This window comes from Lysobacter sp. CC-YZS074 (assembly GCF_056739745.1).
The window spans coordinates 57672-115342 of sequence record NZ_CP200301.1 but is presented as its reverse complement, the minus strand read 5'-3'; the positions used below and the strand labels follow the sequence as shown (position 1 = coordinate 115342).

The following is a 57671-nucleotide window of genomic DNA, read 5'->3' as shown; positions in this document are numbered from 1 at the left end:
CATCGACGCGGGTCAGGGCGACTGCGGCCACGGCGAAGTGCACGTGGTCCGGCGCGTCGCCGGCTACAAGAAGATCCGCTACTACACCCACGAGAACATCGGCTACGGCCCGGTCAACCTGCCCGACCAGGAACTGCACACCACCGCGGTGTGGTGGCAGTTGCCGCAGGCGACGCTGCTGGCGTGGTTCGCCTCGCGGCAGGACGCGCTCGACGGTTTCCTCGGCGCCGGTTATGCGCTGCACGTAGTGGCGACGGTGGCGGTGATGGCCGACGCGCGTGACCTGCAGAAGGCAGTCGGCAACGGCGACGGCGCGTGGTTCGCGACCGCCGACGCGAAGGGGCGTGGGCAGCTGCGCGGGGTGGAGGCGCCGGTCGAGGGCCTGGCGATCGCGCCGGGTGCGCGTGCGCGGTTGCCGCTGGATGCGCATGGCGATTACGTCGAGGTGCACCGCAACAGCGAAGGTGCGGATGTCACCGGGACCGAGGATCGCGGCCATCGCACGAACGTCGCTGCGACCCGACAACATGACCCGGACGACCCGTCGATGCATCCGGTGTCGTGCGATGCCGGTGCTGCCGCGCGTTCGACACGCGACGCGATGCCGGCGGCCGGAGCCGCCGACGCGGCCATCGAGGTCCACCAGTTCGTGCCGACCATCTACCTGTACGACAACTTCCCCGGCGGCGTCGGCCTGAGCGAACCGCTGTGGACGCGGCAGGCCGAACTGGTCGCGCGTGCGGTCGAGCTGGTCGAGCGCTGCGACTGCAAGGCCGGTTGCCCCGCCTGCGTCGGCCCGGTGCTGGCGGCCGACGAGGCCGGCAATGGCGGCGCGACTCCGAAATCGCTGGCGCGGCGGGTGCTCGGATTGCTGGCGGAGGTGGCCGGGTGAGCGCGACCGACCGCGGCTTCTGGCGCCTTTGTAGGAGCGGCTTCAGCCGCGATCCCGAACCGTCCGCCCGCGCCACCTTCCGATCGCGGGTGAAGCCGCTCCTGCAAAAGCCCGATCACCCGCGGGCGCCCCGCCTCCGGGGTAGGAGTGGCGGCGGCATGCCGTTGCCGGTCAGTCGCGACCTGTACATGGCTTCGAGCGTTCGGCGGGTCGCGAGTCGCATCGCTCCTGCAACGGATCATCCGTGCGCTGGCCGGGTTGACCTCACCCGCCGTCCGCCGTCTTCCGCCCCCGTCCCGCGGTGACCCACCCGTGAGCATCACCCTCGACCGCCTGCGCGCGCTCAAGCGCCAGGCCGGTGCACCGCCCGCGCCGCGTCGCCAGACCACCGCGCGCCACCCGGACGCCGCGGCCGTGCCGGACGCCGGCCCCGTGGCGATACCCGGCGACACGACACGGACGGCAGCCGTCGCCGCGTCGCCCTCCGCAACACCCGATCCGGGTTCCGGTTCCGCCGCGCCACTGCTGTCGCCGCTTCCGTCACCTTCGCCACCGCGATCGCCGTCACAGGCGCCTGCGCCCTCGCGTTCGCTACGGTCGTCGTCGTCATCTCCGTCCCCGCCCACCGCCACCTCGCTCGACACCCTGCGCCGCCTCCTCGGCGTGCGCGAACGCAAACCCGTCTACCCCGCCGCGCGCGGCCCGGTCGACCGAAGCCTGCCGGGCGAGGAGATCGCCCCGGGCCTGCGCCTGATCGAGGCCCACCTGCCATTCGCCGCGCCCACCGAGGCGCTGCCGCTGGCGTTCGCCAAACGCGATGACGCGGTCGACCCGCGCGACCTGCTGTTCTTCGATACCGAGACCACCGGACTGGCCGGCGGCACCGGCACCCGCGCGTTCCAGATCGGTGCCGCCGACTGGCACGTGCACCCGGTCCACGGCGACGGGCTGCGCGTGCGCCAGCTGCTGATTACCACGTTGGCCGCCGAGACCGCGATGCTGCGCGAGTTCGCGCGCTGGCTGTCACCGGCCACGGTGCTGTCGAGCTATAACGGCCGCTGCTACGACGCCCCGCTGCTGAAGACGCGCTACCGGCTGGCGCGGCTGGCCTGCCCGATCACCCCGCTCGACCACGTCGACCTGCTGTTCCCGACCCGCCGCCGCTACCGCGGGGTGTGGGAGAACTGCCGGCTGGCGACGATCGAGCGCCGGCTGCTGGGGATCGTGCGCGAGGACGACCTGCCGGGTTCGGAAGCGCCGGCGGCGTGGCTGTCGTACCTGCGCGGCGGCTCGTCCGCATTGCTGCGGCGCGTGTGCGCGCACAACCACCAGGACGTGGTGACGCTGGCGCGGCTGATGCTGCGGCTGGTGGAGGTGGATGCCGGTACGGCGCAGTGCCGTGATCCGCAGGGAGCCACGGCGGCCACCCCGGCAGCGGTGCGTCCCGCCGCGTTTACACGGTGAACACGGGGCCGGACGCAGGCTTCGCCGGACGTCTCACCGGAGCACCACCGTGACCCGATTGCCCATCGTCCCTGTTGTCGTCCTGCTGCTCTCCGTCGCGGCGTGCACCGCCATGCCGCCCGCGGACGTACCGCCGCCGACGGCCGGTGATGCATGCAATGCCGACCCCGTTTCGTGGGCGATCGGCCATGCCGCCACCGCCGAAGTCGTCGAGCGGGCGCGGGTCGAGAGCGGCAGCAACGATGTGCGCGTGATCGAGCCGGGGCAGGCGGTGACGATGGACTACCGCGGGGACCGCCTGAACATCGACGTCAACGAGCGCGGCGCGATTACCGGTCTGCGCTGCGGCTGATGGCGCCACGGGTGGCGCGCGGCACCGGTGAAAATCCTCTGCCTGCAACCGCCGTGTTGAAGCGGCAGCGCTGGACTAACCGGCGCATGCCGGCACCCCGATAAACGCCTGCCTCAACGCGCGACGTCGAGCGCCTCGTGCTTGGCCGCGCGCCGCTGGCCCGGCGACAGGCTCCAGTCGTTGCCGAACAGCGCCGATTGCCAGTCGCCATAGCTCGGATTGGGCAGCATCCACCAGCGTTGGCCGAACCATTCCCCGTGCGTTTCCATCAGCTGCCGATGCGCGGCGGGGGTGTTGGGTTCCACCTTGGCGAAATCGCCGAGCTGGTCGCCGAACTGCATCAGCACCCGGTACCGGCGACCGGCCAGCCGGCGGCGGCACGCCTTGTCGCCGCTGTCGTGCGCCTCGCACCCGTCGACGACGGTGCCCTTGCCAAGGAACACCGACTCGTCGGTGACCGGCAAACCCGCCGCGCGCAAATTGGTGATCGTCGCCGCCTGCATCGCTTCGGTGCGATTGGTGATGTAGACGATAGTGACCCCGCGCGCGCTTGCGGCCTCGGCGAACTCGACCGCGCCCGGCACCGCCACTGCCTTCTGCTCGGCGACCCAGGCCGCCCACGTGGCGGAGTCGTACTCCAATCCGTCGCGGACCAGGCGTGCCTGGTAAGGCGAGTTGTCGAGCACGGTCTCGTCGACATCGACGACCACCGCCGGAGGTAGCGCGTCGGCCGGATTGCCGCGCTCGCCGGCCACCAGTGCGTCCCACTCCGGATCGGCCAGGGCCTCGTCGAGCTGCTGGGCGGCCGCGCGCCAGGTCTGCGTGGCCGCGGCGCGGTACTCGGCAGAGGCCTGCATCCAGAGCACGGCGTTGAGGTTGTCGTCGGCCGCGGGAACGGTGGCCGGCGGCGCAGACCGGGACAGGGATGCGTGCTGACACCCGGCAAGGGCAAGCACGATGGCGGTGGGAATCAGCAAAAGGCGCATGCTCGGGGCCGGTCGAAAACCCCGGATTCTAGCGCTCGCCCGGCGCCTCCAACTTGTTCCGGAACGTGAACGCGCCCGGGCTCCGATGGCGTGGACATTAATATTTCGTTCACGTATACCGACCGGGTGGCCCGTGGGGGAACCGCGCCGGAGCCACCCTCCTTCAACTGAGAACCGCCCGGTACCGCCGGTCGGGAGGAGGCTCTTTCATCTTTCAGCAAGGACCAGAATGAGCAAGTACGAAACGGGGAAAGTCGCTCCTGCCCGCAGTCCGGTCCGTTCGGCATTGTGCCGGGCGATCGCGGGCTGCCTGCTCGCGGGTGTGATGTTGCCGGCCGCAGCGCAGGACGCCGGTTACGAGGAACAGGGGAAGATCGGCGACGCGGCCAGCTGGCGCAGTGACGAATTCAACGCCGACTGGGGCCTGGCCGCGATCGGCGCGGAGTATGCCTACGCGCGCGGCCTGACCGGTTATGGCATCCGGCTCGGTGTGTTCGACAGCGGGTCGGCCATCGCCCATCCGGAGTTCTCCGGCCGCGATCACCGCAGCATCCGCATCGCCGACCTGCTGGCGGACGGCAGCCTGTGCGCGAGCGACTCGATCATCGCCGGTGCCGATGCGTGCTTCATGTCGGATGGTGACCAGGTTGCCATCGACTACTTCCACTACACCGACGACGATCGCGCGCTGGTGCAGTACCTGACCGACATCGGCTATTTCTACCCCTGGGTTCCCGAATACCTGGAGTCGCTCGCCGGCTTCCAGTACGGCACCCATGGCACCCACGTGGCCGGCACCATGGCCGCCGGTCGCAATGGCACCGGCACCCACGGCGTCGGCTACAACGCCGACCTGAGCGTCGCACGACTGTTCTCGCACAGCTACGCGGATCTGTTCGCGATGATCGGCGAGCCCGGTGGCGAGTCCTACGCCAATGGTCCCGACAGCAGCGCGGTCGCCAGCATGTACGAGCAGATGGCGGCGCACGGCGTGCGTGCGATCAACCACAGCTGGGGCCTGAGCGTCGAACCGACGACCGCCGCCGACATGGACGCCCTGTACAGCAGCGAAGGCGTGCCGGAGTACTTCGCGACCTACACCGATCCGTCGGTCAACGACCACATGATCCAGGTGTTCGCCGCCGGTAATAACTACGGAGAAATCGCCGGCATCTACGCCACCCTGCCGCGCTGGGTGGAAGAGGCCGAGCCCTACTGGTTGAGCGTGACCAATCTCGCGCCGACTGGCGAACTCGACGCCAGCTCCAGCATCTGCGGGCTGAGCGCCGAGTGGTGCATCACCGCGCCGGGCACCGACATCGCCTCGACCGTGGTTGGCGGCGATATCGAAGGCGAGCTGTTGTACGACGGGGACGGCAACTTCATCGGCTACGACATCACCGCGCAGAACCCGGAGTACGGCTACGGCTACATGACCGGTACTTCGATGGCGGCCCCGCATGTCAGTGGTGCACTGGCGCTGCTGATGGAGCGTTATCCGTACCTCGACAACGCGCAGATCCGCGATGTACTGCTGACCACTGCGCGCGACCTCGGTGCGGCCGGTGTCGACGAGATCTACGGCTGGGGCCTGATGGACCTGCAGAAGGGCATCGAAGGGTACGGTCAGCTGAGGGTCGACACCGATATCGTCATGAACCAGAGGGCCGGCGGCGCCAAGGTGTGGGAAGGCGCGGCCTGGGACGACTGGACCAACGACATCGGCGGGCCGGGCCGCATGACCAAGTCCGGTATCGGCTGGCTGCGACTGAGCGGCGACAACAGCTTCGGCGGGCTCACCGTGCGTGAGGGCGTGCTCGAACTGACCGGCCGTAACGCACTGGGCGACACCGTGGTCGATGGCGGCGTCGCGCTGGTCGCGTCGGGCGGCGTGCTCGACAACATGGCCACGGTCAACGGTGGTTGGCTGCAGGTGGACGGCACCCAGCGTGGTGCGTTGCTGGTCAACGCGGACGGCCACCTCGGCGGCAGCGGCACGGTGGGCGACACCACCGTCGCGGGCACCATCGCACCGGGCAACTCGATCGGCACGCTGACAGTCGACGGCGATTACGTGCAGCTGGCGGGCTCGACCTACATCGCCGAAGTCGCTCCGCCGGATGCTTCCGATCGCATCGAGGTGACGGGCACCGCCACGCTTGAAGGCGGCACGGTGCGGGTGGTCGACGGTGGCAGCGAGTACCTGCTCGGCCAGACGTACGAGATCCTCAGTGCTGCGGGCGGTATCACCGGCCAGTTCGCCGACATCGACAGCCAGCTGGTCTCGCCGTTCCTCGCGTTCGGTTTCGACTACAGCGCAAGCGGCGTCGGCCTCGGCGTCGTGCGGGGCATGGCACTCGCCGAGGCCGCGACCACTCCGAATCAGCTTGCCGTGGCTGGCGCGGCCGATGCCATGGCCGATACCGCCCCGCTGTTGATGACGCTGGTGCAGATGTTCCCGCAGCAGGCGCAGGGAGCGTTCGATCTGCTCGGTGGCGAGTTCCATCCGGCCGCGCGCGCGGCACTGGTGGAAGACAGCCGCATGGTCCGCGAAGCCGCGCTGGCACGTGCGACGCCGGTGCTGTCCTCGCTCGACGACGGCGAAGCGGTGACCGCAGCCTGGGCGGAAGCCTGGAAGAGCGGTGGCAGCATGCAGGGCAACGGCAACACCGGCGCGGTCGAGCGTGACGGCAACGGCCTGCTGGTCGGCGTCGATCACCGCTTCGCCGGCGGCTGGCGAGTGGGTGCCCTGGGCGGCACCGGCCGTAACGACATCGACCTGCGTTCGCGTGCGTCGAGCGGCGACGTCAAGCACCGTCACCTCGGCGTGTACGGCGGCAACCAGTGGGGCGCGCTCGCGTTGCGGGCCGGTCTGATCCGGGCCGACCAGGAGATCGACGGCGAACGCAGCGTTGCCTTCGCCGACGTCGCCCAGTTCCTGCACACCGAATACGACGCCACGACCACACAGGCCTTCATCGAGGGCGGTTACGTGCTCGGCCGCGAGACGTGGACGCTGGAGCCGTACCTGCAGGTGGCGCGGGTCGACGTCGACACCGACGCGTTCACCGAGGAAGGTGGCAGCGCCGCACTGACCGGCAGCGATGCCGAAACCCGCGCGACCCTGTCGACCCTGGGTGTGCGTTTCGACGTCAACCTGTCGGGTCCGCAACCGGCGGCGACCGGTCTGCACCTGCGCGGCGGCATCGGCTATCGTCACGCCTCCGGCGACATCGACTCCGAGGGCGCGCATGCGTGGGAGGGTGGCGAGGCGTTCACCGTCACCGGCGCACCGCTGGCCGAGGACTCGACCGTGGCGGAAGCCGGCATCGCGGCATGGCTGGGCGAACGCAGCCTGCTGGAGTTCAACTACAGCGGCCAGTACGCCGACGAGGCGCGCGACCACGGCGCCAACGTGCGGTTCTCGCTGAAGTTCTGATACTGCGTAGATGAGGTAGCGGCAGGGGCGGCTTCGGCCGCCCTTGCCACATGAAAAAGCCCCGGCCGGAGCCGGGGCTTTTCCTTACTTCCTGCGAGGCAACGCTCAGTCGACCCGGGCCTGCAGGCTCATGCCGGAGAAGGCCGCCTGGCCGGACACCAGGATGTAGTAGACCCCCGCCGCCGGATTGCGCAGGCGGATCACCTCGGAGTTGCCCGGACGGTTGGACGCGTGTTCGTGCGCCTCCACCGACGGGGCTTGGCCGAAGCTGGCGTACAGGCTGGCGTTGCCGGTGCCGCCGAAGGTCATCAGGTTCAACATCCGGGCGCCTTCCGCCACCTCGATGCTGTAGAGCGTGCTGCTGCCTGCCGCACCGGAGAGGTTGCGGAGCGTCACGCCGTCGGTGAGCTCGATGGCGTCGGGGCCGCACTCCTCGGTTTCGGGATCGCAGGGCACCTCGAGTGCCTTCTCCAGGGCATCGGCGGCGTCGAGCAGGCCCGCGCCGATTGGGCGGTCCGGGGTGGCCGGGAACGGTCGCGCGCTGTCCTTGAGGATGGCTTCGATTTCGGCCGGCGTCTTCGGCGCACCGCCGCCGGCGACCACGGCGCTCTGGATCAGCGCCACCACGCCGGCCACGTGCGGCGAGGCCATCGAGGTGCCGCCCATGCCGAAGTAGGTCGGCTCGCCAAGGTCGGGCGAGGTCGCCGAGTCGTTGCCGGCCTGCCAGACGTACCCGCCGGGGTTGCCGTCGACGCCGCCGCCGCCGCCCGGACCCGCCAGGTCCACCAGCTCGCCGTAGTTGGAATACGACGCCCGTCCGCCGGTGATGCGCGCCGCGCCGACCGACAGGACGTTGTCGCAGCTGGCGGGGCTGTAGTTGGCGACGTTGTCGTTGTCGTTGCCGGCGGCCACCACCACGGTGGCGCCGAGTGCGACCGCCTGGTTGATGGCGGTCTGGCTGATCGACGCGCAGCTGCCGTTGCCGCCGAGGCTCAGGTTGATGACCTCCGCCGGCGTTTCGTTGGCCGGCACGCCGGGCACTTCGCCGCCGGCGGCCCAGACGATCGCGTCGGCAATGTCGGACGTGTAACCGCCGCAGCGCCCGAGCACGCGCACCGGCAGCACCTTGGCGTCATGGGCGACGCCAGCCATGCCGGTCGCGTTGTTGCTCAGCTCGGCGACCGTGCCGGAGACATGGGTGCCGTGGAAGGAGCTGTCGGACACCGGCGAACCGGCGTAGCACTCGTCGGCTTCGGGGTTCCAGTCACCGTGGTCGTACGCGCCGGGCACGCGCTCGTCGGTTTCGCGGCGCGACACGAAGGCATCGGTGATGAAGTCGTAGCCGGGCAGCATGTTCGCGTCCATGTCGGGGTGCGGGACGATGCCGGTGTCGAGCACGGCTACCACCACGCCTTCGCCCGTCGAGACGTCCCAGCCGGCGGTGGCGTTCATGCCGCCGGCGGTGTCTTGCAGGTGCCACTGGTACTGCTGGAAGTACGGGTCGTCGACGGTCAGCTGCGGCTGCACGTCGGTCAGTCGGGTATTGCGCGCTGGTAAGCCGGTGTGCCGCATCATCCGGTCGACCTCGACCGAGCGCACCGCCGGGTCGGCCGACAGCTCGCGCACCAGCGCGTCGAGCTCGGAGGGACCGACCTTGTGCGACAGCCGGACCAGGTCGGCACCGACCGCGAGCTTGCGCATGTAGCGGGCGGTCGGCGCGGCCTGGCGGGCTTCGGCCGCGGTGCGGACCCGCCGTGCGGCGTGGGCACGGCTGGCGGCCGCGTTGACCGTCTGCAGCTTCTGCGCGCGGGCAGTGGCTCCGTCGCGGTAGTGCACGATCAGGCGGGCACCATGCTCGGCCTGGCCGGCGGGTGCGGCGATCGGCTTGGCCTGCAGCGGCGTACCGATTCCGGCGAGCGCGGCGGGCGCGGCCAGCGAGGCGGCGATGACGGTGGCGAGCAGGGTGACGCGGGTCTGGTTCTTGCGCTTCATGTCGATTCCTTCTGAGTGGAACGGCTTTCGATGAACTGCTGATTGGATTCCCGGCGGTTACCAGCCGAAGCCGGCGCCGACGCCGACCGAGGTGTCGTCACCGCTGAATGCGCCGCCGAAGGTCACCGTGGCGCGCTCCGAAAGCGCGCGCTGGTAGCCCAGCGAAAGGGCGGCCGCGCCGTTCTGGAAGCCCACGCCCATGCCGACCCGGTTGGCGGTGTTGATGCCCGCCGCGCTGGTGGCCATGTTGACCATCGCGGCGTTCATTGCGCCCATCTGGTCGAAGCGGTGGTCGTTGCGGGCGAATTGCTGCTCGACTTCCCCGCGCAGGGCCTGGAAGTCGTCGTCGAGCATCCCGAAGCGCGCGTCGGTGTAGGCATTGGCCGAGCTGAGCGTGGCGGCCGAGCGCGTATCGGTGTAGCTGCGCGAGCTGGCCAGGGTCGCCGCGTCGCCCGCATTGACCTGCGCCACGTTGGCCGCGTCGGTGGCGGCCACGCCGGCGGCGACGTGGGTCACCCGGCGCTGGTTGTCCGCCGAGCCGACCGACACCGTGTTCGCCTCGTCCGCCACCGAACCCTGTCCGAGCGCGACCGCTCCCGCGGCGGTGACCGACGCGCCCTGGCCCACTGCGGAGCCGCCGGTGGCGGTCACACTGGTGTCGGCACCGATCGCGATGGCGTTGTCGGCCGCCGGATCGACGAAGCTGTTGTTGCCCACCGCGGTGCTGTTGGCGGCGCCCACCACGGCGTTGTGACCGATGGCGGTGTCGTTCGGGTCGGCGGTCGAGCTGCCGTCGCCGACCGCCACGCCGGTGCCGGTGCCGCGGGACGGACCCGCCGGTCCCTGCGGACCTTCAGGACCGGCCGGGCCGGTGGGACCGGCGGGCCCCTGCGGTCCCGGTGCCAGCTCGATGGTGTCGATGCCGTCCTGCAACGCGCTCAATCGCTCGTCCACCGCCGCGAACGCCGCGCCGACATTGCCGTAGCTGTTGCCCTGGATCATGTAGCTGGGCGGGGCGAACACGCCGCCGACCACGCCGGCGCCGCCGCCGAGTACCGAGGCGACGTTGCCCAGCTGCGCAAGGTTGACCGCGTCGGTGGCCAGGGTGCCCGCGGCGACATTGACGATCTGGCGTTCGCCGCCGGCGTCGCCCACCGAAACCGTGTCAACACGGTCCGAGATCGAGCCGGCGCCGAGTGCCACGCTGTTGGTGGCAACGGCCACGCTGCCCTGGCCGATGGCGGTACCGAGTTCGCCGACCGCCATGCTGTCCGCACCCACCGCACTGGAGTCCTCGCCGAACGCGTAGGCGGCGTTACCGACCGCGGTGCTGTTGGTGCCGCTGGCGGTGGACAGACCACCGACCGCGGTCGCGAAGGCGCCGCTCGCTTCGGACGCGAAGCCGACTGCCGCCGAAGCCGTGCCGCTGGCGACGCTTTCGGCGCCCAGGGCGGTCGACAGCTCGCCGCTGGCAAGGCTGTAGAACCCTTCCGCGGTCGACTCGGTGCCCGATGCCTCGGCCAGTGCACCGGTCGCGACGCTGCCCTCGCCGCTGGCAATGCTGGCGGCGCCACTGGCGGTGCCGTACAGACCGCTGGCGTCGCTTTCGGCACCGGTCGCCGTGCCGTACTCGGCCGACGCGATCGCGTTGGCGCCGGTGGAGGTGGCGTTGGCGCCGGTGGCCTGGCTGCCGGCGCCGTAGGCACTGGCGTTGTCCGCGACCGCGACCGAGTTGAATCCGCCGGCGGTCGAGCGGTCGCCGATGGCGACGGCGCCGGAGCCGCTGGCGCTGGCGCCTTCGCCGATGGCGCTGCTGGCCGAACCGACCGCGGTGGCGTAGTCCCCTTCGGCATACGCGTTCGATCCGGCAGCCAGCGACTCCTCGCCGGCCACCATCGCCTCACCCTCGCCGGTGGCCTGGAAGTGGCGGCTGGTCTCTCCCGCCGCGGCGGCGACGGCATTGAGCTGGTCGAGGTTCACCGCATCGGTGCCCTCGGTACCGGCGGCGACGTTGGTGATCTGCCGTTCGCCACCGGCCTCGCCGACCGACACCGTGTTGGCACGGTCCGCGACCGACCCCGCACCCAGGGCGACACTGCCCTCGGCAGCGGCGTTGGCTCCGTAGCCGATCGCGGTGGCATCGGCCGCGGCGGCCCACGAGGCGCCGCCCAGCGCGGTCGAACCGGCCTCGTCGGCGCTGCTCAACCAGCCCATCGACAGGCTGTAGTCGCCACTGGCCCAGGCGCCGTTGCCGAACGCAGCCGAGCCGTAGCCGCTGGCTTCGGTGGAGAACATGCCCATGCCGGTACCGCCTACGGCGGTGCTTTCCTCGCCGACGGCCTGGCTGTATTCGCCGACCGCGGTGCTGCTGGTGCCGGTGGCGGTGGCGGCCGCGCCGACCGCGGTGGCGTAGTCGCTGGACGCGACCGAACCGTAGCCCAGTGCGGAGGACAGGAACCCGCCGGCCTCGCTGAAGCCGCCGAAGGCGCTGGCACCGTCGGCGCCGGCGATGCTGCTGTAGCCCACCGCGGTGGCCTGACCGCCCGTGGCCGAAGCCGCGGCGCCGCTGGCCAGGCTGTAGGCGCCACCGGCCTGTGCGCCGGCGCCCAGCGCCGTCGCGCCGACCTCGGTGGCGGTGGTGGTCTGCTCGAACAGCACTTCGCCGTTCTCGTCGAGCACGTACAGCTGGCCGCCGACGGCGGTGCTGGAGTCGGCCGCCGCTTCGCTGCCGCTGCCGTTGGCGACGCTGTTGGCACCGGTCGCGCTGGCGTTGTAACCGCTGGCCGAGGCGTAGTCGCCCATCGCCAGCGCGCCGCTGCCGAAGGCCGACGAACCGATGCCGAAGGCCGAGCTCGACGAGCCGACCGCGGTCGAGTAATCCGCGCCGGCGTAGGCATTGGAACCCGAGGCCGTGGCCTCCTGGCCGTCGGACAGTGCTTCGCCCTCACCGGTCGCGTCGAAGAAGCGCGAGGTGTACTCGGCGACCTTGGCGACCTCGTTGAGCTGGTCGAGGTTGACCGCGTCGGTCAGCTCCGTGCCGGCGGCGACGTTGGTGACCTGGCGCTCGTTGCCGGCATCGCCCACCGAGACGCTGTTGTCGCGCTCGGCGATCGAGTTCGCTCCCAGGGCGACGCTGTTGCTGGCGCTGGCCTCGCTGTAGTAGCCGACGGCCGTGCTGTCATCGCCCAGTGCGGTGCTGTAGTAGCCGACCGCCGAGCTGTTGTCGCCGCTGGCCCAGCTGTTGGCGCCGAGGGCCGAGCTGTTGACGGCCGGAGCGTAGGCGAAGTAGCCCAGCGCGGTACTCATCCCGCCGGAGGCTTCCGACAGCGTGCCCGCCGCCGTGCTGTATTCGCCCGCGGCAATCGCGCCGGCGCCGAAGGCCGCCGAACCCAGCCCGCTGGCCTGCGTATAGACCAGCAGGCCCAGCCCCGGAATGAAGTCGGCAGGCCCGCCCACCGCGACGCTGTAATCGCCGGTGGCACCGGCGGCATGGCCGAAACCGGACGCATATTCACCGCTGGCGATGGCGCCGTAGCCGAATGCCGACGTGGCCGTGCCCATGGCCTCGCTCAGCACGCCGACCGCCGAACCGCCGACGCCGGCGGCAAGACTGCCGGCGCCGACTGCGGTGGCACCCAGCTCGGAGGCGACGGTGTTGACCTCGATCGGGTTGCCCGCGGCGTCGATGGCGTCGACCTTGCCGCCGATTGCCACGCTGGAGTCACCAATGGCTTCGCTGCCGCTGCCGTTGGCGACGCTGTTGGCGCCTACCGCGCTGGCGTTGTAGCCGTTGGCCGAGCTGTAGTCGCCCAGGGCGATCGCCCCGCTGCCGAAGGCCGACGAACCGGCGCCGAAGGCCGAGCTCGACGAACCCACCGCGGTGGCGTAATCCGCACCGGCATAGGCGTTGGAGCCGGCCGCGACGGACTCTTCGCCATCGGCGATCGACTCGGCGTCGCCGGTGGCCTTGAAGTGCAGGTCGGTGTTCTCCGCGACATCGGCCACCGCATTGAGCTGGTCCAGGTTCACCGCGTCGGTGCCCTCGGTGCCGGCGGCGACGTGGGTGACCTGGCGCTCCGCACCGCCGCTTCCGACCGACACGCTGTCGGCACGATCGGTTTCCGAGTTCGCGCCCAACGCGACGCTGTTGTCATCGATGGCCAGGGCATTCACACCGACCGCGACACTGTTGGCGCCGTCGGCATAGCTGTTGTGGCCGAGCGCCGTGCTGTACTCGCCGGTGGCCCAGGCGCCGTTGCCGAACGCCGAGCCGCCGGTGCCCGAGGCCTGCGTGCTGATCAGGCCGAAGAACGTGGTGCCGCCGACCGCGGTGCTCTCGTCCCCCATGGCCTGGCTGTACTCGCCGACCGCCGTGCTGCTGACGCCGCTGGCCGTCGCCGCCGCACCCACCGCGGTGGCGTAGTCGGTGGAAGCGACCGAACCGTAGCCCAGCGCCGAGGACAGGAACCCGCCGGCCTCGCTGAAGCCGCCGAAGGCGCTGGCACCGTCGGCGCCGGCGATGCTGCTGTAGCCCACCGCGCTGGCCTGCCCGCCCGTGGCCGAAGCCGCGGCGCCGCTGGCCAGGCTGTAGGCGCCGCCGGCCTGTGCGCCGGCACCCAGCGCCGTTGCGCCGACCTCGGTGGCGGTGGTGGTCTGCTCGAACAGCACTTCGCCGTTCTCGTCGAGCACGTGCAGCTGGCCGCCGACGGCGGTGCTGGAGTCGGCCGCCGCTTCGCTGCCGCTGCCGTTGGCGACGCTGTTGGCACCGGTCGCGCTGGCGTTGTAACCGCTGGCCGACGCGTAGTCGCCCATCGCCAGCGCGCCGCTGCCGAAGGCCGACGAACCGATGCCGAAGGCCGAGCTCGACGAGCCGACCGCGGTCGAGTAATCCGCGCCGGCGTAGGCATTGGAACCCGAGGCCGTGGCCTCCTGGCCGTCGGACAGTGCTTCGCCCTCACCGGTCGCGTCGAAGAAGCGCGAGGTGTACTCGGCGACCTTGGCGACCTCGTTGAGCTGGTCGAGGTTGACCGCGTCGGTCAGCTCCGTGCCGGCGGCGACGTGGGTGATCTGCCGCTCGTCGCCGGCATCGCCCACTGACACGCTGTTGTCGCGGCTGGCGACCGAGTCGGCACCCAGGGCAACGCTGTTGGCGCCGCTGGCGAGGGCGCCGCTGCCGACCGCGGTGCTGTCACTGGCGGTCGCCTCGGCATCGCCGCCGAGCGCGGTGCTGCTGCTGCCGGTGGCCGCGCTGAAGTTGCCCACCGCGGTGGCGTTGAACGCGCTGGCGTCGGCAAAGCCGCCGACCGCCGTCGCATAGCCGCCGTCGGCGGACGCCGACATGCCCAGTGCCGCGGAGGAGTAGCCCGCCGCGCTGCTGTCGGCGCCGGTCGCGACGCTGCCGGTCCCGGCGGCACTGGCGCCGGAGCCGGCGGCAAGCGCGTTGGTGCCGGTGGCGCTGGCTTCTCCGTCCCCGTTCGCGCGGAAGTAGCGGTCGGTGTTCTCCGCCAGCTCCGCGACTTCCTCCAGCTGGTCGAGGTTGACCGCGTCGGTGCCCGCAGTGCCGGCCGCGACGTGGGTGATCTGGCGCTCGTCGCCGGCGCTGCCCACCGACACGCTGTCGGCGCGATCGGCCACCGAGCCGGCGCCCAGCGCGACGGTGTTGGTCCCCACCGCGATCGCGTTCGCGCCGATGGCGCTGGTATCGCTGCCGACCGCCCTCGCACCCATGCCGATCGCGGAGGCGTTGGTGCCTATCGCCCTGGCGGTCGCACCCAGCGCCGTGGCGCCGGTGCCGTCGGCCTGGCTGAGCGCACCGGCCGCAGTCGCGAGAACACCGCCGGCTTCAGCGCCTTCGCCGCAGGCGAGCGCCATGGTCCCGTCGGCGCTGGCCGTCATCGCGGCATCGCCGCTGGTATCGCAGACCTCCGCAGCCAGCGCCGGCATGCTGAGCACGCTCAGCGCCGTGGCGAGGGCGAGGTAAAGGGCGGCGCGCGGTGCGGCGGACGGGTGTGCGGGAACGACGGACAGACGCGACGTACGGACGTGCTTTCGAGCGGACATTGAGTGATCCCCTTCGCAGATTCCATTCAGAGCACCGCCGGCCGATGTGCCGGGGTAGCCCCCCTGTGCGCCTTCCTGGCGTTCGTCAGCACCCGAATGACCGGGGCCGGGGTTCGCGTCGCTTGTACTACCGGACACGAAATCGAACGGCCGGAGAGCGCCGCAGCCGGTGCGAGGGCACTGGCTGCGTTGGCCGTAGCGATATCACAGAAAATGACCGGACCGTGAACAGAATCCGACAATTTGCGTCACTTCAGGACGCTTGGCGCGCTGAAAGCCTTCTGTGGCGGGGAAATTGCATGACGCCAATCACAAAATATTTGTGCGATGCACCATGATTGGGCGCAGTGTGTCAGCTTTCCGTGTCGTGGAGCGTCAACTTTCCAGCAGCGCTCGGATCGCGTCGAACCCGGCCTTCGCCCGCTCCTGCTTGCGGGCCGCATCGGCCACCGGGTCGGCGCCATCGCGCTGGACCTCGTCGGCGGGCAGTTCGTCGAAGAACCGGCTCGGCTTGAGGCGCAGCAGGTCGCCCCATTTCTGCGCCTGTTTCGAGTACGACAGCCACAGCTGTTCCTTGGCGCGGGTGATGCCGACGTACAGCAGCCGGCGCTCCTCGTCGATCCGGCCTTCCTCGATGCTGGCCTCGTGCGGCAGGTTGCCGTCGTCGACGCCGACAATGAACACGTAGCGGAACTCCAGCCCCTTGGCGCCGTGCAGCGACATCAGCCGGACCTGGTTGCCGGCATCGCCCTTGTCGGCGTGCGACAGCAGCGCGAGCTGCGCGGCGAGTTCGCCCGGGCCGGAGCCCTTGCCGCCGTCGAACCAGCCGGCCAGCTCCTCAAGGTTCTGCTTGCGGCGCTGGTAGCCCGCCTCGTCCTTGCACTGGGCGCGGATCGACTGCAGCAGGCCCGAGCGCTGGGCCAGCTCGCGCACAAGTTCCGCCGGGGTCAACCGGCGGGCGTCGTCGCGCAGGCCGCGGACGATCGTCGCGAAGCCGTCGAGCGCGTTCGCCGCGCGTGGCGGCAGCTGCTTCAGCGCGCCGACCGACTCGATCGCGCGCGACATCGGCATGTGCGCGCGCTGCGAGAGTTCGGCCAGCTTCGCCAGCGTGGTCGCGCCGACCTCGCGCTTGGGCGAGGTGACCGCGCGCAGGAACGCCGCGTCGTCGTCCGGGTTGGCGATCAGCCGCAGCCACGACAGCGCGTCCTTGACCTCGCCGCGCTCCAGGAACGCGGTGCCGCCGGTCAGGTGGTAGGGGATGCGCAGCAGCTGCAGCGCCTTCTCCAGCGCACGCGACTGGTGGTTGCCGCGGAACAGGATGCAGAAATCGCTCCACGGCGCCTGTTTCGCGGTCGCGGTGAACTGGATCTCGGCGGCGACCTTCTCGGCCTCGTGGGCGGCGTCGCGGCATTCCCAGATGCGGATCCGCTCGCCGTCGGCCTGGTCGGACCACAACGTCTTGGGGTGCTCGTGCGGGTTGTGCGCGATCAGCGCGTTGGCCGCGCGCAGCACCCGGTTGGAGCAGCGGTAGTTCTGCTCGAGCTTGATGATCTTGAGGTCGGGGTAGTCCGACCCCAGCGCGAGCAGGTTGTCCGGGTTGGCGCCGCGCCAGGCGTAGATCGACTGGTCGTCGTCGCCCACGCAGGTGAACAGCCCGCGCGGCCCGGCGATCGCCTTGAGCAGGCGGTACTGGGCGTCGTTGGTGTCCTGGCACTCGTCGACCAGCAGGTAGCCGATGCGCTCGCGCCAACCCAGCGCGCAGTCCTCGTCGGACTCCAGCAGCTGCACCGGCAGTCGGATCAGGTCGTCGAAGTCGACCGCGTTGAAGGTGCCCAGCCGCGCCTGGTACAGCGCGTAGACGGTGGCGGCATCGACCTCGCGTGCACTGCGCGCCTCGGCCATCGCCTGCTCGGGCGACAGTCCGGCGTTCTTCGCGCGCGAGATCAGGTTGCGCATGTCGTCGAGCGCGTCGGGCTTGGTGCCGGTGCCGAGCAGGTCCTTGATCTGCGCCGCGCTGTCGTCGCTGTCGAAGATCGAGAAGCCACGCCGCAGGCCGAGCTTTGCGTGCTCGATCTGCAGGAATTTCAGCCCAAGCGCGTGGAAGGTGCAGATCGTCAGCCCGTCGGCCGCATCGCCGCGAATGCGCTTGGCGACGCGCTCGCGCATTTCCTTGGCGGACTTGTTGGTGAAGGTGATCGCCGCGATGCGCTTGGCCGGCATTCGCCCGGACGCGATCAGGTGCGCGATCTTCTCGACGATGACCCGGGTCTTGCCGCTGCCCGCGCCGGCGAGCACGAGCAGGGGGCCGTCGGTGTGCAGGACGGCGGCGCGCTGGGGGGGGTTGAGACCGTGCATCGGACGCGGGAAACCGGGTGGTGCGGCCCGGCATTCTAGCCGGCGGTGCCCGGCCGGACTGCGGGTGGCGACGCACTCCCGACGCTAAACTGCGCCCCATGGCGAAGCTCTATTTCTACTACTCGGCGATGAATGCGGGGAAGACCACGACCCTGCTGCAATCGGCGTACAACTACCGCGAACGCGGCATGCGCGTTGCCATCCTCGCCCCGCAGCTGGACGACCGCGCCGGGCGCGGCACGGTGGCGTCGCGGATCGGGCTGAGCGCGGCCGCGATGGCGTTCGACCCGGAGCAGGACCTGCAACGGCTGGTGGAGTCCGACATCGCCGCGCGCGGGCCGCTGCACTGTGTGCTCGTGGACGAATCGCAGTTCCTGCGCAAGGCGCAGGTCTGGCAGCTCAGCGAGGTGGTCGACGCGCTCGGCATCCCGGTGCTGTGCTACGGGTTGCGCACCGATTTCCGCGGCGAGCTGTTCGAAGGCAGCCAGTACCTGCTGGCGTGGGCCGACGAGATCAGCGAGATCAAGACCATCTGCCACAGCGGCAGCAAGGCGACCATGAACATGCGGGTCGACGCGCAGGGCCGCGCGGTGCGGGAGGGGCCGCAGGTCGAGATCGGCGGCAACGAGCGTTACGTATCGGTGGCGCGGCGCGAGTACAAGAAGGTGATGCGCGGCGAGGGCACGATCGAGCCGCTGCAGCCGCCGTTGCCGCTTTGAGGCACGGATAAGCGGACGCAGCCGCGTCAGCCGCCGGCGAGGGCCGCCGGGTCGATCGTCGGCGCGTCGCACCCGGTGCGGATGGCATCGACCTCGCGCCGCAGCGTGCCGCCTTCTGGCAGGTCCGCGCGCAGACGCAGATCGAGTTGCTGCAGCTGTTGCAGCACCGCGGCGCGCTGCGGGCCCAGGCAGCGCAGCCCCGCGGCGAAGGCGCCGGCGCGCCATGCGATCCGGCGCAGCTCGATGTGGTCGCCGGGTAACCCGGCCAGGGCGTCCAGCTGGGCAAGGGCGGCGTCGGTCAGGCGCGGGTCGCCGGCATGGCGCGCGCGGTGGTAGGCCAGGGCGAGCTCCGCGCGACGGGTGGCCGGGTGCCGGTCGCCATGGGCGCGGCGCGCGGTGTCCACGGCCTGCACGAGGCGCTTGCCGCCGTTGCCGACGTCGCCCAGCGCGATCTCGACTTCGCCCAGCAGGCGCTGGATCTCGCCGACCGCGGCTGGCCCGCCGCCGCCACCGCCGCGCCGGAGGCGCAGTTCCAGCGCCTCGAGCAGCAGCGGGTGGGCCGGATGGTGTTGGCCGGCGGCGTGCAGCACCGTGGCGAGATCGACCAGCGCGTCGGCGACCGGCCCAGGCTGGCCGGCCTCGCGGCGGATCGACAGTGCGCGGCGCAATGCGTCCTCGGCTGCCGGGAGATCCCCGCGCTCCCATGCGACCAGCCCGAGCCCGCGATAACTGCCGGCGAGTTCCAGGTGCTGCTCGCCGAAACGTTCGGCCAGGCGCTGCCGGCTCTCGCGCAGCTCGGCCTCGGCTTCGGCGTAACGGCCCTGGTCGAGGTGGATGGCGGCCAGTTGCCGCCGGACCGCCAGCGTGGTGGCGTGGTCGAGCCCGTTGACCTCTTCGGTAATCGCCAGCGCGGTCGCCAGCGCCTCCTCGGCGCCGCCGAGGTTGCCCTGCGCACGCTGCAGGCGGCTGAGGTTGCGGTGGATGTCGATCAGCAACGGGTGGCGGTCACCGGCTTCGCGGCGCAGCTGGCCGCGCGCCGCCTCGAACTCGGCAAGGGCGGTACGGGTCTGGCCGACATCGGCGTAGAGCCCGGCCAGGTCCATCAGGTTTTCGACTTCGCCGACGCGGTCGGCGTGGTTGTCGCGCCGTAGGGCGAGCGAACGTTCGAACAGCTGGCGCGCACCCAGCCGTTCTCCGGTCGCGCGCCGGCAGCGGCCCAGCTGCGAATAGAACTCGGTGACCTGCGGCGGCAGTTGCGCCTGTTCACTGCGGGCATCGGCCAAGGCCGGCTGCATCAGTTCGATGCACGCGCCGGCGTCGCCGAGCAGGCGCAGCACGCGCCCGCGCTGGGTCAGCGACTCCAGCCGCAGGCTGCCCGGCACGGTGCCGGCGGCGGCGATCAGCGCGGCCTGCCGGTCCAGCAGCGCCTTGGCTTCGATGTAGTCGCCCAGTCCGATTCGCAGCCGCGCGATCACCCCGAGCACCTCGGCGAGCGCGCGGGGCTGGCGGCCGAGTTCGCGGTCGCCGCGCTCGACCGCGGAGGCGAGCAGCCGGCGCAGGTCGAGCGGCTCGCCGTCGCGGGTGCCGCCGGCGCGCTCGAACACGCCGATCATGAAGTCCTGCATCGCCTGCGCGCGCGCCGCCTCGCGCACCGCCTCGCGCGCCTGCCAGGCGACCACGCCGAGCGAGGCGGTCAGCACCAGCGCGGTCAGGGTGCCGGTCGCCAGCGCCCAGCGGTGGCGGCGCACGTACTTGGCGCAGCGGTAGCCGACGCTCTGCGCGCGGGCGTGCACCGGTCGCCCGGCCGCGTAGCGTTGCAGGTCCTGCGACAGCGCTTCGACCGACGGGTAGCGCTGCTCGGGCTGCTTGGAGAGCGTCTTGAGGACGATGTTATCGAGGTCGCCGGACAGCGCCCGGGCGTGGCGCCGCATGGCCGCGGGGTCCACACCGCGGGTGGCGCCGTCGGTCCGCTGCACCGCCTGCGACGGGCGCAGCGGGTCGTGGGCGAGGATCGCCTCCTCCCATGCCGCGTCGCTGTCGCGCTTGGGCCGGTACGGCTTGTGGTCGGTCAACAGCTCGTAGAGCACCACGCCGAGCGCATACACATCGGTCATGGTGGTGACCGGTTCGCCGCGCACCTGCTCGGGCGCGGCGTAGTGCAGGGTGAACGCGCGGGTGCCGGTGCGGGTCTGGTCCGGGGCCGGTTCGGTGTCGAGCAGCTTGGCGATGCCGAAATCGAGCAGGCGCACTTCGCCCGCCGGCGTCACCAGGATGTTGGACGGCTTGAGGTCGCGGTGGACGATCAGGTTGGCATGGGCGTGGCTGACGGCGTCGCAGATCTGCTCGAACATCCGCAGCCGCACCGGCAACGGGGTACGGTGCTCGCGGCAGTAGTCGGTGATCGGCGCACCGTCGACGTACTCCAGCGCGAGGTACGGCAGGCCGTCGTGGCTGACGCCGGCGTCGAGCAGGCGGGCGATGTGCGGGTGGGCGAGGCGGGCGAGGATCTGCCGCTCGCGGGTGAAGCGCAGGCGCAGGTTGGTGTCGGCCAGGCCGGGGCGCAGCAGCTTCAGCGCCACCCGCCGCTGGTACAGGCCGTCGGCGCGCGCGGCCAGCCAGACCTGGCCCATGCCGCCCTCGCCCAGCAGCCGTTCGAGCCGGTACGGCCCGACCTCGCCACCGGGCAGTACCCCGCGGTGCGGCGCCATGACCGGTTCGGCGAGGAAGCTCTCGCGACCCTCCTCCAGGGCAACCAGTGCCTCCAGCTCGTCGGCCAGGTCCGGTTCCTGCGCGCGCAGCGCCTCCAGCCGGCGCGCGCGGGTGCCGGGATCGAGCTCGAACAGCTCGTCGAGCAGGGGCGACAGGCGCTGCCAGCGGGCGGTGTCCATCTTCAGCGGCGGGCGCGGCGTTGGGACGTCATCGCGGTCTCCTGGTCATCCGCCGACCCGTGGCGGGTGTGTGCCGGTGGGGCTCGCACGCGTTCGCGAGCGTCAGTCCTGCAGAGACGCCAGCAGGAACAACCGTGCCTTCTGCCAGTCGCGGCGGATGCTGCGTTCGGAGCGTTCCAGCAGCGCGGCGATCTCCAGCTCAGACAGGCCGGCGAAGTAGCGCAGCTCCACCACCTGCGCCAGCCGCGCGTCGACCGCCCCCAGCTTGGTCAACGCGTTGTCCAGAGCGAGCATGTCCTCGTCGAGCCGCAGCCCGCCTTCCAGATCCTCGGGCAGGTCGGTGACGCGGTGCAGGTCGCCGCCGCGCTTCTGCGCCAGCCGCTGGCGCGCGTAGTCGACCACCACCGAGCGCATGGCCGAGGCGGCGTAGGCGAAGAAGTGTGCGCGGTCGTCGAACCGCGCCTCGCGCCGGCCGGCGAGCTTGAGGTAGGCCTCGTGCACCAGCGCGGTCGCGTCCAGGGTCTGCCCGTGCTGGCCGGCGAGCTGTCGCCGGGCCATGGTGTGCAGTTCCTGGTAGAGCGTGGCGAGCACGCGATCGAGCGCGCCGCGGTCGCCGTCGCGGGCTGCATCCAGCAGTTGCGTGATGTCGGCGCTGGCGCCCATGCCGATGTCAGCCATCGTCATCCCCATGGCAAGTGCCCGGACTATAGCGCGTCCGATTGCGACTTGGCGCACGGTTTGTGGCACCGGAATTGCTAGGCGGTGCGCGCCGGCAAAGGTGCGCCTAGCGCTGGCAGCGGCCGCACCAGACCGTCGCGCGCTGGCCCAGCAGCGCCTGGTTGAGTGGCCGCCCGCAGGACGGGCACGGTTGCCCGCCGCGCCCGTAAACCGACAGCTCCTGCTCGAAGTAGCCGGGCGCGCCGTCGGGGCTGATGAAGTCACGCAAGGTAGTGCCGCCGCGCCCGATCGCGTACTCCAGGATCCGCTTGACCTCGCGCGCCAGGCGGTCGTAGCGCTCGCGCGCGATGCGCCCGGCCGGCCGCAGCGGCGAGATGCCGGCGGCGAACAGCGCCTCGGCGGCGTAGATGTTGCCGACCCCGACCACGACCGACTGGTCCATCAGGAAGTTCTTCACCGGCCCGCTGCGGCCACGCGACAGGCGGAACAGATGGCCGCCGTCGAACGCCTCCGACAGCGGCTCGGGGCCCAGGCCGGCGAGCAGCGGATGGACGGTGCCCGGCGGCTGCCAGAGCAGGCAACCGAACCGGCGCGGGTCGTTGAAGCGCAGCACCCGTCCGCCCTCGATCGCCAGGTCGACGTGATCATGCGCGCGCACCGGCGTGTCGGCCGGCAGCACCCGCAGGCTCCCCGACATGCCCAGGTGCAACAGCGCGCTGCCGGCCACGGTGTCGAGCAGCAGGTACTTGGCGCGGCGGCGTACCGCGTCGATGCGCTGCCCCGGCAGGACGTCCGCCACTTCCGGCGCGATCGGCCAGCGCAGGTCGGCGCGGCGCAGCGTGGCGCCGGCCACGCGGCGGCCTTCCAGGTGCGGCGCGAGACCGCGGCGGGTGGTCTCCACTTCGGGCAGTTCAGGCATGGCGGAAGCTTAGCCGCGGTCGCCCCGCCGGCGGCGCAGCGCGGCTGAACGCCACGGGCGAACCGCTTGCGCACGTCGCTGAACGACCCCATCACGGAACCGGTCCATACCCGCGTGATTGCCGGCGTACGGTGGCATCATGGTCGAGGGGTCGTACTGGTCGGCTTCCTGCGGACCGGCGCCGGACTGGCGCCACACTCTTCAGCACCGCATCCCTTGTTCCGGAGTTCCGACGCAATGCCCGCTTCCCTGCTCGATTTCCTTGCCGGTGGCCTGTTCCAGGCCGGCTGGGGCGCCCTCGCGCTGTACCTGCTGGTCGCGACCCAGCTGACCATCTTCTCGGTCACGCTGTACCTGCACCGCAGCCAGGCCCACCGCGCGGTCGACTTCCACCCGGTGATCGCGCACTTCTTCCGGTTCTGGACCTGGCTGACCACCTCGATGATCACGCGCGAGTGGGCGGCGATCCATCGCAAGCACCACGCCAAGTGCGAGACCGAGGAAGACCCGCACAGCCCGCAGGTGAAGGGCATCAGGACCGTGTTCTGGCGCGGCGTCGAGCTGTACCGCGAAGCGCGCGGCGACCGCGAGTCGATCGAGAAGTACGGCAAGGGCTGCCCGGACGACTGGATCGAGCGCCACCTGTACACGCCGCACGCGACCATGGGGCCGACCCTGCTGCTGTTCGTCAGCTTCGCGCTGTTCGGTTTCGCCGGAGTGGCGGTGTGGGCGATCCAGATGCTGTGGATCCCGTTCTGGGCGGCCGGCGTGGTCAACGGCCTCGGCCACTGGTGGGGCTACCGCAACTTCGAGACCACCGACACCGCGACCAACCTCACCCCGTGGGGGGTGTGGATCGGCGGCGAGGAACTGCACAACAACCACCACGCGTTCCCGAGCTCGGCCAAGTTCGCCCTGCGCAGGTTCGAGTTCGACATCGGCTGGAGCACGATCAGGGTGCTGCAGGCGGTCGGGCTGGCGAAGGTGCTGCGCGTCGCGCCGTCGCTGGACGTGCGCCCCAACATCGCGATGCCCGACGGCGAGACCCTGAAGGCGCTGCTGGCGATCCGTTTCCAGGCGATGACCGACTACTACCGCAAGGTCACCCTGCCGACCCTCCGCGAAGGCGGCTCGAAGTTGCCCCGTACGCTGCGCAAGGGGCTCGCCGACGGCGGCCGGTGGCTCGACGACGACAAGCGCGCACGCCTGCAGGCCTGGTTGGCCGAGCGGCCGAAGATGGCGACCCTGGCCGAGTACCGCCAACGCCTGCAGCAGGTGCTCGACGACCGCTCTCACGATGCCCAAACCACGCTGGCTCGCCTGCAGACATGGTGCGCCGAGGCCGAGGCCACCGGTATCCAGTCGCTGCAGCAGTTCTCGGCGCGGCTGAAGGGCTACACGCTGGTGCCGGCGCGCGCCTGAGTCTCCATCGATGCAGGTCCGTACACGCATAAGGCCCGTTCCTTCCGGTGCGGGCTTTTTGTTGTCGCCCGTTGTGGCGTTCGCGGTGCTGGCGGCGATCGCGACGGGTGCGACCGCACAGGTTGCCGCGCCCTCGGCCTACCTGCAGCGGATCGACGCGGACGGCAGCGGCGATGTCTCGCTCGCCGAGTACCAGCAGTGGATGGGTTACGCGTTCGAGCGCATGGACAGCGACGGCGACGGCATCCTCGCCGCGCACGAACTGCCCGGTGGGCGCGGTCGCGCGGTCAGCCTGGTCGACCACCGCGCTGCGCTCGCCGCCGCGTTCGGGCGGCAGGACGCCGACGGCAATGGCGTGCTCGATGCCGCCGAACTGGCGTCGCCGCCGCGCTAGATCAGGCGGCGGTGGTTGGCGTGCGTTGGACGCATCCGATGGTCATCACGTCAATCGGGGCGCCGCTGGGATCATCGCCCGTGTCGCCGCGCGGCTTCGTGCGTTGCGGTCATGCCGCCTGTGGATCGAGCTGTGGCGCGTTGTGGTGGTCCGGATCGAGCACGTAGTCCAGCAGGTCCTCGTCGGCGGGATGACGGTCGTTGAGGAACACGCTGATGTCGCCGGTCACCTCGAGTACGGCGCAATGCACCTGCGACAGCGAGCGCGCGCCCTTCATGCGCAGCTCGGCGTACAGCTCGCGGCGGGTGGTGCGCTCTTTTTTCAGCGCATCGAAGTCGACCACGCCGTCGCGCACCAACACCCGCGGGCGCGATTCCATGTAGTCGCGCAGGAGCTTGGATTTCTCCGCCAGCAGTTCCAGCACCATGGTCACCAGAGTGACGCCGATCAGGATCAATGCCGCGTACGCCAGCGGGACGCTCGGGTACAGCAGGGCGTCGCCGGCCGCCGAGCCCAGCGCGATCAGCAACATCTGCTGCATCGGGCTCAGGTCCTGCTGTCCGCGCTTGCCCATCAGCCGCATCACCAGCATCAGGATCGCGAAGATCACCAGCACCTTGAAGCCGATCTCGAGCAGGTAGAGCCTCGGCGCTTCGCCCAGCAGCAGGCGGTCCCAATCGAACACGCGAAAGTCGGTTTCCATCATTCCATCCTGGCCTTGTGATGGCTCTTGTTAGCCGGCCGCCGGGCAAGGCACGGTGATGGCGATAGCCGGGTGCGACAACGCCGGCACGGGCCGGCGTTGTCGGGATCCAGATGGAACGTAACTACCTTGTGATGTCGACCTTGTAGGTCTCGCGCAGGAACAGCGAGCCGATCACGAAGGTCATCAGCGCGATCACGATCGGGTACCACAGGCCGTAGTAGATGTTGCCGGTGGCGGCGACCAGCGCGAACGAGATGGTCGGCAGGAAGCCGCCGAACCAGCCGTTGCCGATGTGGTACGGCAACGACATCGAGGTGTAGCGGATCCGGGTCGGGAACAGCTCGACCAGCCACGCCGCGATCGGGCCGTAGACCATGGTCACGTAGATCACCAGCAACGTGAGGATGGCCAGCACCATCGGCTTGTTGATGCGCGCCGGGTCGGCGCCCTCCGGGTAGCCGGCGGCGGTCAACGCGCCCTTGAGCGAGGTGCCGAACGCGGTGGCCTGTTCGGCGGCGGTGGCCTTGGCCAGCCCGGTGGCCTCGTAGCTGCCGACCTCGGCGTCGCCGATCATCACCGTCGCGGTGGTGCCGGCCGGCGCCTCCTGCACGGTGTACGGCACGCCGGCCTTGGCCAGGGCCGCGGTGGCGATATCGCACGAGCTGGTGAACTGCTTCTTGCCGACCGGATCGAACTGGAAGCTGCAGGTGTCGGGGTCGGCGATCACCACCGCCGGCGCACTGGCGCTGGCTTCCTCGATCGCCGGGTTGGCGTAGTGGGTCAGGCCCTTGAACAGGGGGAAGTAGGTCAGCGCGGCGATCAGGCAACCGGCCATGACGATCTTCTTGCGGCCGATCCGGTCCGACAGCCAGCCGAAGAACACGAAGAACGGCGTGCCCAGCGCCAGCGCACCGCCGATCAGCAGCCAGGTGGTGGTCGCGTCGACTTTCAGCGACTGGGTCAGGAAGTACATCGCGTAGAACTGGCCGGCGTACCAGACCACCGCCTGGCCGGCGGTGGCACCGAGCAGCGCCAGCAGCACGATCCTGCCGTTCCTGCTGAAGAAGCTTTCGGAGATCGGCGCCTTGGACGTCTTGCCTTCGGCCTTCATCTGCTGGAACAGCGGCGACTCCGACAGCTGCATGCGGATCCACACCGACACGCCCAGCAGCACGATCGACAGCACGAACGGAATGCGCCAGCCCCACTCGTTGAACGCCTCGGTGCCGAGCACCGTGCGGACGCCCAGGATCACCACCAGCGACAGCAGCAGGCCGACGGTCGCCGTGGTCTGGATGAAGCTGGTGTACAGGCCGCGCTTGCCGTCCGGAGCATGCTCGGCGACGTAGGTCGCGGCGCCGCCGTACTCGCCGCCGAGCGCCAGCCCCTGCAGCATCCTCAGCACGATCAGGACGATCGGCGCGGCGATGCCGATGCTGGCGTAGCTGGGCAGGATGCCGACCAGGAAGGTCGAGATGCCCATGATCACGATGGTCACCAGGAAGGTGTACTTGCGCCCGATCATGTCGCCGATGCGGCCGAACACGATCGCGCCGAACGGCCGCACCGCGAACCCGGCGGCGAACGCGAGCAGGGCGAAGATGAAGCCGGTGGTCTCGTTGACCCCGCTGAAGAACTGCGCGGCGATGATCGCCGCCAGCGAGCCGTACAGGTAGAAGTCGTACCACTCGAACACGGTGCCCAGGCTCGACGCGAGGATGACCTTCTTGTGGCCCTGGGTGAGGGTGCCGGCCGGCGGCGCGGCGGCGGAGCTGATGGTGGACATGGTGGTGCTCCTCTAGAAGCTGTACTTGACGTGGGTCTGCAGGCGGTTGAGCTCGCCCGCATCGCCGTTCTCGAGCTCGCGTTTGCCCCAGATCAGCTCGGCGCCGACCTCCAGCTTGGGCAGCACGGTGTAGATCAGATTGGCGTGTGCGGAAGACGCGGCGCGGGTGATACCCAGCCCGGTCAGCTCGACCGGGTTGTCGTATTCGGCGAACGAATAGAAGACGCTGCCGCGCAGCTTCGGACTGAAGACATGGCGCCAGGCGGCGAAGCCGGAGACCACGTCGATGTTCTTGATGCCGAAGTCCTCGGCGAGCACGGCGTCGTTGTTGAGCGCCAGGCCGACGTAGCGGCCGATGCCGCTGCCGGCGGTGACCATGTAGCGGAAGTCGTCGCTGGCACCGACGTTGAACCGGCCCGACGCGCTGACACCGAAGCCGCTGCCGTCCTCGCTGATGCCGAGCGGCCCGTTCTGGTACTTCAGCTGGCGCGCCAGGCCGGCAATGCCGAAGTGGCCCCAGTCGCCCTTGGCGGTGTAGCGGGCGGTGAAGTCCGGCACCGCGCCGTCGTCGCTGGCCACCGCCGCCATGCCGCCCTGGTACGGGGTGAGCATGGTCTCGGGGTTTTCGACCGAGAACGAGAACGGGCCGTTGGTGTAGCGCAGCTGGGCCTGGCGCACGAACACCGTGCCTTCGGTCGGGCCGACGAAGTCGACCGCGTCCGGCAGCGCCGCGGCGTCCTGGAAGTTCGACCAGGTCTGGCCGGCCAGCCAGTTGTTCCACTGCACGTAGGCGTGGCGCAGGGTGACCGCGTAGGTGTTGGTGGCCGCTTCGTTGCCGGTGAACGCGGTGCTGCCGCCGCCGTAGAGGTCGAGTTCGAAGTAGGACTTGAGCTTGTCGCCGCCATCGAGGTCGGTGTCGGTGCCGAGCCAGAAGCGCGAGTAGTGCACGCCCATGTCGGTGTCGGCGCCGCTCTCGGCGGTGGCGCCGCCGCCGACCGGGATGGTCTTGGGTACGTAGAACGTGCGGCCCACCGTGCCGTCGGCGATGTCGCCGTCGTTGGTCCGGGTGACCGACGAATCCATCTTGATAAAGCCGCCGAAGCTGAAGCGGGTCCCCGGGTTGGCGGTCGGCAGGATCGGCGTTGTCTGCACGATGGCCGGAGCGGCCGAGATGGCCGGCGTCACCGGTGCCGGCGCAGCGGTCATCGGCACCGCCTCACGCTCGGCGACCAGTTGCTGGACCATGCGTTCCAGTTCGGCGACGCGCGCCTCCAGTTCGATTTCCTTCGCGCTCTGGGCGAAGGCCATCCCGGGCAGCGTCAGGGCGACCAGCAGCGCCGCGGCGAGCGGGCGTCTGCGGATCGCGTGACTGCGCGGCAAGGCAGTACTCGTGGACATTCTGGCTCCCTCCCGATGCCATGCGGATGCACGGACCGGCCGAGCCTGCGGTGACATCGCAGTGCACCACCATTCGCCATTGGTCGAATGACGCGCCGGCTTACGACCATCGTCTAAGACCGGCGGCGGCGCGGGCGCGGGGGCGGATGCGGCACACTGGCCCGGCGGCGACCACGACGTGCCGCGACCCGGTCACCGTCCCTGGAGTGCGCCATGAACCCGACCCCCACCGTCCATCCGGTCGATTCCGCCTTCGCCGCCAACGCGCGCGTGACACGGGACGAGTACGAGCGCCTCTACGCGGAATCGGTGGCGCAGCCTGACGTTTTCTGGGGACGCATCGGCGAGCGGCTGGACTGGCTGAAGGCGCCGACCGTCATCAAAGACACCAGCTTCGACCTGCACGATTTCCGCATCCGCTGGTACGCCGACGGCGAGCTCAACGCCAGCGTCAACTGCCTGGACCGCCACCTTGCCGGGCGTGGCGACAAGACCGCGATCGTGTTCGAGCCCGACGACCCCGAGGGCGCGGCGGAGAACATCAGCTACCGCGACCTGCACGCCCGCGTGTGCCGGGCCGCCAACGCCCTGCGCGCGCTCGGGGTGGAGAAGGGCGACCGGGTCACGATCTACCTGCCGATGATTCCCGAGGCGGTGGTCTCGATGCTGGCGTGTGCGCGCATCGGTGCGGTCCATTCGGTCGTGTTCGGCGGCTTCGCCCCGAACTCGATCGCCGACCGCGTCGCCGACTGCGGCAGCAAGCTCATCATCACCGCCGACGAGGGCCTGCGCGGCGGCAAGCGCATCCCGCTCAAGGCCAACGTCGACGCCGCGCTCGGGCTGCCAGGCACCAACTCGGTAGAAACGGTACTCGTGGTGCGCCACACCGGCGCCGCGGTCGACATGCAGATGCCGCGCGACCGCTGGTTCGATGCCGTGGTCGACGGCCAGCCGGCGCAGTGCGAGCCCGAGCGCATGAACGCCGAGGACCCGCTGTTCATCCTCTACACCTCCGGCAGCACCGGCAAACCCAAGGGCGTGCTGCACACCACCGCCGGCTATCTGGTGTACTGCGCCTACACCCACGAGGCGGTGTTCGACCTGCGCGAGGACGACGTCTACTGGTGCACCGCCGACGTCGGCTGGGTCACCGGCCACAGCTACATCGTCTACGGGCCGCTGGCCAACGGCGCGACGGCGCTGGTGTTCGAAGGCGTGCCGAACCACCCGGACAGCTCGCGCTTCTGGCAGGTGATCGACAAGCACCGGGTCACGATCTTCTACACCGCGCCGACCGCGATCCGCGCGCTGATGCGCGAGGGCGACGAACCGGTGAAGTCGACCTCGCGCGCTTCGCTGCGGCTGCTGGGCAGCGTCGGCGAACCGATCAATCCGGAGGCGTGGCGCTGGTACTTCGAAGTGGTCGGCGATTCGCGCTGCCCGGTGGTCGACACCTGGTGGCAGACCGAGACCGGCGGAATCATGATCAGCCCGCTGCCGGGCGCGACCGACCTCAAGCCGGGCTCGGCGACGCGGCCGTTCTTCGGCGTGCAGCCGGCGCTGGTCGATCCCAACGGGCACGAGCTCGAAGGCGAGGCGGCCGGCAACCTGGTGATCAAGGACTCGTGGCCGGGCCAGATGCGTACGGTCTACGGCGACCACCAGCGCTTCATCGACACCTACTTCCGCACCTACCCGGGACGCTATTTCAGCGGCGACGGCTGCCGCCGCGATGCCGACGGCGACTACTGGATCACCGGCCGGGTCGACGACGTGATCAACGTCAGCGGCCACCGCATCGGCACCGCCGAGGTCGAGAGCGCGCTGGTGTCGCACCCGAAGGTGGCCGAGGCGGCGGTGGTCGGGTTCCCGCACGACGTCAAGGGACAGGGCATCTACGCCTACGTGACGCTGGTCGCCGGCGAAGCCAGCAGTGATGAACTGCGTGCCGAGCTGGTGCGCCACGTGCGCGCCGAAATCGGGCCGATCGCCACCCCTGACCACCTGCAGTGGGCGCCCAGCCTGCCGAAGACGCGCTCGGGCAAGATCATGCGGCGGATCCTGCGCAAGATCGCGGAGAATGCGCCCGACCAGCTCGGCGACACCAGCACGCTGGCCGACCCGTCCGTGGTCGAGCGCCTGGTCAACGAACGGCGGGGCGCATAGGCGGCCCGACCTGGGCACACTGCGGCCATGCCCACGCTGCTGATCGCCGACGACCATCCGCTGTTCCGCGAGGCCCTGCGCGGGGCGGTCGCGCGGGTGCTGCCCGGCGCCCGGCTGCGCGAGGCCGACAGCGTCGCCGCGCTCTACACGCTGGTGGACGCCGAACCCGACGCCGACCTGCTGCTGCTCGACCTCACCATGCCCGGCGCGCAGGGTTTCAGCGCGCTGGTGCATCTGCGCGCGCTGCATCCGCAACTGCCGGTGGTGGTGGTGTCCGCGCGCGAGGAGCCGGCGGTGATGCGGCGCGCGCTCGACCACGGCGCGGTCGGCTTCATCCCCAAGTCGGCCGATGCCGAAACCCTGGGCGAAGCGATCGCCCGCGTGCTTGCCGGCGATCGCTGGGCGCCGGCGGCCGCGCTGGACGCACCGGCGGCCGACCCCGGCGAACACGACGCCGCGCGCCGGCTGCGCGATCTCACCCCGCAACAGTTCCGCGTCCTGCAGATGCTCGGTGCCGGCCTGCTCAACAAGCAGGTCGCCTACGAAATCGGCGTGTCGGAGGCGACGGTGAAGGCGCACGTCACCGCGATCCTGCGCAAGCTCGGTGCCAGCAACCGCACCCAGGCGGTGCTGATTGCCGGCCGCCTCGCGCTGGACCCGGGTGCGATCGTGCCGCCGCCCGAAGAGGGCGACTGACGGCGGCGCAATCGCCGGTGAGCGGCGCGTCAGCCGTGCCGCTGCGCCGCGAGGAAGGCGCGCAGCGAGGCCGGCTTGACCGGCTTGGTCAGCACCCGGCAGCCGTGTTCGCGCGCCGCGTGCTTGACCGCGTCGCTGCCGTCGCCGGTCAACAGCGCGGCGGGCAGGTCGCGGCGGCAGCGTTCACGCAGCGCGTCGACCACGCCAAGGCCGTCCAGGCGGTCGTGCAGGTGGTAGTCGACCAGCGCCACGTCGGGTGACCGGCCGGCGAGCGCCAGCGCCTCGTCGACCGTGGCCGCCAGCAGCGGCGTCGCCTGCCAGCGCTGCAGCAGCGCGCGCATGCCATCGAGGATTTCGCGGTCGTTGTCGACGCAGAGCACGCGCAGGCCGGCGACCGAATCGGCGATGCGCACCTCCTGCGTCACCGGGCCGTTGACCAGCTGCGCACGCGCGCACGGCACCGAAATCGCGAACACACTGCCGGCGCCCACGCGCGAGCGCACCGCGAGCGGATGGCCGAGGGTGCGGGCGATGCGCTGGCAGATCGACAGGCCCAGGCCGAGCCCGCGTTCGCCGTCGCTGCCGGGCCGCTCGAAGCGGCGGAACTCGTCGAAGATCTGCTCCAGATGGTGGGCGGGGATGCCCGGACCGGTGTCCCATACCTGCAGTTCCACCGCGCCCCCGCGCGGGCGGGCCGCGAGCAACACGCCGCCACGTCGGGTGTAGCGCAGCGCGTTGGCGAGGAAATTCTGCAGTGCACGGCGCAGCAGGCGGCGGTCGCTGCGCACCGGCAACGCGGCATCGGGCAGGCGAAGACGCAACTGCAGACCACGGCCCTGCGCTCCCGGTGCGTACTGGGCGGCGAGTTCGCGCAGGAGCTCGCCCACGTCGAAGTCGGTCGGCTCCGGGCGCAGCTGGCCGGCGTCCAGCCGGGAGATGTCGAGCAGGCCGTCGAGCAGGTCCTCGGCCGCGCGCAGCGAGGCGTCGACACGCTCGGCCAGTCGCGCCTGCTCGCCGGCCTCGCCGGCCTCGCGCAGCGCGGAGGTGAACAGCCGCGCGGCATTGAGCGGCTGCAGTACGTCGTGGCTGACCGCGGCGAGGAAGCGCGTCTTCGACTGCTGCGCCGCCTCGGCTTCGCGCGTGCGCTGCTCGACGCGCTGCTCGAGGGTTTCGTTGATCTCGCGCAGCGCCTGTTCGGAGCGCTTGTACTCGGTGACGTCGCTGTAGCTGGTGGCGTAGCCGCCGCCGGCCAGCGGCTGCCCGCGCATCTCGATGACCTGGCCGCTGGCGCGCACCCGCTCGAACACGTGCGGGCTGCCCGTGCGCAGGTGCTGCAGGCGCCGTTCGACCTGCTCCTCGACATCGCCCGCGCCCATCTCACCGCGCTGGGCGTTCCAGCGGATCAGGTCGGCGACCGGGCGGCCGACGTAGAGCATGCCGTCGGGGTAGCCGAACAGCGCCTGGTAGCGCCGGTTCCAGAACACCAGCCGCATCTCGGGATCGACCACGCTGACGCCTTGGCTGATGTTCTCCAGCGTGGTCGACAGTACCTGCCGGTTGAAGCGCAGCTCCTGGTTGGCCTCGTCGAGCAGGGCGACCACTTCGCCGAGTTCCATGCCGGTGCCGCGCAGCGCGCTGGTCAGGGTCAGGCGGGCGGAGGCGGCGCCGATGGCGGCGGCGAGCAGGCGTTCGGTGAACTGCGCGAGCGCGCGGTCGGCCGGCTGCGACGGGTCCCAGCCGCGACCCTGCTGGCGCGCGTGGTCCTCGAACGCACGGCGGGCATGGCGCTCGCCGACGATGCGTTCGGCCAGGGTCAGCAGCTCGCCACCGCGGACGTTGCCGGCCCAGCCGCCCGGGCCCAGTGGCGGGCGCTGAACGTAGGGGTCGAGGAACGGCGCCGCCAGCAGCTGGTCGTGCAGGCGCGGTCGTTGCCGGAGCGAGACGAGCACCAGCAGGCCGGCATTGGCCAGCAGCGACCAGAACACGCCGTGGGTCAGCCGGTCCCAGCCTTCCAGGCCGAACAGCTGCTCGGGCCGCAGCCAGTTGAGGTCGAACAGGCCGTGCACCAGCCAGCGGCCGTCGACCCAGCCACCGCGCGACAGCGCCGGCAGCAGCAGGGTGAATCCCCAGGTGAGCGAGCCGGCGACCAGCCCGGCCATCGCGCCGGCGCGGCTCGCCCCGCGCCAGTACAGCCCGGCCAGCAACGCCGGGGCGAACTGGGCGACCGCGGCGAACGCCAGCAGGCCATGCTGGGCGAGGGTTTCCTCGGCGACGCCGCCGCGGTGGTAGGCGTAGGCCATCATCGCCAGCGCCAGGATCGTCGCCCGACGTACCCACACCACCTGGCGCTCGATGCCGCCCTTCTCGCGCAGCACGTTGTCGTGCAGTGCGCCGCCGCGCAGCAGCGCCGGCATGACCAGGTCGTTGCTGACCATGGTGGCGAGCGCGACGCTGGCGACGATCACCATCCCGGTCGCCGCCGAGAAGCCGCCGACGTACACCATCATCGCCAGCATCGGCTGGTCGAGCGCGAGCGGCAGCGCCAGCACGTAGGTGTCCGGCGACGCCCCGGTGCCGCCGAGCACCGCCTGCCCGGCCAGGCTGATCGGCACCACCAGCACGCTGATCAGCGCCAGGTAACCGCCGAACAGCCAGCGCGCGGTGCGCACGTCGGCGGGGTTCTGGCATTCGACCACCGCCACGTGGAACTGCCGTGGCAGGCACAGCAGCGCGGTGAACGCGATCAGAGTCTGGGCGACGAAGCCGGTCGGCAGGTCCGGCATGACCACCACCGCCGCGCCCTGCACGATCCGGTCGGCCAGCCCGCCGGTGCCGGGCAGGTGCACCAGCGCGAACACGCCGATCGCCACGAACGCGACCAGTTTGACCAGCGACTCCAGCGCGACCGCCAGCACCATGCCGTGGTGGTGCTCGGTCGCGTCGATCCGGCGGGTGCCGAACAGGATCGCGAACACCGACAGCAGCAGCGCGGTGTAGAACGCGGGGTCGGCGAACAGCCCGGTGTCCGCGGATGCGCCGGCGAGCACTTCCACGCTCATCGCCACCGCCTTGAACTGCAGCGCGACGTAGGGCACTGCCGCGATCAGCGCGAGCGCCGCGACCAGGGCGGCCAACCCCGGCGCACGGCCGTAGCGGGAGGACAGGAAGTCGGCGATCGAAACGATCCGCTGCTCGCCCGACACCAGCACCAGTCGCTCGAGGATGCGCCAGCCGAACACCAGCACCAGCAGCGGCCCGAGGTAGATCGGCAGGAAGCCCAAGCCGTTGCGCGCGGCGGTGCCGACCGCGCCGTAGAACGTCCACGACGAGCAGTACACCGCCAGCGCCAGCGAGTACACCGCCGGCCGCATCCAGCCCGGTCCGTCCGCGCGCGGGGTGCGCCGGTCGCCGTAGTGGGCGACCGCGAACAGTACGCCGACGTAGCCGGCCGAAACCAGCAGCAGTACCCAGCCGGGGATCATGCGTGTGGGTCCACCCGTTCCCGTGCCCCTTCACCGGGGTTGCCCGCCGAGTGTACGGGCGAGCCCGGCGGCGAGGGATTGCGGCTTTGGTCGCAGCCGGTGGGTATCCGGCACCGAAGCATCCCGGCCACAAAACGAAAAAGCCCGCCGGATGGGCGGGCTTTTCGTGGTTCCGACAGAACCGGAGGCTTACTTGATCTTGCCTTCCTTGTACATCACGTGCTTGCGAACGACGGGATCGTACTTCTTCATCTCCATCTTGTTCGGCGTGTTCTTCTTGTTCTTGTCGGTGGTGTAGAAGTGACCGGTACCGGCCGAAGAAATCATGCGGATCTTGTCGCGCTTGCCTGCCATGATTCAGTCCTCCTCAGATCTTTTCGCCGCGGGCGCGGAGATCGGCGAGGACGGCGTCGATGCCGTTCTTGTCGATGGTGCGCAGGGCCTTGGTGGAAACACGCAGCTTGATCCAGCGGTTCTCGCTGGCCACCCAGAACCGGCGCTCGTGCAGGTTGGGCATGAAGCGGCGGCGGGTCTTGTTCATGGCGTGCGAGACGTTGTTGCCGGTCGTCGTTCGCTTGCCGGTTACTTGGCATACACGGGACATACGCACCTCGAAAGGTAGTTGGGGCTTCCCTTGGCCAGGGAGGCGGCGGCCCCGCCGAGGCCACGGACGTCCGTGTTCGGCGCGCGATGCGGGTGGTGGAGCCCGCCACGGGGGCGGTTGCTGGAACCGGCGGGCCGGAATCGCGCTTCCGGAGGGCCGCCTTGCCGGCCCCTGCGGCGCGGCTGAACACAGCGAGCCGGGCATTGTCTCTGGTTTTCCCTCCGCAGGCAAGGGGCGCTGCGGCCCCGAGTCAGGGCAGGACGCCCTGACCGAGGGGTGCAGCACCACCCCCGCACCCCGACTTCCGCAGCGCGCCAACGATCGGCTCCACGGTCACGGCAAAGCCCGCTTTATCAAATGCCGGCGATCAACCCGCGACCGCCGCGTCCCGCTTCTCCACGTCCGCGGCACGTTCAGCGATGAACGCCCGCACCTGCGTCTCCAGCACCGGCAGCGGCACCGAGCCCAGTGCCAGCACCATGTCGTGGAACGCCTTGATGTCGAAATCCGCACCCAGCGCCTGCTCGGCCTCGCCGCGCAGGCGCACGATCGCCAGTTCGCCGAGCTTGTAGCTCAGCGCCTGCGCCGGCCACGAGATGTAGCGGTCGACCTCGGTGGTGACCTCGTGCTCGCTCAGCGCCGTGTGGTCGCGCAGGTAGGCCAAGGCCTGTTCGCGCGTCCAGCCCTTGGCATGCACGCCGGTGTCGATCACCAGCCGGCAGGCGCGCCACATCTCGTAGGTGAGGCGGCCGAACTGCTGGTACGGCGTCTCGTAGATGCCCATCTCCTCGCCGAGCTTCTCGACGTACAGCCCCCAGCCCTCGCCGAACGCGGAGATGTAGGTCTCGCGGCGGAAGTCCGGCAGCGCGTCCTGCTCCTCGGCCAGCGCGCCCTGCAGCGCGTGGCCGGGCGAGGCCTCGTGCAGGGTCAGCGCCGGCAGGTTGTACAGCGGGCGCGAGGGCAGGTCGTAGGTGTTGAGCCAGTAGGTGTGGTTGCCGCCGCGGCCGGCGGTCCAGAACGGCGCGATTTCCGGCGGCACCGGCACGATGGTGAAGCGCGCGCGCGGCAGGGTGCCGATGTAGTCGCCGACCACCGCGTCGATCCGCTTGGCGATCCAGGCGGCGTGGTTGAGCAGCTCCTGCGGGGTCCTGGCGTAGAACTGCGGGTCGGTGCGCAGGAAGTGCAGGAACTCGGCGAAGCTGCCTTCGAACCCGACTTCCGCGATCACCGCGTCCATCTGCGCCTGGATCCGCGCGACCTCGTCCAGCCCGATCCGGTGGATCTCGTCAGGGGTCAGCTCGAGCGTGGTGTATTCGCGGATCTGCTGGCGGTACCAGGCCTCGCCGCCGGGCATCTCCGACGCGCCGAGGGTGGTGCGTGCGCCGGGGACGTATTCCTCGCGGAAGAAGGTGAGCAGCGTCCGGTGCGCCGGGATCACCCGTTCGGCGATGACGGCGCGCAGGTCGGCGCGCAGCGCCTCCTGCTCGGTCGCGGGGATGCTGGCCGGCATCCGCTCGAACGGCGTGTAGAAGCCTGATTCGGTCGGGTCGTCGAGTTCGGCGACCATCGCGATCGACACGTCGCGGCCGTCGAGCACCGCGCGCGGCACGCTGAAGCCGCGTGCCAGCCCGGCGCGCATGTTGGCGATCTGCTCGTCGAAGTAGCGCGGCACGTCGGCGAGGCGGTCGATATAGGCGCGGTAGTCCTCGGCGGAGTCGAAGTCGCCGCGAGCCATGAACCCCAGATTCGACCAGAACGAGGAGTCGGAGTTGAACGGCATCTCGTATCCGCGGAACCGGACCTCGGCGGCGAGGTTCTCGACCTGCGGGCGGTACACCGCCAGGTGGATCCGGTTCTCCGGCGACAGCGCGGCCGGGTCGATCGCGTCGAGCTCGGCGAGCACCTGCTCCCAGACGGCGAGCCGCGCAGCCTGGCTAGCGGCGTCGACCGAGGGCAGGTTGTGCCGGGCGGCGTCGCCTTCGCTGTCCTCGCCGGACATGCCGAACTGCTGCTTGCGCCAGGTCCACTCGCGTTCGTAGATCGCCTCGAAGCGCCGGTCGGCGGCGGAGGCGGCGGGCGAGGATTCGTTGGCGTGGATGACGGAAGGTTCGGCGGCTGCGGCGGGCGCGGCGGCCAGTGCGAGGTGGGCGGCGATCAGGACGGAAAGGACAGTCTTCACGGGCGGCTCGGCAGTGGAAGCAGCCGGCATCTTCGCATCGTCCAGGCGCACGCGCCTTTGCCGGACCCGGGCAGTCCGGCAGGCGGCCGCGGCCCGGCGTTCGCACACAAAAAAGGCCCGGCGATGCCGGGCCTTCCCAGGTCGATCTCCGGTCCGTCGGTGTCAGCGCACGCGGCCGCGACGGAACAGGTTGACGATCGCCAGCAGGACGATCGCGCCCACCAGTGACAGCAGCAGGCCCGACAGACTGAAGTCGCCGTCGTTGATGTCGCCGCCCAGGCCGAGCATGCCGCCGATCCAGCCGCCCAGGAACGCGCCGATGATGCCGACGACGATGTTCAGGAAGATGCCCTGCTGGCCATCGGTCTTCATGATCATGCTGGCAATCCAACCGATGATGCCGCCAACGATCAGCCAAATGATGATACCCATCATGTTCGTATCTCCTTGGTCCGTTACAGAGGGTGAGAGCGCACCCCTGCTTGGGGGCGGAGCCAGTCTGTAGAGCCTTGCGTGACGGGCACGTCAGGGATGAACGGGCGTCGCCGAGGCACCTGCGCGCCGCCGTTACCGGGCCGTCCGGGCGCCCTGTCGGGCCGGAGTCAGCTCCGCAGCAGCTCGAGCAGCGCGTGGCGGGGCAGCTTGCCGGTGTCGTTGCGCGGCAGGGCCTCGACCAGGCGCAGGCGGCGCGGCAGGAACACCGGATCGACCTGGCGCCGCAGTGCCGCCAGCAGCGAGGCCTCGTCCAACCCCGGCGCCACCGCGAGGGCCGCGATCCGACGCACCCCGGTGTCGTCGCCGGCGTCCAGCTGCAGCACCACGCCGTCCACCACGCCCGGCACGGCGAGCAGTTTGCGGGTCAGGTCGGCCAGCGAGGCGCGCTTGCCGGCGATCTCCAAGAGGTCGGCGTTGCGTCCGCGCAGCTCGAAGCGGCCGTCGGGCAGCACTTCGACCAGGTCGGCCAGCACCACCGGCTCGGCCAGGTGCGGGGCGTGCACGGCGGTGCCGTCGGGTTGCGGTGCCAGGCGCACGCCGGGCAATGGCGTCCAAGCGGTTTCCCGCGCGGTGCGTCGCCGGGCGAACACGCAGGTCTCGGTCGAACCGAACACCTCGCGCACTTCGCAGCCGAAGCGCGCCTCGGCGGCCTGCGCCAGTTCGGCCGGCAGCGGCGCGGTGGCCGAGACGATGCCGGCCAGCGGCGGCAGGCCGACGCCGGATTCGACCAGCGCGCGCAGGTGGACCGGCGTGGTGACGAGCAGCGGCGGGGTGACCGCCTCGGCCAGCGCGCGGGCGACATCCCCGGGGAAGAACGGCCGTGCGCCGTGCACCGCCACCGGCCCCAGCAGCGGCAGCAGCACCGACATCTCCATGCCGTACATGTGCTGCGGCGGCACGGTGGCGACGACGTGGGTGCTGCCGTGGCGGTCGAGCAGGTCGGCCAGGGCGGCGAGGTTCTGCGCGGTGCTGCGCTGGAACGAGTGCCAGTGCTTACGGTTGGCGGTCGGCTGGCCGGTGCTGCCGGAGGTGAAGCCGATCGCCACCAGCGCGTCGGCGGCGATCTCCAGCGGCCCGCCGTCGGCCTGCGGCAACGCCGCGGGCAGGCAGGTGTAGTGCGGCGGCTGCGGGTCGAGCGGGTGGTCGCCGAGGCAGTAGCTGCCGGGGTGCTGCGCCAGCACGTCGTCGACCACCGCGGCCGCGCGCGAGGACGGCAACAGGGTGACCTGGCCACGCAGGGTGGCGGCGCAGAACGCGACCAGGAACCGGTAGCGGTCCTCGCACAGGTTGATCGCCCACGGCGCGTCGGGAAGCATCGCGGCCACCGCGCGGACCTCGCGCTGGAACCGCTCGAGGGAAATGTCGCCCCGGGCGTCGAACGCGATCGCGCGCCCGGCGGCGCCGGTGGCCAGCGCCGAACGGGCGCCTGATACCGCTGGCGCGGCAATGGTGTCGATAACCGCAGACATAGCTTTGTTGTTCCTGCGGCCAGGCCGCGCCCCTGCGATTAGCTTACGCTGGCCGCCCCGCAGGAGGCCAACGCCCCGCATGACCCCGCCCGCGCTACCGCCCGGCCCGCGCTGGACATGGTTGCCGCTGCCACCGGGCACCCCGGCCGAGCCGCTGGTGCGGGCCTGGCTCGGCGAGCAGCTGGGCTGCGCCGCAGGCGACGTGCCGCTGGTCCGCGACGGCCGCGGACGGCCGCGGCTCGTGTCGTGCCCGCCGCGGTTCGACTGCAACTGGAGCCACAGTGGCGAGGGCCTGCTGGTGGCACTCGTCGAGGGCGGCCGGGTCGGCATCGATCTGGAATGGCTGCGTCCCCGCCCGCGGGCGCTGGCCCTGGCCCGGCGCTTTTTCGACCCGGCCGAGGCCGGCTGGCTGAAGGCTCTGGACGAAGCGGAGCAGGCCCGGTCGTTCCTGCGCCTGTGGTGCGCCAAGGAGGCGCTGCTGAAGGCGCACGGACACGGAATCTCGTTCGGGCTGGACCGCCTGCGGTTCACCGATACCGCCGAAGGGCTGCGGCTGCAGGCGTGCGATCCGGCACTGGGCGCGGTGGAGGCATGGTCGATACAGGAACTGCGCCCGGCGTCCGGCTATGTCGGTGCGCTGGCCTGGAATGCGCGGGAGCGGCGCCCGAGCAGTCATAATCGCGGCCGATGAACGACGCTCTTTCCCCCGACCTGCGCGCGCGCCTCGGCGCCGCGCTCGAACCCGGCCTCGAAACACTCGGCCTGGCGGGCGGGTTGTCCGCGCCGCTGCTGGACTATCTGGCGCTGCTGGTGCGCTGGAACCGCACCTACAACCTGACCGCGGTGCGCGACCCGCGCGAGATGGTCGACAAGCATCTGCTCGACTCGCTGGCAATGCACGCCCACGTCGACGCCATCGCCAGTGCCGGCGGCGCGCTCGCCGACCTGGGCACCGGCGCCGGCCTGCCCGGCATCCCGCTGGCGATCGCCAAGCCGGGGCTGCGGGTGACCTTGGTGGAGAGCAACGGCAAGAAGGCGCGGTTCATGCGCGAAGCGATCCGCAGGCTGTGCCTGTCCGACGTGCGGGTCGCGGAGTCGCGCATCGAGGCGCTCGACGAGCCCGGCGCGTTCGATGCGATCACCGCACGCGCGTTGGCCACCCTGCCGCTGATCGTCGAACTCGGCGGGCACCTGCTCAAGCCCTGCGGCCGGCTGCTCGCAATGAAGGGCGTCCACCCGGTCGACGAGATCGCCGCCCTGCCGCCCGGCTGGACGGTGGCGTCGTCGCACCCGCTGCGGGTGCCGGGACTGGACGCCGAGCGCCACCTGGTGGTGGTGGAGCGCCGGGCGTCGGCTGACTGACCGGGGTTGCCGGAGGCGCGGGTGCGCCCGGCGTGCGCGCGGGTGCCCGGCGGTCACCCGCGCGCGTTGCGGGGGCGGAACGTGATCCGGATCACGGCGGCGCCCGCCGCGCCCGGTTTCCGTCGGCGCGCCGGCCCCGTTCGGGCAAGCGCCGCCCGAGGCGGGCATAATCCCCTGTCCGACCGGCGCGCCGCGCCGTCCTGCGCATCCATAGAGAATCAGGGGACGAGCCGCATGGCCCGCATCATCGCCGTCGCCAACCAGAAGGGCGGGGTCGGCAAGACCACCACCGCGGTCAATCTCGCCGCCGCGCTCGCGCGCACGCCCAAGAAGGTGCTGCTGGTCGACCTCGACCCGCAGGGCAACGCCACCATGGGCAGCGGCGTCGACAAGCGCGAGCTCGATACCTCGGTCTGCGAGGTGCTGCTCGGTGAGACCGATGCGCCGGCGGCGATCGTGCGCGCGCCGGAAGATTTCGACCTGCTGCCCGGCAACATCGACCTGACCGCCGCCGAGATCCGGCTGATGGGCATCGAGGGGCGCGAACAGAAGCTCAAGCAGGCGCTGGCGCCGATCGCCGGCGACTACGACTTCATCCTGATCGACTGCCCACCGGCGCTGTCGCTGCTGACCCTCAACGCGCTGACCGCGGCCGATTCGATCATCGTGCCGATGCAGTGCGAGTACTACGCGCTGGAAGGCATCAGCGCGCTGCTCGACACCATCGAAGCGCTCAAGGCCAACCTCAATCCGGGCCTCGAGATCGAGGGCGTGCTGCGCACCATGTTCGACGTGCGCAACAACCTCGCCAACGCGGTCTCCGCCGAACTCACCCACCACTTCGGCGACCGCGTGTTCCGCACCATCGTGCCGCGCAACGTGCGCCTGGCCGAAGCGCCCAGCCACGGCCAGAGCATCGTCGGCTACGACAAGGCCAGCCGCGGTGGCATCGCCTATCTCGGCCTGGCCGGCGAGGTGCTGCGGCGCCAGCGCGAACGCCAGTCCGACCGGTCCAACACGCAACCGCAGGAGGCCACTGCATGACGGCTGCCGAGAACAGCGCCCCCAAGCCCACACCCAAGGGCGCGGCGGCGAAGAAGCGTGGCCTCGGCCGTGGCCTCGAAGCCCTGCTCGGGCCGAAGGCCGCCGCCGAGGCACCCGCGCTGGAAGCGACCGGCAGCGACACCCTGCGCCACCTTCCGATCGACGCGCTCACCGCCGGCAAGTACCAGCCGCGCAAGCACTGGGATGACGAGAAGCTCGACGAGCTGGCCGAGTCGATCCGCGCCCAGGGCGTGATCCAGCCGATCGTCGTGCGCGAGGTGCGCGAAGACGACGGCCGCGGCTCGCGCACCTACGAGATCATCGCCGGCGAACGCCGCTGGCGGGCCAGCCAGCGCGCCGGCCTTGCCGAGATCCCGGTGGTGGTGCGCGAGGTCGACGACCGGACCGTGGTCGCGATGGCGCTGATCGAGAACATCCAGCGCGAGGACCTCAACCCGCTGGAAGAGGCGAACGCGCTCCAGCGCCTGATCGACGAGTTCGACCTGACCCACGCGCAGGCCGCCGAGGCGGTCGGCCGCTCGCGCGCGGCGGTGTCGAACCTGCTGCGCCTGCTGGAGCTGCCGCCGGCGATCCGCGCGCTGGTCGAATCACGCCGGCTGGAAATGGGCCACGCCCGCGCGTTGCTGACGCTGTCGCCGGAGCTGGCGAGCAAGCTCGCCGCCGACGCCGCCGAGCACGGCTGGTCGGTGCGCGAGGTCGAGCACCGGGCCCAGCAGTTCGCCCTCGGCAAGGTGCCCGAGGGTAAGCGCGCGAAGCCGGCGAAGGCGAGGCCGCAGGCCGACATCGTCAGCCTCGAACGCGAGCTGTCGGAGTCGCTCAACACCAAGGTCAACGTGCTCCACGGGCGTGGCGGCAAGGGCCGGCTGGTCATCCACTACAGCGATGTCGACTCGCTGGAGGGTGTGCTCGAGAAGCTGCGCGCCGGTCGCGCCGAATAGCGGCGCGGTCGGCACGGCCGGAATGACGGGGGGTCAGTCGTGGGCGTCGGCCGGCTCGGCGACATCCAGCATCTCTTCCAGCTGCGACAGCGTGGCGTCGTCCTTGATGACGCGCCGGAGCCAGATGTGCAGCGGCATCTCGCCCCAGTGGGCGGCCTTGTCGGCGAGGTACGCGACCGGGCTGTGCGGCTCGGTGCGGCGGAAGAAGTCGGCGACCCGGCGCAACTGGACAATCGCATCGCGGCGGGTGGCGATCTCGCCGGTGGCCGCTTGGCGCGGCGCGCCGGATGGCACCGGGGGGGCAGCGGCAGGTTCGTCCGTCACCGGCCCGGCCGCGTCGTCGACCAGCACGCCGGCTTCGCGCGCGAAGCGCTGGACGGTATCGCCCAGATGGGAAAGCTGGTCGCGCAACGCGGTGAAGCTCGGCCCGTCCTGGCCGAGGCGTGCATCCACCGCCCGCTCCAGCGCGGCGAGTGCCTCGCGGCAGTCGGGCAGCGATTCGGTGAGCTGCAGGTAGAACTCGCGCGGGGTGTCGCGGCGCGCGGCTTCCAGGGTCTCCAGTGCCGGCACGTCGCCGTCACCCGCGCGCGAACGTGCGGCTTCGAAGTCGACCAGGCCGAACCGGCCCTGCGGCGCCTGGGTCAGAGGCAGCTTGCGCAGCCAGTCGCCGGAGTGCGAGATGAGCCAGCTCAGGTTGCCGATGCGCTGTTCGAGGTCACCGTCCTCGACCTGCGGATGGACCTCGTCCCAGAACCTGTCGCACAGGCCCGCCACCAGCCGGTAGCCCGTCGCGAGTCCGGCGATGCCGTGGTTGTGGGTCTGCGCCTCGGTCCACCACACCGCCAGCCGCAGGTCCTTGCTGCGTTCGCGCAGCAGCCGGGTGCACTGCTTCGCCACCGCGGGCCAGTCGGCACTCTTGAGTTCGGTGACCCACTCGCCCTGTTCCAGCGACGGATCGTCGGCGCGGCGGGCCTCCTGGATGACGTCGTATTCGAGGGAGAACGACAGGTCCTCGCCCGCGGGCTGGCTGTCGGAAACGGGAGAAAGCAGGGCGTCCAGGTCGAGCATGTGCAGTCCGTGGCGTACTGGCGGGGCGGAGCGGAAACCGCTCAGGGCAGGGTGATCGTCAGGTGGGCGGTGCGCGCGGGCAGCTGCACCACCTGGTCGTAACCGGCCAGCCGCTGCTCGGTGTCGCCGGCGAGCAGGGCCGACAGGCCGAAGTAGCCCAGCAGGCCCACCGCTGCGAGTACCGCCGCCGGTGCCCACAACGGCATTACCCGGCGCAGTGCGTGGCTGACCCGGTCCGGCGGCGCCCAGTGCGGTGCGAAGCCGGTGCGCTTGCCCTTGAGGTAGACAATCTCGTCGCCGAGCCGGGCGATCAGATAGCCGAGCTTCTCCGGTCCTTCGAGCCGGTACTTGCCCTCGAAGCCGAGCAGCAGGCAATAGTGGTAGACCTCCAGCGAGGGAAGCCGTGGCGCGCCCTGCGCGCGCAGTTCCTCGAGCCGGTCGAAGAAGTGCTCGCCGGCCAGGTGCTCGCCGAACAGCCGCAGTTGCAGCGGATTGCGTTCCCACTCCTCGCGCAGCGCCGACGGTTGGGTCAGCATCGCCTCGTCGACCGCCGCGCAGAACGCGTACTTGGCGGCGTACACGTCCTCGGCCGCGATGCCGAGCTTGCCCGCGCCACGCTCCACCCCGTCGAGGAAACGCTGCACCGCGTCGACGAACGAGGTTTCGGTCTCCGGCAAGCGGCCGCGCTTGAGCAGCATCAGCAGGTAGAAGCCGTCGGCCATCAGGTCGAGCAGGCTGCGCGGGTTGGCTGCGCCGCCGGCGGCCGCGGGCGCGGCCTGCGCGGGCGACAGCGAGGGCATCCGGTTGGGAACGGGCGGGTTCGGGTAGTTCATGGCTTCCATGCTCGGTGCGCGGCTACGCGGTCAGGGCGATCAGCTCGAGCTTGAGCTCGCGTATGCCGGAGGGGACGTAGATCATCAGCGACTGCGACTTCAGCATGCGCTCGTACAACGGCCCGCGCGGTTCGATCGCGAAATACTGCGAGCCGGGACGGACCGGGATGGCGGCGGGCACCTGCGCGGCATGGAGCAGTTTGACGCCGGGCAGCGCCGACAGCACGCACTTGTCGACGTCGTCGGGCGCGCCGACCTTGAACCGGACCGGCACGGTCTGCACCAGTTCGTTGGCGGGCAGGTCCGCGCCCACCGCGAGGTAGAACGCCGAGCGTTCGTCGATGCGCTGGGAATCCAGCCGGGCCAGGTGGAACGACGGCTTGGTTTCTGTGAGTGCGATCGAGAAGTAGCGCTCGGAAATGACCGTGCCGAGCAGGTCGCGGATGATGTCGAACAACTGGCGGAACCCGGCCTCCGGCTGCGCATGCTGGTAGGCCGGCAGATCCGCCAGGGTGTGGTTGCCGGAGAACGTCAGCAGGCCGCCGGCCAGCCGCAGCAGCTCCTGGTGCAGGCGCTCGGGATGCAGGCCGGGATGGCGGAACAGGTGCGACAGCGCGGCAAACGCGGCGTTGACCGTATGCAGCAGCCAGAACGAGGCGATGTCGCCGGAGCGGAACTCGATCACCGACTGCGACGGCTCGCGATGCAGGCCGTGCAGGGCTTCGGTCTTGGCCTGCAGGTTGTCGAGCAGGCGGCGCAGCTCGCCGAGCAGGGGCGGTGCGGCCGCCAGCCCCAGGCTCGGCGCGAGGAAGTTCTCGTCGAGCTCGAAACCGGCGGTGGCGGTGCGACGTACGCGTGCGACCGGCACGGTGACGTACGGGTCGCGCGGTTCGTCGTCGGTCAGCAGGCGCACACGCTTGCGCAGGTAGGCCATCTCGGCCTCGCCCGCGTCGGTAAACAGGTCGGCGGTGGGCTGGTGGGTCTGCCGGTAGCGGGTCGAGACGTGGGTGTCGCCGTCGGCATCGCAGTTGCCGCCGTGGTCCTTGAGCAGCGGCAGCGCGAGGTGCAGCGTGGTGGCCTGGACGCCCGCGGGAAGCCGGGTCAGCGACAGCGCTTCGGGAAGCTCGTCGTCGCCGGGAGCGTCGTAGAGCTCGCCGTCAGGGAACACCACCGACAGCCGCTGCGCGCGCAGGGTGCCGCTGGCGAGCGCCTGCAGGTCGAACTGTGCCTGGCGCACGCCCCACGCATACGGATGCATCGCACTGGCGAACGCCTGCAGCCGTGCCTCGTGGTAGGCGTCCTGGCGCTGGAAGTGTTGCGGGCGCAGGAACAGTCCCTCGCCCCAGAAAACCTTCGACATCCGAGTCATTCCAATCCCTTGCTCGCTGCTGCTCCGTGCCGTGGCCGCTCCGGGCGGCCGCGTGCGGGCGGCAGGGTACTACACCTGGATCATCCCCGTGACGACGTGCAGCGGCTCGACGACAGGCTGTGCGCCGGGCTGGCCAGCGCGGTTTCCAGCGCGGTGCTGGTGGTGGTCATCGCGCAGGCGTGCAGGCCCACGGTGATGCCTTCCTCGCCGGCGTCGCTGGCGTCGAAGGTCAGGCGCCACCGGGCCTGGGCCGGTTGCCGGAACAGCGCGACCACGCCGAGGTGCGATCCGTCGGCCGGCAACGGCTCGACCAGCTCGTGCCGTTGCCCCGGCGCGAGCAGGACCTCGGTCACCCGGATCAGGTCGTCGCCGAGCACGTCCCGCTCGCGCTGGGCATCGAGGAACACCTCGAACGGCGCCTCCTCGAACCGCTCGCTCGCGCGCAACTGGTACACCCGCACCACCAGCGACAACGCGCGCTGGCCGTCGCCGGCGTTGAGGTTCCCGCCGGCGTGCAGGTATACGGGCAGTTCGCGCGCCTGCGCCGGCGCCTCCTTGATGCCCACCGCCTGCAGGGTCCTGCCGAACGCCTGCTTGATGCCGCCCTGGCTGCTGCAGCCGGTCGTCGCGGCAAGGCAGGCCAGCAGCATCGCGGCCACTCGTACGCCGGTCACGCGCGCGGCGCGGGGGCTTGGCATGGGTCGACCGTCCATGGGGGTTTCGCTCCGTCGAAGGGGCCGGCGTTGCCGGCGCGGCACGCCCGGGATTGCAGGGCGGGCATCCGTGGTGAAGAATAGCGCCGCCGGGGGTCGGCTTGACCTCGGCGGAACAAGGCTACTATATCCAGCCTAGGTGTCTTCAAGTGATCGCCCGCGCGGTCACCTGATCATGGAGCTTGGCCGCACCCGCACCGTGCGCGCCCACAAGGAGAGTGTCGGATGAAATCCATTCGTTTGGCTGTCGTCACCCGTCTTTTCGCCGCGACCGCCCTGGTTGCCGGCCTTGGCGCCTGCACCACCCTGCCGGACAAGGGCGAGGGCTTCGCGCAGGCGCTCGGCTTGGCCGAGGCCGACGTCAGCGCCGGCCGGATCGAGTCGGCGCTGGTCGCCTTCGACCAGGCTGCGGCGGCCGATCCCACCCGCAAGGAGCCGTGGCTGCGCATCGCACAGCTGCAGTTCGACGCGGGCAACTACGGTCGCGCGATCGTCGCGGCCGAGGAAGTCCTGCAGCGTGATCCCGATGACCAGGTGGCCGACAGCGTGCTGACCGTGGCCGGGCTGCGCATCGCGTCGCAGTCGCTGCAGCGCCTGCAGGGCAACGGCGCGCTGGCGTCCGACACCGCCCGGACCGAGGCCGAGCGCCTGGCCGCGACCATGCGCGCCACCATGGGCGAGGACATCCTCGATGCCGGCGACACCGCCAAGGCGCCGCGCCGTCGCGCGACGCAGCGTCGCAGCACCACCCCACGCGTCGCGCCCAAGGCCGCGGAGTCGAAGCCGGCCGTGGCGAATCCGTTCGGAGTGCTGGGCGGCTGACGCGCCGCGCCAGCACGCAGTTTTCGTCAGGGAGACGATGAAATGTCCAAGAAGGAAAGCATCCAGAAGCGCCTCGAGAAGGTGCGCCCGCCGCGTGTCCAGCTGACCTACGACGTCGAGAAGGGTGACGCCATCGAGCAGAAGGAAATCCCGTTCGTGGTCGGCGTGCTCGGCGACTTCAGCGGCCAGCCCGACCAGCCGCTGCCGCGTCTGAAGGACCGCAAGTTCGTCAACGTCGACCTCGACAATTTCGACGAAGTGATGGAAGGCATGGCGCCGCGCGCGCAGTTCCGCGCCCCCAACACGCTGGCCGGCGACGGCAGCGAGATCGCGGTCGAGCTGAAGTTCAACTCGATCGACGACTTCCGTCCGGAGTCGGTGGTGCAGCAGGTCGAGCCGCTGCGCAAGCTGCTCGAAGCGCGCTCCAAGCTGGCCGACCTGCGCAACAAGGTCGCCGGCAACGAGAAGCTCGAGGATCTGCTCAACGACGTGCTCGCCAACACCGAGCAACTCAAGCAGCTCGGCCAGTCCGAGCCGGCCGACCAGGAGTAAGTCATGAACGCACAGGCAAGTGCAGCGCAGGCGGTGGGCGAGGTCGCCGAACTCGGCCTGCTCGACCAGATCGTCGAGAAGAGCAAGGTCGCCAAGTCCGAGGCCGAGCACCGGCGCGCCCGCGACATCATCTCCGAGCTCGCCCGCGAGGTCCTGCAGGGCACGGTGGTGATCTCGGAAAACCTCAACCTGACGCTCGACGCACGGGTGGCCGAGCTCGACCGGATGATCTCCGAGCAGCTCACCGCGGTGATGCATGCGCCGCAGTTCCAGCAGCTGGAAAGCACCTGGCGCGGCCTGCACTACCTGTGCGGCCAGACCTCGACCGGCACCCAGCTCAAGATCAAGGTCCTCAACGCGCCCAAGAAGGACGTGGTCAAGGACTTCAAGTCGGCGATCGACTTCGACCAGAGCGCGCTGTTCAAGAAGGTCTACGAGGAAGAGTTCGGCACCTTCGGCGGCTCGCCGTTCGGCGCCCTGCTGGGTGACTACGAGATCGGCCGGCAGCCCGAGGACATGTACTTCATCGAGCAGATGTCGCATGTCGCCGCCGCGGCGCACGCGCCGTTCATCTCGGCTGCCAGCGAGGACATGTTCGGCCTCGAAAGCTTCACCGAGATGGGCAAGCCGCGCGACTTGGCCAAGGTGTTCGACACCGTCGAGTACGCCAAGTGGAAGTCGTTCCGCGATTCCGAGGACAGCCGCTACGTCGGCCTGACCCTGCCGCGCTTCCTCGGCCGGCTGCCGTACAACCCGAAGGACGGCACCACCGTCGAGGGCTTCAACTACGTCGAGGAAGTCGCCGGCGACGACCACTCCAGCTACCTGTGGTGCAACACGGCCTACGCGTTCGGTGCGCGCCTGACCAAGGCGTTCGAGGACTACGGCTGGTGCGCGGCGATCCGCGGCGTCGAGGGCGGTGGCCTGGTCGAGGAGCTGCCGACCCACACCTTCCGCACCGACGACGGCGAAGTCGCGCTGAAGTGCCCGACCGAGGTGGCGATCACCGACCGTCGCGAGAAGGAACTCTCGGACCTGGGCTTCATCCCGCTGGTCCATTGCAAGAACACCGACTACGCCGCCTTCTTCGGCGCGCAGTCGGCGCAGAAGCCGAAGAAGTACAACACCGACGCGGCCAACGCCAATGCGTCGCTGTCGGCCCAGCTGCAGTACATCTTCGCGGTCTCCCGCGTCGCCCATTACCTCAAGGCGATGATGCGCGAGAAGATCGGCAGTTTTGCCTCGGCAGGGAACGTCGAGGATTTCCTCAACCGGTGGATTGCCCAGTATGTGTTGTTGGACGACAACGCGACGCAGGAAGCGAAGGCGCAATTTCCGCTGCGAGAGGCTTCGGTGCAGGTGTCGGAAGTCCCCGGCAAGCCCGGCGTGTACCGCGCCGTGTCGTTCCTGCGCCCGCACTTCCAGCTCGATGAGCTGTCGGTATCGCTGCGCCTGGTGGCCGAGCTCCCGGGAAGCAACAAGTAGCAGCGTTTGGCGGTATGCCGTAGCAACAGGATCCAGATCCTGACCAGTGGTGAGCAGTTCGTAATGGCTGTAAACCGCGCCGGGACGCCAGCGGCATTACCGATGGCGGAATCGGCACCCACTCTCACGGAAGAACGGAACAAAGGAAACCAGATCATGCAACACGCATTCCTCAGCATCGACACCATCAAGGGCGAGTCCAAGGACGCCGAGCACAAGGACTGGATCGAGATCGAGTCGTTCAACCAGGACGTCCTGCAGCCGCGTTCGGCGACGGCGTCCAGCGCCGGTGGCACCACCGCCGCCCGCGTTGAAATGACCCCGATCGAGATCAACAAGCGCATCGACCTCGCGTCGACCGCTCTGTTCCAGGCCTGCGCCAACGGCACCACCTTCCCGAAGGCCCGCATCGAGTTCATGCGCGCCGACAAGGACGGCAAGGCGATCAACTACTACACGATCGAACTGCTGAACGTGCTGGTCCACCGCGTCTCGACCGCGCTCGGCCACGATGGCATGCCGTCGGAGCAGGTCTCGCTGAGCTTCGGCGCCATCAAGTGGTCGTACACCCAGCAGAAGCAGGGTGGCGGCACCGGCGGCAAGACCGTTGCCCAGTGGAGCAACACCAACAACAAGCCGACCTACACGGTCTCTTGATGTGTTGATGCGGTGGCGGCTCCGGTCGCCACCGCACTGCAGCCGGCGCACGGCTGTGCAGTGAACACGGCGGACAGGACATGAAAGGATTCGAGCCCAGCCTGCTGGAGAAGCTGTTCGATGACGAGCCGCGCGCGACCGCGCCGAGCCGCATCTTCAAGTCGATCTCGCTCGACCAGTACAAGGAATCGGTCGCCCGCGACCTCGAGGGCCTGCTCAACAGCCGGGCCGCGTTCGACGAGGCGATGCTGAAGGAATACCCGAACTGCCAGAAGTCGCTGATGACCTACGGGTTGCGCGACTTCTCCACCCGCAGCTTGGCCAACGGCCACGACCGCGCGGAGATCTGCCGGCTGCTGGAGCAGTCGATCGCCCGCCACGAGCCGCGCCTGCACAACGTCCGGGTGACGCTGGAAGGCAACGGCCGCGGCGTCGGCGGCCTGCACTTCTCGATCCATGCACTGCTCGACGTGCAGCCGGCGCGCGAGCCGATCAGCTTCGACGCGATGCTGCAGCCGAGCACGCTGCAGTACTCGGTCAGCCGCCTGCGCCGCGCCGTGGCGGCCTGAGCCGCCCCGCGCACGTGACCGCCTGAGATGGAAGACCTGCTGCCCTACTACGAGCGCGAGCTCGCGTTCCTGCGCCGCTACGGCAAGGAATTCTCCGAACGCTATCCCAAGATCGCCGGGCGCCTGCTGCTGTCCGGTGACGGCAGCCAGGACCCGCACGTCGAGCGGCTGATCGAGTCGTTCGCGCTGCTCAGCGCGCGGGTCAGCAAGAAGATCGAGGACGACTACCCTGAGTTCACCGAATCGCTGCTGGAAGTGCTGTACCCGCACTACCTGCGGCCGTTCCCGTCGTGCTCGATCGCGCGCTTCGACATGGGCCCGGCGCTGGCCCAGCTGACCGCGCCGGTGACGATCGAGCGCGACGCGCTGCTGCATTCGCGCAGCGTGCGCGGCGTGACCTGCCGCTTCCGCAGCGCCTACGACGTCACCCTCGCGCCGGTGAAGGTCCGCGCCGCGCGTTACCGCGGCATCGCCGATGCGCCCTTGGCAACCGCGCTGCCGCAGGGCAGCGGCGGCCAGGTCTCGCTGTCGTTCGAACTGGTCGGTGAAACCGCGAGCGTCGACGCGCTTGGCATCGACACGCTGCGGCTGTTCATCGACGGCGAGCCGTCGTTTGTCGCGGCGATGCGCGACGCGCTGGCGTTCGGCGTGCGCGCCGCCTACGTCGAGCCGGCCGACGGCGGCCGCTGGATCGCGCTGCCGCGCAACCCGCTGCAGCAGGTCGGCTTCGCCGCCGACGAGGCGCTGATCGACTTCCCCGAACGCTCGCAGCCGGCCTACCGCCTGCTGACCGAGCTGTTCGCCTTCCCCGAGAAGTTCGGCTTCTTCGACCTCGACCTGCGGCCGCTGAAGGGCCATCCCGGCGGCAGCTTCACCGTGCACCTGGTGATGGCGTCGCAGCCGCCCGGCCACCCGGCCGCGCGCATCCTCGAAGGCCTGCAGCGCGAGAACGTGCAGCTGGGCTGCACCCCGGTGGTCAACCTGTTCGCCCAGCACGGCGAGCCGATCCGGATCAACCACCGCAGCACCAGCTACCCGGTGGTCGCCGACGCCCGTCGCGCGTTCGCCTACGACGTGTTCTCGATCGATTCGGTCAAGCGCGTGCGGCAGACCCCGCAGGGCGAGAAGGTCACCGAGTTCCGGCCGTTCTACTCGCTGCAACACGGCGAGACCCCGGACGGCACCGGCCACTACTGGCTCGCCCACCGCGACGAGCGGGTGGCGCGCAGCAGCCCGGGGTTCGAGACCGAGCTGTCGTTCGTCGACCTCGACTTCAATCCGGTGCAGCCGCAGACCGACGTGGTCAGCCTCGAACTGACCTGCAGCAACCGCGACCTGCCGGCGCACCTGGCCTACGGTGTGCAGGGTGGCGACCTGACGATGGAAGGCGGCGGCCCGGCGCGTTCGATCGCGCTGCTGCGCAAGCCGACCCAGCCGATGCGCTTCGAGCGCGGCCGCGGCGTGCAGTGGCGGCTGATCTCGCACCTCGCGCTGAACCAGCTGTCGCTGAGCCAGGACGGCCTGCCGGCGCTGAAGGAGATGCTGCGGCTGTACGACATCGCCCGCTCCAGCGTGTCGGGGCGGCAGATCGAGGGCATCGTCTCGATCGAGCACCGCTCGACCACCGCGTGGCTGCCCGGCAGGCACTTCGCCAGCGTCGTGCGCGGGGTCGAGATCCGGCTCGGCATCGACGAGGCGGCGTTCGTCGGCCACGGCATCGCCGCGTTCGCGCGTGTGCTCGACCACTTCTTCGGCCTGTACGTGCACGCCAACAGCTTCACCCAACTGACGCTGGTCTCGGCCGGCAGCGGCGAGGAACTGCTCCGATGCGAACCGCGCAGCGGCGAATCGATCCTGGTGTAGCGCAGCAGTTGCTCGCCCGGCCGCAGCGCTTCGAGTTCTTCCAGGCGCTGCGGATCCTTGAGCGGCTGTTCGCGCGGCAGGGCGTCAGGCCCGACGAGGTGCTGCCGGGCCGGCTGCGCTTCCGCAACTCGATGTCGATGGGTTTCCCCGCCGGCGAGATCGAGTCGGCGCAGGCGTTCTCCAGCGATGGTACCGAGCTGGACCGCGACGCCGCGGTCGAGCACGCCGTGACCATGGAGGACCTCGGCGAGGTCCACCTGACGCCGTCCTTCATAGGCCTGCTCGGCAGCCAGGGCGTGCTGCCGCTGCACTACACCGAGACCCTCGCCGGACGCGAGCTGTACCAGCGCGACCGCGCCGCGCGCGCGTTCCTGGACATGTTCAGCAACCGGGCGGTGGCGCTGCACTACGCCGCGTGGAAGAAGCACAAGCTCGGGTTCCAGTACGAACTCGACAGCAACGAGCGGTTCCTGCCGCTGGTGCTGTCGTTGTCCGGCCTGGGCATGCCGAGCCTGCGTGGGCGGCTGGACGACGCAGACGGCGCGGTGTTCGACCAGGCGGTGGCGCATTACGCCGGCGCGATCCGGCAGCGGCCGGTGTCGGCGGTGATGCTGCAGCGGATCCTGTCGGACTACTTCGCGGTGCCGCTGAAGGTCGAGTCGTTCGTTGGCGCCTGGTACCCGGTGCCTCAATCGCAGCGCACCCGCCTCGGCGTCGGCAATGCCGCGCTGGGCAGCACCGCGCTGGCCGGCGAACGCGTCTGGCAGCGCGACCTGCGCATGCGGCTGTGGTTCGGCCCGCTCAGGCGCGAGCAGTTCGACCAGCTGCTGCCCGGCGGCAGCGCGGCGAAGACACTGGCCCGCTGGCTGACCCTGCTGACCGGCGCCAGCCTCGAATACGAAGTGCGCCTGAGCCTCAGGCCCGCCGACGTGCGCGGCGCCTCGCTCGGTCCCGCCGGCGTGCGGCTCGGGTTCGACAGCTACCTGTGCTCGCGCCCGCCCGACAGCCCGCGTTCGGACACCCGCTACGGCATCCACACCCTGCAATGACCGTCACCGCATGACGGCCAACCCATACACCTTCCGGAGAGCAACACGCATGGAGCGCACCGCATGAGCATCAACCTCAAGACCCTGATCGGCAAGCTCAACGACGCCTGCCGCCAATCGGCCGAACGTGCCGCCAACCTGTGCCTGTCGCGCGGCCACTACGAGGTCGACCTGGAGCACCTGTTCCTCGCTCTGCTCGAGCACCCGAAAGGCGACGTCGCGCTGATCGCGCAGCGCAGCGGCATCGGCCTCGACGGTCTGCGCCGCGACATCGAGAACGAGCTGGCGCGGTTCAAGCAGGGCAATTCGCGAACGCCGGTGTTCAGCCCGCACCTGCCGACGCTGTTCGAGCATGCCTGGCTGATCGCCTCGCTGGACTCGCAGACCACCCGCATCCGCAGCGGGCACCTGCTGCTGGCGCTGCTGACCGAACCCGGGCTGGCGCAGCTGGCCTACCGCGGTTCGGCCCAGTTCGCGAAGATCAAGCGCGACGAGCTCAAGCACAACTTCGCCAAGCTGACGGACGGATCGAGCGAGGCCGGCGACGTGCGCTTCGCCGATGCCGGCGCCGGGGTTGAAGGCGAAGCGGAAGCGGCGCCCGAGCCGGGCCTGTCGAAGACCCCGGCGCTGGACCAGTACACGACCAACCTGACCGCGCGGGCGCGCGACGGCCATGTCGACCCGGTGATCGGTCGCGACGCCGAGATCCGGCAGATGATCGACATCCTGCTGCGGCGCCGGCAGAACAACCCGATCCTCACCGGCGAGGCCGGCGTCGGCAAGACCGCGGTGGTCGAGGGACTGGCCGCGCGGATTGCCGAAGGCGACGTGCCCGACGTGCTCAAGGCAGTCGAACTGCACGTGCTCGACCTCGGCCTGCTGCAGGCCGGCGCGAGCGTGAAAGGCGAGTTCGAGAACCGCCTCAAGGGCGTGATCGACGAGGTCAAGAAGAGCCCGCACCCGATCGTGCTGTTCATCGACGAGGCCCACACGATGATCGGCGCCGGTGGCCAGGCCGGCCAGAACGATGCCGCCAACCTGCTCAAGCCGGCGCTCGCGCGCGGCGAGCTGCGCACCATCGCGGCGACGACCTGGAGCGAGTACAAGAAGTACTTCGAGAAGGACGCCGCGTTGGCCCGCCGCTTCCAGGTGGTCAAGGTGGAGGAGCCGTCGGAAGTGCTTTGCGCGGCGATGCTGCGCGGCATGGTCCCGCTGATGGAGAAGCACTTCGGCATCCGCGTGATGGACGAGGCGATCACCGAGGCGGTGCGCCTGTCGCACCGCTATATCAGCGGCCGCCAGCTGCCGGACAAGGCGGTCAGCGTGCTCGACACCGCGTGCGCCAAGGTCGCCCTCGGCCAGAGCGCGACGCCGGCGATCATCGAGGACACCTGCAAGCACCTCGACCGCCTCGCCGCCGAGATCGCCGCGCTGCGCCGCGAGACCGCCGGCGGCGCCCGTCACGACGAGCGCCTGGCCGAACTGCTGGCGCAGCAGTCGCAGGCGGAGACGGTACTGGCCGACAGCGAGAAGCGACTGAAGGCCGAGAGCGAGATCGCCCGCAGGATCCAGGCGCTGCGCGCGGAACTGGAAGAAGGCGGCGACGCGACCCCCGCCGACGCGTCGAGCGGCCCCGACTCCGAGGACGCCGCCAGCGACGGCGACGCCGCGGTGGCCACCAAGCCGAAGGCATCGAAGTCGAAGAAGGCCGCCAAGGCGCTCAGCCCCGGGCTCGCCGAGCTCGACCTGCTGCGGGCCGAACTGCGTGCGTTGCAGGGCGAGGCGCCGATGGTGCCGCTGCAGGTCGACGGCGGCATCGTCGCCGAGATCGTCAGCGCCTGGACCGGCGTGCCGCTGGGCCGGATGGTCAAGGACGAAATCCGCACCGTGCGCAACCTCGCGCCGCTGCTGGCCGAGCGCGTGATCGGCCAGGACCACGCACTGGAGGCGGTGGCCCAGCGCGTGCGAACCGCCTCGGCCAAGCTCGAGGATCCCAACAAGCCGCGCGGCGTCTTCATGTTTGTCGGCCCGTCCGGCGTCGGCAAGACGGAGACCGCGCTGGCGCTGGCCGACATCCTCTACGGCGGCGAGCGCAAGCTGGTCACCATCAACATGAGCGAGTACCAGGAGGCGCACAGCGTGTCCGGCCTCAAGGGCTCGCCGCCGGGCTACGTCGGCTACGGCGAGGGCGGCGTGCTGACCGAGGCGGTGCGGCGCAACCCGTACTCGGTGGTGCTGCTGGACGAGGTCGAGAAGGCCCACCCGGACGTGCTGGAGATGTTCTTCCAGGTCTTCGACAAGGGTCAGATGGACGACGCCGAAGGCCGCGAAATCGACTTCCGCAACACGCTCATCATCCTGACCAGCAACATCGGCAGCTCGCAGATCATGCAGGCCTGCCTCAACAAGCCGGCCGGGGAGATCCCCGCCGCCGACGCGCTGGCCGAGGCGCTGCGCCCGGTGCTGATGAAGTCGTTCAAGCCGGCCTTCCTGGGCCGCATGAAGGTGGTGCCGTACTACCCGATCAGCGACGACGTGCTGGCGCTGATCATCGCGCTCAAGCTCGGCCGCATCCGCGACCGGGTCGAGGCCAACCACAAGGCCGTGTTCGAGTGGGACGACAGCCTGGTCGAGGCGGTGCTGCAGCGCTGCACCGAGGTCGATTCGGGCGCCCGCAACGTCGACCACATCCTCAACGGCACCCTGCTGCCGGAAATCGCCGAGTCGGTGCTGGCGAAGATGGCCGAGGGCGAGCGGGTCGCGAAGATCAAGGTCGGCGCGGGCAAGAAGGGCGACTTCAAGTACAAGGTCAGCTAGCCGGGTATCATTCGCCCAGACTGAATCCGCATGGAAGCGGGGTGGCCCGGTGGCCACCCGGCGAATCGCAAGGAGCGAACAGCCATGGATGTCCTTGCAACGATCTTCGCGGCCCTCGGCGCCGGGCCGAAGCAGCACGACCGGCTGCTGCGCCTGCATACGCCGCTGGGCCCGGAAGTGCTGGTGGCCGAGAGCCTCGATGGCGTCGAGGCGCTGGCGCCCGCCCTCGACGGCACGGCCGGCTACCGGCTGGAGCTGACCGCGCTGTCGGTCGACGCCCACATCGACCTGGCCGAGCTGCTCGGCCAGCCGGTGCTGCTGGAACTGCAGACCGCCGCCAGCTTCAGTGAGCTGCGCCCGTTCCACGGCCATGTCACCGCGTTCGAGCGCATCGGCAGCAACGGCGGCCTGGCGCGCTACCGGCTGGTGGTCGAGCCGTGGCTGGCGCTGCTGCGCCGTCGGGTCGACAGCTACGTGTTCCAGGACATGACGGTGGTCGAGATCGTCGAGTCGGTGTTTGCCGACTACGCCCCGAAGGAAGTCCCCTCGGGGGGCGCCGCGGCCGGACGCATGGTCCCGGCCTGGCGCTGGGAGCTGGCCGACCGTGCGGTCTACCGCACGCGCAGCCTGGTCACCCAGTACGAGGAGAGCGACCTCGCCTTCATCGAGCGCCTGCTGGCCGACGAGGGCCTGTTCTACTGGGTCGAGCACGCGGGCGCGCCGGGCGACGACAGCCTCGGTGTCCACACGGTGGTGATCGCCGACCACAACGACGCCTTCGCCGACCTCGGCGACGTGCGCTTCCACCGCAGCGACGTGACCGAGCGCGACGACGGCATCCAGCACTGGTCGGCCGTGCACCGCTGGCAGACCGGGCGGCTCAAGCGCGCCAGTTGGGACTACCGGCGGCTGGACAGCCGTGATACCGAGCTCGACGGCGACGCGCACGGCGCGGTGGTCGCCGAGGA

The 57671-nt window shown here is 70.4% G+C and carries 41 protein-coding genes and 1 pseudogene (2 of these 42 cut by a window edge); 22 read left to right on the top strand and 20 right to left on the bottom strand.

What is annotated here, in order from left to right; genetic code table 11:
• From U8331_RS00460 to U8331_RS00450, 3 genes and pseudogenes are all read left to right on the top strand, one after another.
• Positions 1-892, top strand: partial view of a DEAD/DEAH box helicase gene (locus U8331_RS00460; RefSeq protein ID WP_481132856.1) — the 3' end only. 1790 nt of this gene lie to the left of the window's left edge; 892 of the gene's 2682 nt are visible here — the last part of the coding sequence; its start codon lies beyond the left edge, outside the window; its stop codon occupies positions 890-892.
• 645 nt (positions 893-1537) lie between these two features.
• A pseudogene (locus U8331_RS00455) lies at positions 1538-2356 on the top strand (ribonuclease H-like domain-containing protein); the annotation flags it as partial.
• Positions 2357-2405: 49 nt separating this feature from the next.
• Positions 2406-2708 carry an I78 family peptidase inhibitor gene (locus U8331_RS00450; protein WP_481131676.1) on the top strand — a complete coding sequence of 101 codons (303 nt, stop codon included), beginning with the start codon at positions 2406-2408 and terminating at the stop codon, positions 2706-2708.
• Between the two features lie 113 nt (positions 2709-2821).
• On the opposite strand, the gene U8331_RS00445 is transcribed toward U8331_RS00450, so the two are convergent.
• Positions 2822-3694 carry a 5'-nucleotidase, lipoprotein e(P4) family gene (locus U8331_RS00445; RefSeq protein WP_481131675.1) on the bottom strand — a complete coding sequence of 291 codons (873 nt, stop codon included), beginning with the start codon at positions 3692-3694 and terminating at the stop codon, positions 2822-2824.
• A gap of 325 nt (positions 3695-4019) precedes the next feature.
• Here U8331_RS00445 and U8331_RS00440 point away from each other — a divergent pair, with 325 nt between their 5' ends.
• The gene (locus tag U8331_RS00440; RefSeq protein WP_481131674.1) at positions 4020-7133 is read left to right on the top strand and encodes an autotransporter domain-containing protein; all 3114 of its coding nucleotides are present in this window, start codon (positions 4020-4022) and stop codon (positions 7131-7133) included.
• Between the two features lie 105 nt (positions 7134-7238).
• Here the strand turns inward: U8331_RS00440 and U8331_RS00435 are convergent, their stop codons facing one another.
• From U8331_RS00435 to U8331_RS00425, 3 genes are all read right to left on the bottom strand, one after another.
• Complete coding sequence (locus tag U8331_RS00435) at positions 7239-9125, bottom strand: S8 family peptidase (protein WP_481131673.1); 1887 nt, start codon at positions 9123-9125, stop codon at positions 7239-7241.
• 57 nt (positions 9126-9182) lie between these two features.
• Positions 9183-15185, bottom strand: a complete 6003-nt coding sequence (locus U8331_RS00430; protein WP_481131672.1) for an ESPR-type extended signal peptide-containing protein — start codon at positions 15183-15185, stop codon at positions 9183-9185.
• Between the two features lie 375 nt (positions 15186-15560).
• Positions 15561-17540 carry a UvrD-helicase domain-containing protein gene (locus U8331_RS00425; protein WP_481131671.1) on the bottom strand — a complete coding sequence of 660 codons (1980 nt, stop codon included), beginning with the start codon at positions 17538-17540 and terminating at the stop codon, positions 15561-15563.
• A 98-nt stretch (positions 17541-17638) separates the two neighbouring features.
• Here U8331_RS00425 and U8331_RS00420 point away from each other — a divergent pair, with 98 nt between their 5' ends.
• Positions 17639-18259 carry a thymidine kinase gene (locus U8331_RS00420; protein WP_481131670.1) on the top strand — a complete coding sequence of 207 codons (621 nt, stop codon included), beginning with the start codon at positions 17639-17641 and terminating at the stop codon, positions 18257-18259.
• Between the two features lie 26 nt (positions 18260-18285).
• Here the strand turns inward: U8331_RS00420 and U8331_RS00415 are convergent, their stop codons facing one another.
• The 3 genes from U8331_RS00415 to mutM form a co-directional block, all read right to left on the bottom strand.
• Complete coding sequence (locus tag U8331_RS00415) at positions 18286-21147, bottom strand: serine/threonine-protein kinase (protein WP_481131669.1); 2862 nt, start codon at positions 21145-21147, stop codon at positions 18286-18288.
• Between the two features lie 102 nt (positions 21148-21249).
• Positions 21250-21825, bottom strand: coding sequence for an ECF-type sigma factor (locus U8331_RS00410; RefSeq protein ID WP_481131668.1), 576 nt, complete (start codon positions 21823-21825; stop codon positions 21250-21252).
• Positions 21826-21931: 106 nt separating this feature from the next.
• Positions 21932-22744 (bottom strand): bifunctional DNA-formamidopyrimidine glycosylase/DNA-(apurinic or apyrimidinic site) lyase, encoded by an 813-nt coding sequence (gene mutM, locus U8331_RS00405; RefSeq protein WP_481131667.1) that lies wholly within the window; start codon positions 22742-22744, stop codon positions 21932-21934.
• Between the two features lie 237 nt (positions 22745-22981).
• Between mutM and U8331_RS00400 the strand changes: the two genes are divergently transcribed.
• Both U8331_RS00400 and U8331_RS00395 read left to right on the top strand, forming a co-directional pair.
• A complete protein-coding gene (locus U8331_RS00400; RefSeq protein ID WP_481131666.1) occupies positions 22982-24166 on the top strand; it encodes a DesA family fatty acid desaturase in 1185 nt (394 codons plus the stop codon).
• 58 nt (positions 24167-24224) lie between these two features.
• Entirely contained in the window at positions 24225-24560 is a 336-nt protein-coding gene (locus tag U8331_RS00395) for an EF-hand domain-containing protein (protein WP_481131665.1), read from the top strand.
• Between the two features lie 109 nt (positions 24561-24669).
• Here the strand turns inward: U8331_RS00395 and U8331_RS00390 are convergent, their stop codons facing one another.
• From U8331_RS00390 to U8331_RS00380, 3 genes are all read right to left on the bottom strand, one after another.
• Positions 24670-25263, bottom strand: coding sequence for a DUF421 domain-containing protein (locus U8331_RS00390; RefSeq protein ID WP_481131664.1), 594 nt, complete (start codon positions 25261-25263; stop codon positions 24670-24672).
• Positions 25264-25387: 124 nt separating this feature from the next.
• Positions 25388-27052 (bottom strand): MFS transporter, encoded by a 1665-nt coding sequence (locus U8331_RS00385; protein ID WP_481131663.1) that lies wholly within the window; start codon positions 27050-27052, stop codon positions 25388-25390.
• 12 nt (positions 27053-27064) lie between these two features.
• Complete coding sequence (locus tag U8331_RS00380; protein WP_481131662.1) at positions 27065-28450, bottom strand: DcaP family trimeric outer membrane transporter; 1386 nt, start codon at positions 28448-28450, stop codon at positions 27065-27067.
• A 213-nt stretch (positions 28451-28663) separates the two neighbouring features.
• Between U8331_RS00380 and acs the strand changes: the two genes are divergently transcribed.
• Together acs and U8331_RS00370 are read left to right on the top strand one after the other, a co-directional pair.
• The gene (acs, locus tag U8331_RS00375; RefSeq protein ID WP_481131661.1) at positions 28664-30616 is read left to right on the top strand and encodes an acetate--CoA ligase; all 1953 of its coding nucleotides are present in this window, start codon (positions 28664-28666) and stop codon (positions 30614-30616) included.
• Positions 30617-30643: 27 nt separating this feature from the next.
• On the top strand, positions 30644-31312 hold the full coding sequence (locus U8331_RS00370) for a response regulator (protein ID WP_481131660.1): 669 nt from the start codon (positions 30644-30646) through the stop codon (positions 31310-31312).
• Between the two features lie 29 nt (positions 31313-31341).
• Here U8331_RS00370 and U8331_RS00365 read toward each other — a convergent pair whose 3' ends face one another.
• From U8331_RS00365 to U8331_RS00340, 6 genes are all read right to left on the bottom strand, one after another.
• On the bottom strand, positions 31342-34794 hold the full coding sequence (locus U8331_RS00365; RefSeq protein ID WP_481131659.1) for a hybrid sensor histidine kinase/response regulator: 3453 nt from the start codon (positions 34792-34794) through the stop codon (positions 31342-31344).
• Between the two features lie 189 nt (positions 34795-34983).
• Positions 34984-35151 (bottom strand): 50S ribosomal protein L33, encoded by a 168-nt coding sequence (gene rpmG / locus U8331_RS00360; protein ID WP_203225050.1) that lies wholly within the window; start codon positions 35149-35151, stop codon positions 34984-34986.
• A gap of 10 nt (positions 35152-35161) precedes the next feature.
• The gene (gene rpmB, locus U8331_RS00355; RefSeq protein WP_036211982.1) at positions 35162-35398 is read right to left on the bottom strand and encodes a 50S ribosomal protein L28; all 237 of its coding nucleotides are present in this window, start codon (positions 35396-35398) and stop codon (positions 35162-35164) included.
• 367 nt (positions 35399-35765) lie between these two features.
• On the bottom strand, positions 35766-37607 hold the full coding sequence (locus tag U8331_RS00350) for a DUF885 domain-containing protein (protein ID WP_481131658.1): 1842 nt from the start codon (positions 37605-37607) through the stop codon (positions 35766-35768).
• Positions 37608-37739: 132 nt separating this feature from the next.
• Complete coding sequence (locus tag U8331_RS00345; protein WP_412698890.1) at positions 37740-38009, bottom strand: GlsB/YeaQ/YmgE family stress response membrane protein; 270 nt, start codon at positions 38007-38009, stop codon at positions 37740-37742.
• Positions 38010-38179: 170 nt separating this feature from the next.
• The gene (locus tag U8331_RS00340) at positions 38180-39529 is read right to left on the bottom strand and encodes an AMP-binding protein (RefSeq protein ID WP_481132855.1); all 1350 of its coding nucleotides are present in this window, start codon (positions 39527-39529) and stop codon (positions 38180-38182) included.
• A 91-nt stretch (positions 39530-39620) separates the two neighbouring features.
• Between U8331_RS00340 and U8331_RS00335 the strand changes: the two genes are divergently transcribed.
• From U8331_RS00335 to U8331_RS00320, 4 genes are all read left to right on the top strand, one after another.
• Positions 39621-40232, top strand: a complete 612-nt coding sequence (locus tag U8331_RS00335) for a 4'-phosphopantetheinyl transferase family protein (RefSeq protein WP_481131657.1) — start codon at positions 39621-39623, stop codon at positions 40230-40232.
• On the top strand, positions 40229-40903 hold the full coding sequence (gene rsmG / locus U8331_RS00330) for a 16S rRNA (guanine(527)-N(7))-methyltransferase RsmG (protein WP_481131656.1): 675 nt from the start codon (positions 40229-40231) through the stop codon (positions 40901-40903). The genes U8331_RS00335 and rsmG overlap by 4 nt, the downstream gene beginning before the upstream one ends.
• A gap of 234 nt (positions 40904-41137) precedes the next feature.
• Positions 41138-41947 (top strand): ParA family protein, encoded by an 810-nt coding sequence (locus U8331_RS00325; protein ID WP_481131655.1) that lies wholly within the window; start codon positions 41138-41140, stop codon positions 41945-41947.
• The gene (locus U8331_RS00320; RefSeq protein ID WP_481131654.1) at positions 41944-42906 is read left to right on the top strand and encodes a ParB/RepB/Spo0J family partition protein; all 963 of its coding nucleotides are present in this window, start codon (positions 41944-41946) and stop codon (positions 42904-42906) included. The genes U8331_RS00325 and U8331_RS00320 overlap by 4 nt, the downstream gene beginning before the upstream one ends.
• A 33-nt stretch (positions 42907-42939) precedes the next feature.
• Here the strand turns inward: U8331_RS00320 and tssA are convergent, their stop codons facing one another.
• From tssA to tssJ, 4 genes are all read right to left on the bottom strand, one after another.
• Positions 42940-43974 (bottom strand): type VI secretion system protein TssA, encoded by a 1035-nt coding sequence (gene tssA / locus U8331_RS00315; protein WP_481131653.1) that lies wholly within the window; start codon positions 43972-43974, stop codon positions 42940-42942.
• A gap of 41 nt (positions 43975-44015) precedes the next feature.
• Positions 44016-44807 carry a type IVB secretion system protein IcmH/DotU gene (gene icmH / locus U8331_RS00310; protein WP_481131652.1) on the bottom strand — a complete coding sequence of 264 codons (792 nt, stop codon included), beginning with the start codon at positions 44805-44807 and terminating at the stop codon, positions 44016-44018.
• A 22-nt stretch (positions 44808-44829) separates the two neighbouring features.
• Positions 44830-46167 carry a type VI secretion system baseplate subunit TssK gene (tssK, locus tag U8331_RS00305; RefSeq protein ID WP_481131651.1) on the bottom strand — a complete coding sequence of 446 codons (1338 nt, stop codon included), beginning with the start codon at positions 46165-46167 and terminating at the stop codon, positions 44830-44832.
• A gap of 89 nt (positions 46168-46256) precedes the next feature.
• On the bottom strand, positions 46257-46874 hold the full coding sequence (gene tssJ, locus U8331_RS00300; RefSeq protein WP_481131650.1) for a type VI secretion system lipoprotein TssJ: 618 nt from the start codon (positions 46872-46874) through the stop codon (positions 46257-46259).
• Between the two features lie 240 nt (positions 46875-47114).
• On the opposite strand from tssJ, the gene U8331_RS00295 reads away from it, so the two are divergent.
• The 9 genes from U8331_RS00295 to U8331_RS00255 form a co-directional block, all read left to right on the top strand.
• The gene (locus U8331_RS00295) at positions 47115-47711 is read left to right on the top strand and encodes a tetratricopeptide repeat protein (RefSeq protein ID WP_481131649.1); all 597 of its coding nucleotides are present in this window, start codon (positions 47115-47117) and stop codon (positions 47709-47711) included.
• 42 nt (positions 47712-47753) lie between these two features.
• The gene (tssB, locus tag U8331_RS00290) at positions 47754-48263 is read left to right on the top strand and encodes a type VI secretion system contractile sheath small subunit (RefSeq protein WP_481131648.1); all 510 of its coding nucleotides are present in this window, start codon (positions 47754-47756) and stop codon (positions 48261-48263) included.
• 3 nt (positions 48264-48266) lie between these two features.
• On the top strand, positions 48267-49748 hold the full coding sequence (tssC, locus tag U8331_RS00285; RefSeq protein ID WP_481131647.1) for a type VI secretion system contractile sheath large subunit: 1482 nt from the start codon (positions 48267-48269) through the stop codon (positions 49746-49748).
• A 156-nt stretch (positions 49749-49904) separates the two neighbouring features.
• Positions 49905-50405 (top strand): Hcp family type VI secretion system effector, encoded by a 501-nt coding sequence (locus tag U8331_RS00280; RefSeq protein ID WP_481131646.1) that lies wholly within the window; start codon positions 49905-49907, stop codon positions 50403-50405.
• 80 nt (positions 50406-50485) lie between these two features.
• Entirely contained in the window at positions 50486-50974 is a 489-nt protein-coding gene (tssE, locus tag U8331_RS00275; protein WP_481131645.1) for a type VI secretion system baseplate subunit TssE, read from the top strand.
• A gap of 27 nt (positions 50975-51001) precedes the next feature.
• Positions 51002-52837 carry a type VI secretion system baseplate subunit TssF gene (gene tssF / locus U8331_RS00270; RefSeq protein ID WP_481131644.1) on the top strand — a complete coding sequence of 612 codons (1836 nt, stop codon included), beginning with the start codon at positions 51002-51004 and terminating at the stop codon, positions 52835-52837.
• Complete coding sequence (gene tssG / locus U8331_RS00265) at positions 52801-53886, top strand: type VI secretion system baseplate subunit TssG (protein WP_481131643.1); 1086 nt, start codon at positions 52801-52803, stop codon at positions 53884-53886. Before tssF ends, tssG begins: the two co-directional genes overlap by 37 nt.
• Positions 53887-53949: 63 nt before the next feature.
• Complete coding sequence (gene tssH / locus U8331_RS00260; RefSeq protein WP_481131642.1) at positions 53950-56703, top strand: type VI secretion system ATPase TssH; 2754 nt, start codon at positions 53950-53952, stop codon at positions 56701-56703.
• 84 nt (positions 56704-56787) lie between these two features.
• Positions 56788-57671: the 5' end (the start) of a type VI secretion system Vgr family protein gene (locus U8331_RS00255; RefSeq protein ID WP_481131641.1), read on the top strand. Its footprint extends 1927 nt past the window's final position; 884 of the gene's 2811 nt are visible here — the first part of the coding sequence; its start codon is at positions 56788-56790; its stop codon lies off the right edge, out of view.

What these genes read in the sequence shown, in the direction of transcription:
- U8331_RS00390 (WP_481131664.1), bottom strand. Translation starts at nt 25,263, where the DNA reads ATGGAAACCGACTTTCGCGTGTTCGATTGGGACCGCCTGCTGCTGGGC.
- tssK (WP_481131651.1), bottom strand. Translation starts at nt 46,167, where the DNA reads ATGTCGAAGGTTTTCTGGGGCGAGGGACTGTTCCTGCGCCCGCAACAC.
- U8331_RS00425 (WP_481131671.1), bottom strand. Translation starts at nt 17,540, where the DNA reads ATGCACGGTCTCAACCCCCCCCAGCGCGCCGCCGTCCTGCACACCGAC.
- U8331_RS00445 (WP_481131675.1), bottom strand. Translation starts at nt 3,694, where the DNA reads ATGCGCCTTTTGCTGATTCCCACCGCCATCGTGCTTGCCCTTGCCGGG.
- U8331_RS00430 (WP_481131672.1), bottom strand. Translation starts at nt 15,185, where the DNA reads ATGTCCGCTCGAAAGCACGTCCGTACGTCGCGTCTGTCCGTCGTTCCC.
- tssF (WP_481131644.1), top strand. Translation starts at nt 51,002, where the DNA reads ATGGAAGACCTGCTGCCCTACTACGAGCGCGAGCTCGCGTTCCTGCGC.
- U8331_RS00365 (WP_481131659.1), bottom strand. Translation starts at nt 34,794, where the DNA reads ATGATCCCCGGCTGGGTACTGCTGCTGGTTTCGGCCGGCTACGTCGGC.
- U8331_RS00295 (WP_481131649.1), top strand. Translation starts at nt 47,115, where the DNA reads ATGAAATCCATTCGTTTGGCTGTCGTCACCCGTCTTTTCGCCGCGACC.
- U8331_RS00435 (WP_481131673.1), bottom strand. Translation starts at nt 9,125, where the DNA reads ATGAAGCGCAAGAACCAGACCCGCGTCACCCTGCTCGCCACCGTCATC.
- icmH (WP_481131652.1), bottom strand. Translation starts at nt 44,807, where the DNA reads ATGAACTACCCGAACCCGCCCGTTCCCAACCGGATGCCCTCGCTGTCG.
- U8331_RS00370 (WP_481131660.1), top strand. Translation starts at nt 30,644, where the DNA reads ATGCCCACGCTGCTGATCGCCGACGACCATCCGCTGTTCCGCGAGGCC.
- U8331_RS00280 (WP_481131646.1), top strand. Translation starts at nt 49,905, where the DNA reads ATGCAACACGCATTCCTCAGCATCGACACCATCAAGGGCGAGTCCAAG.
- tssC (WP_481131647.1), top strand. Translation starts at nt 48,267, where the DNA reads ATGAACGCACAGGCAAGTGCAGCGCAGGCGGTGGGCGAGGTCGCCGAA.
- tssH (WP_481131642.1), top strand. Translation starts at nt 53,950, where the DNA reads ATGAGCATCAACCTCAAGACCCTGATCGGCAAGCTCAACGACGCCTGC.
- tssG (WP_481131643.1), top strand. Translation starts at nt 52,801, where the DNA reads ATGCGAACCGCGCAGCGGCGAATCGATCCTGGTGTAGCGCAGCAGTTG.
- tssE (WP_481131645.1), top strand. Translation starts at nt 50,486, where the DNA reads ATGAAAGGATTCGAGCCCAGCCTGCTGGAGAAGCTGTTCGATGACGAG.
- rpmB (WP_036211982.1), bottom strand. Translation starts at nt 35,398, where the DNA reads ATGTCCCGTGTATGCCAAGTAACCGGCAAGCGAACGACGACCGGCAAC.
- rsmG (WP_481131656.1), top strand. Translation starts at nt 40,229, where the DNA reads ATGAACGACGCTCTTTCCCCCGACCTGCGCGCGCGCCTCGGCGCCGCG.
- U8331_RS00380 (WP_481131662.1), bottom strand. Translation starts at nt 28,450, where the DNA reads ATGTCCACGAGTACTGCCTTGCCGCGCAGTCACGCGATCCGCAGACGC.
- U8331_RS00400 (WP_481131666.1), top strand. Translation starts at nt 22,982, where the DNA reads ATGCCCGCTTCCCTGCTCGATTTCCTTGCCGGTGGCCTGTTCCAGGCC.
- tssJ (WP_481131650.1), bottom strand. Translation starts at nt 46,874, where the DNA reads ATGCCAAGCCCCCGCGCCGCGCGCGTGACCGGCGTACGAGTGGCCGCG.
- U8331_RS00350 (WP_481131658.1), bottom strand. Translation starts at nt 37,607, where the DNA reads ATGCCGGCTGCTTCCACTGCCGAGCCGCCCGTGAAGACTGTCCTTTCC.
- U8331_RS00325 (WP_481131655.1), top strand. Translation starts at nt 41,138, where the DNA reads ATGGCCCGCATCATCGCCGTCGCCAACCAGAAGGGCGGGGTCGGCAAG.
- U8331_RS00420 (WP_481131670.1), top strand. Translation starts at nt 17,639, where the DNA reads ATGGCGAAGCTCTATTTCTACTACTCGGCGATGAATGCGGGGAAGACC.
- U8331_RS00345 (WP_412698890.1), bottom strand. Translation starts at nt 38,009, where the DNA reads ATGGGTATCATCATTTGGCTGATCGTTGGCGGCATCATCGGTTGGATT.
- U8331_RS00440 (WP_481131674.1), top strand. Translation starts at nt 4,020, where the DNA reads ATGTTGCCGGCCGCAGCGCAGGACGCCGGTTACGAGGAACAGGGGAAG.
- U8331_RS00385 (WP_481131663.1), bottom strand. Translation starts at nt 27,052, where the DNA reads ATGTCCACCATCAGCTCCGCCGCCGCGCCGCCGGCCGGCACCCTCACC.
- mutM (WP_481131667.1), bottom strand. Translation starts at nt 22,744, where the DNA reads ATGCCTGAACTGCCCGAAGTGGAGACCACCCGCCGCGGTCTCGCGCCG.
- tssA (WP_481131653.1), bottom strand. Translation starts at nt 43,974, where the DNA reads ATGCTCGACCTGGACGCCCTGCTTTCTCCCGTTTCCGACAGCCAGCCC.
- U8331_RS00410 (WP_481131668.1), bottom strand. Translation starts at nt 21,825, where the DNA reads ATGGCTGACATCGGCATGGGCGCCAGCGCCGACATCACGCAACTGCTG.
- acs (WP_481131661.1), top strand. Translation starts at nt 28,664, where the DNA reads ATGAACCCGACCCCCACCGTCCATCCGGTCGATTCCGCCTTCGCCGCC.
- tssB (WP_481131648.1), top strand. Translation starts at nt 47,754, where the DNA reads ATGTCCAAGAAGGAAAGCATCCAGAAGCGCCTCGAGAAGGTGCGCCCG.
- U8331_RS00320 (WP_481131654.1), top strand. Translation starts at nt 41,944, where the DNA reads ATGACGGCTGCCGAGAACAGCGCCCCCAAGCCCACACCCAAGGGCGCG.
- U8331_RS00415 (WP_481131669.1), bottom strand. Translation starts at nt 21,147, where the DNA reads ATGGACACCGCCCGCTGGCAGCGCCTGTCGCCCCTGCTCGACGAGCTG.
- U8331_RS00335 (WP_481131657.1), top strand. Translation starts at nt 39,621, where the DNA reads ATGACCCCGCCCGCGCTACCGCCCGGCCCGCGCTGGACATGGTTGCCG.